Here is a 57671-nt window from a genome sequence, read left to right as displayed (position 1 = left end):
TAGTTATAACGGAAAAAGTGGGGAATTATTTGCTCAGTTAGCAATCAATTTTTCAACCGTACAGGTCGAATAATTTTCGGCTTTAGCTTCTGCGTCGCTTTCTATTGGTTTTAATCGCACCTTTATGGAATTGAAATGAGATGAACAGATATTTGTTGTTTAAGGACGAGATGCAGCCTCTCTCCCAACCTCTCTACAGCCTCTTCCCCCGTCCCCTCTCCGCTTGGAAAGGGGAGAGAAAACCAATGTCTACAAACGAAGGAGGTATCTCTTTGATACAAAGAAAGGCTCTCTTCGATACGAAGAAACGCCCCCTTCCCATCGAAGAGGGTGTTTCTTTCTGTGCATAGGGTGCGAAGCTGCACCGCTTTATTCGTTCATGTAGCGTTGAACACGCGCATACATCAATTCGTATTGTGCCTTGAGTGTACTGTTACTCGTAGTCTTGATACGCTCTGCAAGGAGTGTTTGCAACTTCTGTGCATAGTGAAACACATACTCGGCAGTGCGGTCTATTGTCTCTGTCCACATCGTTTCTGGATCGCCATAACCCGTTCCGAAACCGAGGAAGGATACGTCTTCTTTGTCGTTGCGAAGGCTGCGCACCCTACCCATCTGCTTCACTTCCATAACGTTCGACTTGAGTCGTTCCACGTATAAACGCTCCATGGCAATATCGTCATCATCGAGTGACTCGTCACCTGCGATCGTCTTTTTCCATACGTTGTTATAAACGTCCTCGTTATATTCCAATGGTGAATAGGATGTAGAATCGGCATAGTAACTGAGTGCTAAACGCGCTGTTGCAGACATAGCCATCTCTTGTATGCCACTTGCCAACATCTTATAAGGGTGCGAATTAACCTGTGGCAATCTATCTTCAAGACTTGTTATACCCCGTTTGCCGAACTTTCGAGCCTCATCCAAGAGCCACATTGCTGCTGCACGTTGGCGTTCCTTTGATATGACTTCATAGCGTGGGAGCCCTGAAGACTCGGTCGTTTGATAGAGCTTGATACCGCCTATCAAGGCATAAACATTGCGTGAGTAACCATAAGCCTGAGACACTATTTGACGATAGAGTTTCGCCTTTCTAGCCCCGTCCTCACCATCTGGTATCCACTCATCAAAGTGCTGGAGGATGTATTCAAGGTTCTTCAAACTATAGGTACTCGACTTGATGGCATCGCTACCAAGGTCCTCCTCGATCGCAGTTGGGTCATAACGATAACGCGACTGTTGCAATCCATAACGATGCATAGGGTCGGTTTCGTGTTGAGCCACAAGTTCCTGCAAAGGCTTAATATCATCGCGGAACCCTTTAGAGTTAGGGAATACACGATAACCCCACTCTATGGCATATTTGTCATAGACGCCGAGAATAGGCGGTGTAAGCGATACGCCCTTATCAGAAGGCTGTGCAACGTAATTGAAACGGGCATAATCCATGATAGAGGCAGTGGTGCCATACTTATGAGTGAAGTCCACTGAGCGTAACGAGTCAGTAGGTATAGCAGCTGATGCAGCCATATTGTGCATTAATCCGAGTGTATGACCAACCTCGTGACCAACGATGTATTCGAGCGAAGCCTCTAGTATGCTATCAGGCATATTGAGCGTTCGAGCAGCGGGATCGAGCTGTGCCGTCTGGATAAAACGCCAACTATTTATGACGTTGACCACGTCGTTATAAACCAAGACAGTGGCTGTGATGATTTCACCCGTGCGTGGATCAATCCATGACGGCCCCATTGCATTCTCTGTGGCAGTAGGCAAGTAACGTATGCAAGAGTACTTGAAATTATCTGGATCAAAGCTTGGGTCATCCGTTGGGAAGTCCCTTACCTGCATGACATTCTTAAATCCTATACGTTCAAAAGCAGCGTTCCAACGCAGAACGGAGTTCCTAATCGCCTTCTTCCAAAGCGGTGGGAAGTTGTTGTCGATATAGTAAACAATCGGCTTCTTAGGCTCTGAGAGCTTTCCTGCAAAGTATGCAGCAGAGTCCTTTGGCTCTACTCGCCACCTATTAATAAAGCTCGCATGCTCTATGAGTTCGTCGTTAACTATTGCTTTAGGAGTAAGGAAGTAACCTAGTCGGACATCGCTAAGTCGAGGCGTCATCTTATCCTCTGGCAATAGAGCTAATGTAAATTCGACACCGATGGATACCGGTTGATTGCTGATTGCCACACTGCCACTATTACCCGTCATGTTGGCTACGTAGTTACGTTCCATCTTAATACATGCGTTGGACTCAAAGGACTTTAATGCAGTAACCTTTATCCATTCGGGTTTCAATTCGGCATCCACTCTGTAAGGACCAGCTATCTTGGCGATAACAGGGAAATACTTACTTTCGCGCAAGAAGAACGATGAGGCATCGAAGACTATACCACCTGTTTTCTTGTTACGAGCCTTGATTGGAAAGGAATAGAGGTCGAGGTTACGATAGTTAGTAGCCTCGGCTTCCTTTGCCATTGGCGTTGGTAAGGCGTCAAGCAACTCTGAATTGACAGCCTGCATGACGATGGAACTATCCTTCTGAACGAATCGGATATGAGAAACAGAGCCTGCACGTGTACCTAATTCGGCATATTGCGGACTGGATACTGACGAGATGGTTGCCCCAAGCAACATATCACGATTGAGGGAAGAAGGGGGGAGTTCGACGTAAAGTTTCTCTCCCGTTCGATAGAGAGAGACGAAAGGACCTCGGGCAGAGTCAGTCTTCTGTTCTGTAAGGAGTCGCTCGTAAGCATCTTTCTTCACCACAGTTGTGGTTGTCTTAGTCTCTTTCTTCTTCTTTTTAAAGAATGGGAAAGCCTGCACCGAGAGTGAGATACTTAGCAAACCAACAGATAGTAAGCTGATGGCAGCCGTTCTCTTAGATTGAATGAATACTTTTCTCATTTCTTAACCTCTATTGTCTTGTTCACTTTGAAGAGCAACATCTCATAGTGAGTGCGTGCTTCTAATGGCAAGTTAGCCTTTAGGCACTTTTCTAAAGCTGGTTTTAACTTAGCCAGACAATTATAGAAATAAAGCTCAGAGTTGTCTGCTACAGTGATATCCACTGTTGGGGCAAGATTCTGTGAAGGGTCTCCAAAACCTGGTGTAGCACCCATGTCGTCATCCTTCAACGCCGAACGACTGCCCGGACCACCCTCAGAACCACCATTGCCAGTGGCTTTTGAGACTACATTCTGCGCATAATTCATGAATGTGCGTTGCAGAACTCGTTCGCTCTGAGACGGTGCGCGCATTTGAGCAACGCTCTTGAAGAGACCGTCATAGAGGTCATCAAAGTACTCCTTCTGCGTATAGCTGTTTGGATTCAAGTAGGAGGTGACAGCCACACGAAGTCTAGCTGCAAGCAAGTCATAGCCTATGAACTCCAAAGACTGGTCATAGTAACTAACAGATAAGAACCCTTTGCGCTCGTAGTTGCGGTTAGCATACTTAGTAAAGTTGGTTGCCTGTTGTAGGCACCACAGCATAGAGCGACGCTGAAGATCCTTAGGTACGACCTGATACTGCGCTATTCCACTTGAAACCTTCATGTTGTTAAGGTACATACCACCCACGTTACTAAGCACATGTTTGAATGTTTCGTATCGATTCTGTGATATCTGGAGATAGAGCTGATCCTTGATTCGTGTGTCCTCATCGTTCTTTATCCACTTAGAGAGGTTCGATTCAACGATAGAGTAGTTCTTGTTGGCAAGGTTGGCAGTCTCAATCATGTCATTACCGAGCGCACCTTGCTGCACACGTGGATCCCACTTGCCATTGCGTTCAGCATAGTAACGATAGCGAGGATTCTGTACCTTCTTGTCGACGAAAGCCTCAAGTGTCTTTGTCTCATCGTTGATAGAGACAGAAGAAGGGTCGAAGTAACGATAGTTCCAATCGATGGTGAAATAGTCATACATGCCCAAATCGGTTTGAGCAAGGCGTACACCATGGTCTGTGGGTTGTGCCACAAAATTATAATCTACGTCATCCATAACCGATGGCGTTAGTCCCATGGTTGTGGTGAAACGTGCATTACGCAAAGAGTCAGTAGGATAAGTAGATGATGCACCAGGGTTAGCTTGCAATCCCAACATACTTCCCATCTCTCTCATCACAAGTAGCTTCAAACCTTCAGCAAACTGAGCTGCATTCAAGCGGTTGCCTCTCACTGATGGATCAACGGCTCCTGTCTCAACCAAACGACGCTTATGTAGAGAGCGTTCAACGTCAGAATAGATAAACATTGACGCACTCATGATCTCTCCAGTATTAGGGTTTACATACTTGTCACTCGATGGTTCGGATGAAGAACCATTAGGGATATATCTGATACAAGAGTACTGCACGTTGTCTGGGTCGAAGTCTTCTTGATCTTTAGGGAAGTCTACCACCTCTATTGCATTTCGATATCCAACCTTCTCAAAAGCCTTGTTCCACGCAAGAACACCCTCTCTGATAGGTTTCTTCCAAGCCTCTGGAAAGGTGTTATCAAGATAGAAGAGGATAAGCTGAACAGGCTCACTTAGTTTGCCTTTAGTGTATGCCTTCTTATCACGTGGCACAAGATTCCAACGGTGAGAATAGTAGATTTTCTTTGTTTCAGCCCCTTCCACTGGTATTCCTAATCGAGCAGAATAATTAACCCCAATGCGTGAGTCCATAATACGAGGACGCATAGCTAACTCGGGAACAAGGGCTATGCTATAGCTTACACCTACTGTTGTTGGACGCTCACCACCTATCGGCATAGACATTAAAGAGGTGGAAACGCCATAGGAGAAGTCGTTATTGATGGACAAGTTAGTATCAAAACTCTTTATACCACGTATAAAAGAAAGCTCTGGCTTAGGTGTTGCCTTGATAGAATACTTACCATTACGTGTTGGCATAACAGGCAGTAGGTTAGTTGGTTTCCCTAGTAAAGAGGTAACGTCGAAGACTACTGCTGTACTGTCATTGTTATATGCCATGATGTTAAAACCCTGCCAGATACCATCGCGATAGTTGAGTGCTAGGGCGCTATTAAGCTCTGGTGAGGAGGCATTCGACTGAAAGAGAACATTGTTCGGGGTCTTCATTACCACCGAGCTATCCTGTATGTCGAAATAAAAGAGTACTGGGTTAGCACTCGTCGAACCGACTGTCACCGTTGTAGGGTCGGTCGTTGACGTGATCGTGCCACCTAATATCATCTGCTTCTTAAGCAGTGTTCGCGGTAATTCAAAGTAGATTTTGTTGTCTTGCTTGTAGACTGTGATGAACTTACTACGTGCTGTCTCGGTCTTCTTGTCCTTAAAGAGTCGATCGTACTTCGTCTCCTCTTTGGCTTTAGAAGAGCCCTTCGACTTATTGTCATCAGCCTTAACTACAGTACCATGCAATACTAGGAGGAACGCAAAAGTCCCTCGCAGTAATAGTTTCCAATGTGAGATATCCATTATCATTAATGTTTATTTATTTCTGTATAGTGCCTTCACAATCCTCTTAGTGATATGCTGTTTCGACCAACGTAGGCTATTAGTCTGTGCGTCATAACAGTAAAGACTACCCTGCATAGCGCTTGATGGGTCGTTAGTTGCTATATATATAAGGTTGTCATCATCGGAAAATACCATGTCAACTATAGTCTCCGTGCTATTGCCAACACTAATGAGCGGAGCCGTAGGGAAGGTTCCGTTCGCGAGGACGTTATGTGCATATACGGCGTTACCCTTCGTGTAGTAAACGATGTTCTTACTACGTGCTGAACGCACAACAGAGCCATTGGCAATTCCTGTTGACGCTGGCATAGCTATGCGATACAGGACATTTGCAGCAATGCGCTTGGTTGCGTCAGATGAATAATAGCCTGGGAAGATATAGTTGAAATAGAATGTTCCCGTACTCTTCTGACATGTGATGAGGGCGAGATGACGCTGCTTATTAATGTTAGCCATACCTACCAAGGTGTCACCAGAGAATGTTCCCTTAAGGATCTCGGCTGGTATTGAGGTGTTCTCAATGCCCATTGTGAGAAGAGAACCATGTGAATTGTCGAAGTAAGCATCGGCATGTGCATAGAACAAGTCCTCTCTCCACCATGGAATCATGTACTTGGCAAGTGTGACGTTACCACTGACAGCACCATTGAAACGTGATGTCTGTGTTTGAAGATTGGTTGAATTCACATCAAGAGAATAGAGGTTATGATCCGTAAGAGCCATCACCTTGGGTCGACTATCATCCGAACTTGCCGCTAACTGATTGACCTTCTCACCAACAGAAGTATTAAAGATCGACACCATCTCATAGCCATCTAGCTGATAAATCTTCGATGGGTTGCCTGCAGCAAGGAACAAGATGTTTGACTTCTGACTATCGAATGTCCTACTGAAAGCCATTGAGCGTGGTGCACCAAAGCTGACATTAGGGTTGTTCTCAGCCAATACATCCAGCTTGAAAGACTTGTTTACATCCTCAGTTGGGACGTATGACAAGATGGTTTGATTGTTGTTATCAGCCAAGAGATAGATTCCCTTGGTGTAAGCATACTCTACATTGACATTGAACTCATAGATTTGAATGTTCTGACCATTGCTTACACGCAAGCGAGCTTTGTACTCTCCCGACTTGTTACAAGGGTAGACTAGCTTCGCATCGTTCGATACTAGCTTATGATTAACCTCCCATTCGTAAGTAAGGGGTTTGTCTCCATTTGTCTGCAAGATGGTTGGATTGATCTTAAGAGTATCGTTCTGATGCAATGTGTAAGTACTTTCAAGAGGATTCTGAAGACTTATTACTGATACAAGGTTGTCCCCTGCAGTAGAGTCATCCTTAATACATGAGGTGAAGGTAAAGGCAGATAGCGCCAATACATATAAATATTTCTTTATCATACTTGTAGCTTTCTCATTCCATGAAGGGACCGTGTCCCGTAACTGTTATCTATTAGTTGTATTGTTACTCAGGGTTTGCTAGGAAATAAGCCTTAACTTTCTGAATGTTTCTATACAGCTGCGTCTGTAGACGAGGATTGCGAAATGCATTCACAATTAGGCTTGGGTCGGAGTTATAATACGACAACAACATACGATACTTGGCCGGAGTATAATCTGGAAGACCCATTGCCTTCATTATTGGATAGTCCCACCAATAAGGCTTCTCGAGTACATTATCGAAGGTGATAATGCGTTTGGTCATATTTGGGAAACGAACTCCCAAATCGTTGGTAGCCTCTAAACGCAATACAAGACGTATGTTATCATTCTGCGTACTACTCAAGTTTTGACGCAACAACACCACTGGGAATGTTGCTGAAAGACTATCGGCTGGAATGATCTGATCGCTATCCAATGCCTCATAGTGTACACCTGCTTGAGCCGAGCTACTAGGGTCAACGACTACCTTAAAGTGCTGGGCTGTAGACTTTCTAATGCCTGCGAGCTTTACAGTAACAGCCACTGTATCACGTGTCACACTAGTTGGTGCAGTTCCAAAAGAGTAATTATATAAGGTGTCAGAAGTATTCTTCAAATCAAAATACACCTGGTTATTGCCTTCAAAATCACCTTCTTTAGAATATTCCCCATCGTAATCTATACCAGAGCATGCCTGCCATGACAAGGCAATAACACCAATGGCAAAGAAGTTTATGATTGACTTATACATAATCTATTAAATTATAGTTGATTGTATCAATATCCTTTGTATGAGGGTAGGTCAGCGTGGTTAGCGAAAGAGTTTTCGCCCCACCAAGACCTTATTAGCCCTTATCTTTTATAATTTATGTACTTCCTTGTTACCATACTCATTCTCCACATCAGGCCAAGGGAGGTTGAAGATGGCATCAGAAGGCTGATAGGTATCAACGTTGCGGAAGTCTGTAAAGCTGTGATTATAGTGCTTTAACGCATAGAATGACTGTCCCATACCAGGGAACTCGCGCATACGTTCACGCATCATCTCCTGTTCGAAGAGGTCACGGGTGCTCACTTTCGAAGCATCAACATCGCCAAGTCCCCTACTTTTCCTCACTGCGTTAAGCAGAGAAATAGCCTCTGTCTTGTTCGTATCATACACGCTTTCACTCAAGATATAGTACATCTCTGACAGACTAATCAGTACAAAGCCCTTGAGAGTATTGCTGTTTGCCTCTGCATCGTTCTGTATGAAGCGTATAAAAGAGAATGTTGATGCACCCGAAGAGGCGTTTTCTCTGAAGAACGAGCTGTATCTTGCATCGGAGCTAGTGGCGGTGAAGCGGTCTGTCTCATAGAGACTTCGTGCATCACGACGCCCTTCAGTAAACGTACCAGCACCTGTTGCACGCAGAAAAGCAGAACGAATAGCACCAGAACGATCGGCTGCATAAACTCCAAATATCATCTCTTTATTAGCTGGGAAACGCATAATAGAATCGATAGAAGTCGATGTGTTCAGCTTAAAGTTCTGTGTTGCATTGATGACCTCACGTGCATACTTGGCTGCTTCTGACTTATTACCCATAGTATAGTAAACGCGTGCTTTCGTTGCTTTCACCGCATATTTATTGAAGAAGATGACGCGGTCTTGATGATAATCACGCTGTAAAACGTTATTGTAAGTAACGTTATTATCATCTGACAATAGCGAGTCGGCAGCATTCAAATCACCAATGATTAACTTGAAAGTATCATGCAAACTATAACGTGGGCGGTTCTTTAGATTGAACTCAGTTGCGTATGGTAAACCTAACGTATTGGCGTCACTTCGGGTATAGTCAGTACAATATAAGCGAGCCAGATCGAAGTGCATAAAGGCACGTAACCCCAATGCTTCACCATGTATGAGGCGTCTCTCTTGGGGCGCACTACTGATATCATTCATGTGTCGCAACACGTTGTTGACATTTGCGATATTGCTATACATGTTCTTCCAGATGGCATCTGTCTGCGAACGAGCCTGTTGGTTGGTATATTGGTAACGGTTCAGATAATAGCTCACATCCTGCGAGTTATCATAACCGAACTCTTGTCCGAGCTTGTCAACAAGCCCCCATGAGAGGTTCTCACCATACAGGTTGGAGGAAGCTAACTTGCCATAAACACCAAACATAGCATCTTCATAACCCGTGATAGTCGTAAACATCTGGTCTTCGGTGTTCTGTCCTTTGGGCTGAACATCCAAGAAGTCATTACAAGAGGTTAGTAGTGCAAGTACCACCGAAACCCCTATATATTTTTTCAACATATTCATTTCTTATCTAATCGTATTAAAGTGAGAATCTTAATGAGAACTCGAAACTTCTATCGTAAGGGTAGTTTAGACCGCGCTCACGCTTTGCTGTGGATAGATAGAAGAGGTCATTGGTGAGGAACTCAAGGTACATACGTCTCAAACCGTACTTCTGTATCCATGTTGTTGGAACCTCGTAAGACAATGCCAAACTGCTCATTCGCAGGTAATTGTTCTTCTGCACGAAGCGAGATGTTTGATAAGGTGTTGCCGTATCATCAATTCGCTTGTACTTAGCAATCGTTCCTGGCGTCTTCCATCTGTCCTGAAGTACACGCTCATCGGCGTTATACTTAGGGTTAGCACCCTCTACCTTTGTAGCGAGAGTCTCGTTATACAAGGCTCCACCAAATGAGTATTGAAAGGTGCAGCTAAGGGCAAATCGCTTATAAGTAAGGTAGGAGTTGATAGATCCGATACCGATTGGATTCGTATCACCAAAGATGACTTTATCATTCGGATCATAGGTAAATGTGTAGTTACCATTACGCTTGATGAAGATCTCCTGACCTGTTACTGGGTCGATACCAGCGGATGGAACAACCTTCAAAGCTGTCAACGACTGACCTTCCTCATATACAGGAAGTGGTGCGACACCACCCTTTGCGAGGTTCTGCTCATTGAGTGCACGGAGCGCATTACTTATCTTCTTGATCTTATTCTTATTATATGCATAGGTGAAACCAAGCGACCATTGCCAGTCCTCCGTCTGTATTGGGAAGGTGCGAACACGAAGCTCGAAACCTGTGTTCTGAACCTCTCCAATATTCTCACGAGAGGTGGATACACCTACTGATGGTGCCTTGGTAATATCCAAAAGCAGGTTATCTGTATTCTTGATATAGTAGTCGGCAGAGAGGTCGATACGTCCGTGGAAAGCAGTGAAGTCGACACCGATATTCGTACTCAACGTGCGTTCCCACTTCAAGTCGGGGTTACCTATAGTAATAGGTGTGGCACCTGTACCCTTACCATAGAAGTAAGAGCTGCTGTAACTATACGTTGTTAATGACTGATAAGGGTTGAAGTTGATGTTACCAAGGTATCCTATGCTAGCACGCAACTTGAGTAATTGGATGGGAGTTCCCTTCATGAACTTCTCATTATGGATGTTCCAACCACCTCCGACACTCCAGAAAGGAGCAAAGCGTTGGTTCTTTCCGAATCGGGAGGAGCCTTCATAACGATAGATGAGATCGAGGAAGTACTTGTTATCCCATATAGTGTTTGCATTCACAAAGAAGCCTACTCCCCTTGTTTCTGTATCTGAACCACTGGGGTGACTATTGGTATCATAAGAGGTTGCAAAGGCTGGATGGCCCAACTGGTCAGAGTAGAATCCAACTGAGCGATAGCCTGCTACGTCTGTAGAAGTCGACTCTATACTACTACCACCCATAGCTGTTAAGAACAACTTCTTGAAGAAGTAGTTGTTATAAGACAGCATTACCTTACCTTGGAAGGCGGTTGTATTGGTCCAGTTATCTGACAGTGAGCCTCGCTGGTTGACTGCTTTTGTGATCTTCTCATTATACGAGAAAGGTGAAGTAAACACACGTCTGTCTTGCTTACTGCGGTCGATTGTGAAGTCACCATCCAATCGAATCTTATCACCAAACCATAACTGGACACTCGTGGTATTGAGGAAGTCGAGGTTATTCGACTTGTTGTAACTACCTAATGAGGCATCATACAATGGGTTGGCAAGGTCATGATAGAGCGAAGAACGCAACTGCCCGTCTGCATCGTAAGGGTTTTCATAAGGGTTCATCTTTACCCAATCGGAGAAGTCACCATACGGTGATTCATGATTAGTAACCGATGTTAACGTTGAATTATTCGATATGAAGAACTTGCCCGAGACGTTATATGAGAGGCGGAAGTTGGTTGATAAGCGGGTACGATCAGACCCCTTCATCACTCCGGAGTCCTTTCCATAACGTACTCCAAGGTTATATTTGGCACGCTCATCACCACCATCAATGCTCAAACTATGTGATTGTGAGAAGGCATTACGCAATGGCTTCGATAGCCAATCAGTCTCTACTCCACGCTGAACATCGTTATATATGCGTGCATAGTCGCGGTCGTACTGGTACTGACGGGCTGGATCTGTATCAGTGAACAAGCCTGCTAAACGCTCATACTCAAGTTTCTGACGAGCATTCAGGAGGTGATAATCATGCAAGTCTGGCGTTGACAAACGAACGGTTCCACTATAATTCAATTTCAGCTTACCACCTTTCAATGTCTTGGTAGTGATGACAATCACACCAGCTGACGCTTTCGCACCATAAAGGGCTGACGCTGAAGCATCCTTCAAGACGGTTACGGTCTCTATATCATTCATATCCATGTCGGCAACATACTCTGCTGTTACCTGTGCACCATCGACTACATAGACTGGGGTATTAGCCTGTCCCTCAAAGGTGGCACGTCCACGAATATTGATCTCAGCCACCTTGTTAGGGTCAGAACCCTTGAGGTTATCATCGGTGATGACCATACCTGGAACGAAGGAAGATATACTTTGCAACACATTCTTCGTACTCACATTCATCAACTGATCGCGTGTCACGGCTACTTGAGAACCCGTAAACGAGTTCTTGTTCTTAGTTTGATAACCCGTAATAACAACCTCCTGCATCTCTTTAGAGTCCTCTCTCAAGGTGAAGTTGGCTGCTGCTCCATTCTTAACAGTCCTTGTTACGGTCTTATAACCGATGTAGGACACCGTAAGGTGCGCCTCCTTCTGATCCGTTTGTATCCGATATTCACCATTGATATCGGTTACGAAGCCACCATTAACGCCTTCCATGCGGACAATGGCACCAATGATTGGCTCGCCATTGGCGTCAGTAACCTGACCTTTGATGGTTCCTTTGCGTTGAGCAACTACCTTCTTGGCAAAGGTGAGGGTGTTTCCATCAACCGAATAAGTAAACGGAAGTTGATTGGAGAGGCTCACCAATAAACTTGTGACTGACTGGCCGCGAACGGAAAGGGTTACTCCTTTGAGCGACTTAACATCCTCATCAGCAAATTTCACTACTATACCCGTTTGCTTAGCAACCTCATTTGCAAAGGATTCAATTGTTGCATCCTGCAAAGAAAGCGTTACCTTAGCACCATCGAAGTCTTGTGCTGAAGCAGGAAGACATAATGGTCCAAAGCATAAAAGATTCAGAATAAGGACGCAGGTAATACGTTGGAGAAAATTCATCTTGTGCATCTTTCTCTATAATTAATATTTACTTACTAATCAAAAGACAATCCTTTACTAATCGAAAAACAGTCTTTACTTAAACTGAACACCATCACTTGATTCGCTCATAATGGTTAATTGTTTTCGTTATAACTCTTATTACGATCTTAAAAGAACTCTTTCTTTGATAATACTTTTCTATCATTATCCGACTGCAAACTTACATAAAATTTTTCGGATTTTACGCCAGTTGGATAAAAAAGTTAAATGAATATCCGCAATCATCCAAAATAGCAAAGTTTATACTGTCTGGACAATCCTTGGTATAAAAATTATAAAAATTGCAGGCTTATATTTGACTATTGGAAAGGAATGATTATGCATGAGCTACGTGAGGTGATGGGTAAACGCGTTGCCTTTACGGTGTAGACGCATTGCCTTTACGGTGTAGACGCATTGCCTTTACAGTGTAGACGCGTTGCCATTACGGTGTAAACGCGTTGCCATTACGATGTAGATGCAATGAGAATATATTTTGATAGCGAAGCCTTGACAAACGGCTTATAGGTTTAGTCGCTCGCCATTGAGAGTTTGATATCCTATTTAATAGGCTCAGCCGGAGTAGGGATTGGACTTGCGTCATCTTTCTAAGAAACGGTTCTTCTCCTGAATTCCGCGCAGGTGATGGCGGTTGCAATGGCGACATTTAGGCTGTCGGCTGTAGCCCGTTCCTTAGGATAATTGGGGATAAGAAGCCGGCGGTTGAGAAGGGCCTTTATGGCAGGTGATATACCATTTCCCTCATTGCCCATAACAATCAGGCCGCTATCGGAGAGTTGCTGCTCATAGAGGTCGGCTCCATTGAGACAAGTCCCATAGACAGGAAAGTCTTTTGGCAGACTGGTGATGAGGCGCTCCAGATCTGTATAGTGTACACGTACCCGTGCGATGCTTCCCATGGTTGCCTGGATTACCTTTGGGCTGTAGGCATCAACCGTACTGAGTGAACAGATCACGTCCTCAATGCCAAACCAGTCGGCTACGCGGATGATGGTTCCAAGGTTACCTGGATCTTGCACACCGTCAAGGGCGATGACCAATGCCTCTCTTCCACCATTGCGTTGGCCTACCAACAGCGGGAGGAGTGCCTGGGGATCAGTTTTCTCCTGTGGCAGTGGAAACAAGGCAAGCACTTGTTGAGGGTGTTGGAGAAGTGAAGCTTTTCTCAGTTCTTCGGCATCTACTTTGATGACTTCGATATCAGTTATCAACTTGCAGTTTTCAGTTATCCAATCCTCTGTTGCTATGACTATCTTGGCCTGCTCTTTCTGGAGCAGGTCTCCGACCACTTTTGGTCCTTCTGCTACAAACACCCCGCTCTTTCGGCGGGCTTTCTTATTGTCGAGAGAGCGGATGAGCTTTATTTTTGCTTTGCTGATCATTCTTGTGGTTGTTTGAGGAGGTAGTCTTTGAATGCCTTGAAATCGTTGACCATCCCTATGCTTTGCTTCTTGCCTCGCATGAATGCCTGGAGGCGTTCTGGAATAGTGATGTCGGTACCAATGATAGCATCCACTTTCTCTTTGAATTTAGCAGGATGGGCTGTTTCTAAGAACACTCCCACGCTGTCTGCGGGGAGCTGTTCCCTTAATGCCTGATAGCCGCAGGCACCGTGTGGATCAAGTATGTATCCGTTTTCTTTAAAGCATTGCTTCATGGTTTCACGGATGCGATTATCCGCGTAGGTCGCCCCGCTGATATCTCTTGTAATGGCATTGTAGTCTCCGTAGAGATCTATGATGCGTGCAAAATTGCTGGGAGCTCCAACGTCCATGGCATTGGCCAGTGTCTGTTTGCTGGCCATGGGCGTATAGATACCGGTCTGTAAATAGTTGTAGAACACGTCATTAGCGTTGTTGGCGGCAATGAAATGGTCAATGGGAAGTCCCATCTTCTTGGCAAAGAGTCCTGCGGTAATGTTGCCAAAATTGCCTGATGGCACGCAGACCGTTAGTTTTGACTTCAATGCACCCATCTGTTTCAGCTGGGCATAGGCGTTGAAATAATAGAATGCCTGTGGGAGGAAGCGTGCTACATTGATGCTGTTGGCCGAGGTTAGAATCATGTGCGAAGTAAGATTGCGGTCCATAAACGCGCTCTTGACAAGTGCTTGGCAGTCGTCGAAGACACCGTCAACTTCAATGGCGGTGATGTTACGTCCGAGGGTAGTAAACTGGCTTTCCTGAATTTTGCTGACTTTGCCTTTGGGATAGAGCACGTAAACATGGATACCATCCACCCCGAGGAAACCGTTTGCCACTGCTGACCCTGTGTCTCCGGAGGTAGCTACAAGCACGTTGACAATCCGGTTGTCGCCTGTGTGCTCACGATCCTTGCGGATGAAGTATTGGAGCAGACGGGCCATGAACCTGGCACCTACGTCTTTGAAAGCGAACGTGGGACCATGGAAGAGCTCCAGTGTGTAGATGTTGTCATCGACTTTTACGACCGGTGTGTCAAATGTCAACGTATCGTAGACAATTTGCTTCAGGGAGGCCTCGTCGACATCATCGCCGAAGAAGGCCTTTGCCACCTCGAAGGCAATCTCTTGAAAAGAAAGCTTTCCGATATGCAGATAGAACTCTTCGGATAACTGCCTGATTTGTTCAGGCATGTAGAGTCCGCGGTCGGGAGCAAGTCCCTGCTCTACAGCGTCATGGAGTGTCGCGACGGGAGCCTGATGATTGGTGCTATAGTATTTCATAGAAAAAAATCTTGGATTGATCAAATAACACTGGTAAACTTCAAAGTGTCATGAATTTGTCCATGAATTCAGTGAGATGTAGCATGCCGTAAGCTCCCGCAACACACGACACCTCGTCATAGACTTGTACGTTATCAGGCTCTATGCCGGGATGCCAGATCAGAAAAGGCACAGGTTCCTTGACATGGGTACGTACCTCTACGGGAGTAGGATGGTCGGGTAGGACTGCGATGGCTACAGGCTCTTTCCATTGTTTCACTTCGTTGTAGATGGGCTCCACTACGCGGCGGTCAAGATTCTCAATGGTCTTGAGTTTCAGTTCAAGGTTTCCGTCGTGTCCGGCCTCATCGCTTGCCTCGCAATGAATGAAGACGAAGTCTTGGTTGTAGAGTGCGGTGAGTGCCGCAGCGACTTTGCCTTCGTAATTGGTATTGGCTAACCCCGTGGCTCGTGGCACCTTTACCACGTCAAGCCCTGCATATTGTCCGATGCCACGGATGAGGTCAACAGCGGAGATGCAGGTGCCGCTCTTGATCTGTGGATATTTCTCGCGCAGGGTCTTCATAGAGGGCCGGTAACCTCCTCCCCATGGCCAGATAAGATTGGCCATACGTTCACCTCTTGCGGTTTTCTCCTGGTTATAGGGATGTGCTTCTAACAACTCTTTGCTCTTGATGATCAGATTGTTGAGCAAGTCGGCTGTCTCTTGTGCAGTCATGCGCTCTTCTCCTGTAGGCTTACCGTCGAATCCAATGACAGGTTCTCTCCGGTTCGCCCATCCCTCCTCAGGCTTGACGAGCAATGACTGCCACTTTTCTCCGGGGTGATCGTGAGGGGGCGCGCACATGATGTGTTTGCTGGCGCGCTTGACGATAAGTAAATGACGGTACTGGATGCCGGGGATGAACTTGACAGTAGCGTCTCCGAGCTTTTCGTTAAGATACTGCATAAGCAGCGCGCCGTTTTCTGTCGTCAGATTGCCTCCGTTGTGACTGATGATGGTTCCGTCTCCTACACAAATGACATTGAGTCTCAGTGCCAGGTCTTCGGGCGCCATGGCGTAGCCGATGCTGGCAGCCTCCAATGGTCCACGTCCTTCGTACACTTTATTTTGGTCATAACCGAGAATCGTGCTGTTGGCAACTTCAGATCCAGGAAGAAATCCGTCGGGAATGGTTGTCAGCCTGCCGGTGCGTCCTTTGCGGGCAAGCATGTCCATGTAAGGGGTGTCGGCTGCCTGTAAGAGTGTCTGCCCTCCCAGACGGCTGACAGCATGGTCGGCCATGCCATCACCTAATATAATAATGTGCTTCATGGTTATCCTGAGTTATTAAACGTTGGCAATACTTATGATATTGGCGAAGACTCCTGCCGCAGTAACACTGGCGCCGGCACCATAGCCTTGAATGAGCATGGGGTATTTCTTATAGCGCTCTGTGGTTAGGAGGACAATGTTGTTGCTGCCTTCAAGATTGTAGAATGGGCTCTGCTGGTTCACGGCTTTCAGCTCTACACTCACCTTGCCATAATCCATAGTGGCGACGAAGCGCCACCGCTTGCCCTCTGCCTCGATGGTCTTGCGCTGTTTCTCGAAATCTGCGTCGAGTTCAGGCAGATGCATCCAGAAATCCTCAAGTGAGCCTTCGAAAAATCTGTCAGGTACGAAGAGATGCTTCTCGACATCTGCTTGTTCTACCTTATAGCCTGCCTCACGCGCCAGAATCACAATCTTACGCACGACATCGGTACCACTGAGGTCGATGCGTGGATCCGGCTCGGAATAACCTTCCTCTTTGGCACTTCTTACTGTTTGAGAGAACGGACACTGTGCGGAGATCTTATTGAAAATGTAATTGAGTGTGCCGCTGAGAACGGCTTCAATCTTTAAGATACAGTCACCTGAGTTGCGAAGATCGTTGATGGTTCCTATGATTGGAAGCCCTGCACCCACATTGGTCTCGAAAAGAAACTTGATGCCTCGCTTAAGGGCGGTTGCTTTAAGTCGTGCGTAGTCAGTGTATGCCGAGCTGGCAGCAATCTTGTTGGCCGCAACAATGCTCACGTTATGGTCGAGCAGTGACTGGTAAAGTCCTGCTATGTCTTTGGATGCTGTGCAATCGACGAAGACAGCATTGAAGATGTTCATTGAAAGAATAGTGTCGCGAAGCTTCTGTGGGTTGCTGGGTTCAGATGCTTGAAGAAGCTCGCGATAGTTGACGAGGTCGATGCCGTCGCGCGAATAGATGGCATTGTGAGAGCTTGCCACACCTACGACGTTGAGTTTCAGGCGCGAGTGCTCTTTAAGATTCTCATATTGTGAGCGTATCTGCTCAATGAGCTTTCCGCCTACCGTCCCGATGCCACAAATGAAGAGGTTGAGCACCTTATATTCAGAAAGGAAGAATGAATCGTGTAGCACGTTCATGGTCTTTCGCAGTTCAGCGCCTTGTACGACAAACGAGATATTTGTCTCAGAGGCTCCCTGTGCGCAGGCAATGACAGAGATGCCACTTCGCCCGAGTGTGCCAAAAAGCTTTCCGGCTATGCCGGCGGCATGCTTCATGTTTTCTCCCACGATGGCCACAGTGGCAAGATTGCTTTCAACATGCATGGGGTACATGGCTCCGTCTTCAATCTCGGAGGCAAACTCGTTATTGAGTACGCGGACGGCCTCTTTGGCATCTTCGTCACGGACGCCAATAGATGTGGAGTTCTCTGAAGAGGCCTGGGAAACCATAAACACGGAAATGCCCTTGTTGGCCAAAGCTGTGAAGATGCGGCGATTAACGCCAATGACGCCCACCATGGCAAGGCCGGAAACATTGATAAGTGAGGTATTCTTGATACTTGAGATACCTTTGATTGGCTTGTGATCATTCTCAATCGTATCTTTGATAATGGTACCGGGCGCATCGGGATTGAAGGTGTTCTTTACTCGGATAGGGATATTCTTGATACGTACAGGATAGATAGTCGGGGGGTAAACCACCTTTGCTCCAAAGTTACAGAGCTCCATGGCTTCCACATAGCTCAACTCGTCTATGGTATAGGCCGTTTTAATGACACGTGGATCAGCAGTCATAAAGCCGTCCACATCGGTCCATATCTCCAATAGCTCAGCATCAAGATTGGCAGCAATGATAGCGGCAGTATAGTCGGATCCTCCACGGCCAAGATTGGTGGTTTCTCCCGAATCTTTATCTGAAGAGATGAACCCCGGCACAAGGGAAATGCGTGCCATGTCCTTAAAGGCTTCTTTTACGAGGTGGTTGGTCAGGTCGCTGTCGAGGATAGTCTTGCCATTTTGGGATGTCGTGGTTTGGATGAAAAGGCGTGAGTCCATCCATCGAGAGCCTTTAACGAGCGTCGCAACAATATTGGAACTTAGGCGTTCTCCATAGCTGACGATGGCGTCAAGAGTCTTCTTACTGAGATCATGGATAAGGTAAACACCAAAATAAATGGAATGCAGTTGCTCAAATAGGGCATCTACCTTATTGAAAAGTGCTTCTCGGTCATTGTTTTCTGTGATAATGGTGTCGATCATCTTGTGGTGTCGGTCAACCATCTGCTCGAATTGTAGTTTCCACTCCTCCTTGCCTTCACGAGCGAGATGAGAAGTAGAGATGAGTTGGTCGGTAATCCCGCCGAGGGCGCTGACGACAACGACAATGGGTTGTCGTTTGGCCTCTTTTTCCACAATACGCTTTAAACTGAGGATGCTTTTTACGGAACCTACTGATGTCCCGCCGAATTTTAATACCTTCATTTATGCAAATGACTTTTTGGGTTAATGCACAGTCATTCCCGATACGTGGGGGATGATGACCGCACTTGGTTGCAAAGTTAACAATGTTTCATCTTATAGGCAAAGAAAAATGATAAAAATGTTGAGAAACGATGGGGAAACGATGAAATTTGTTTAATTTTGCAATTAAAATGCAACATTATTATATTTTATGATAGAAGAGTTTCAGCTGAGACTGTTGCCCCAGACAGCGGCCTCAGAGCAGAGCATCATACAGTATCTTATCCGCGAAAAGGCAATGGATGCGCACGCAATCACACATGTAAGAGTACTCAAGCGGAGTATCGATGCGCGTCAGCGGACCATTTTTGTCAATCTCAAAGTGCGGGTCTATATGAATGAACAGCCTCAGGATGAGGAATTCGTACGCACGGAGTATCCTTATGTAGGTGAGAGCCCACAGGTTGTTGTCGTTGGTGAGGGGCCTGGTGGTCTCTTTGCCTCGCTGAAGTTAATTGAGCTTGGTCTCAGACCGGTTGTTATTGAGCGGGGTAAAAATGTCAGGGAACGAAAAAAGGATATGGCGCTTATCACCAAGACGCAGAAAATAGATTCGGAGAGTAACTATTGTTTTGGTGAGGGAGGTGCCGGAGCTTACAGTGATGGTAAACTCTACACACGAAGCCATAAGCGAGGCAATACGGAAAAGATTCTCAATGTGTTTTGTCAGCATGGTGCGTCGACATCCATTCTTTCTGATGCCCATCCGCATATTGGGACCGATAAACTCCCACGCGTGATAGAGAATATGCGCCAGCAGATCATCAAGAGTGGGGGAGAGGTACATTTTCAAACAAAGATGGTAAGTATCATGTTTGAAAGTTCAATTACTGGAGAAAGAACCGTTGTGGGGATCAAGGCTATTGATATGGCATCAGGAAAAGAAATGGAATACCGTGGACCGGTTATCTTGGCGACAGGTCATAGTGCCCGTGATGTGTACAGGTATCTTGCCAATGCGCATGTAGATATGGAACCGAAGGGCATTGCCGTAGGTGTACGCTTGGAGCATCCGGCACATTTGATAGATCAGATACAATACCATAGCCCGAATGGGAGGGGAAAGTATTTACCCGCGGCAGAGTATTCATTCGTTACGCAGGTGGAGAACAGAGGCGTTTATTCTTTTTGCATGTGCCCGGGGGGCTTTGTGATTCCGGCAGCTACCGGTCCCGAGCAGATTGTCGTCAACGGAATGTCGCCAAGCAATCGTGGCACGCTGTGGTCGAACAGTGGCATGGTGGTTGAGGTGAGACCGGAGGATATTGAGATGGACCTTGCTTCCGGAAAAAATCAGTCTGAGGATGTCTTGCAGGTGATGAGATTTCAAGAAAGATTGGAGAAGACTTGTTGGCAGCAAGGCAATATGAGACAAACGGCGCCTGCACAGCGCATGGCTGACTTTGTGAACAACCGTTTAAGCTATGACTTGCCAAGGAGTAGCTATGCGCCTGGATTGGTCAGTAGCCCATTGCATTTTTGGCTCCCATCTTTTATTTCCAAGCGTCTTCAGGAAGGTTTCAGCATTTTCGGCAGGCGCAGTCACGGGTTTCTGACTAATGAGGCTGTGCTTATTGCTGTGGAGACGCGCACTTCTTCTCCACTCCGTATTTTGCGAAATCATGATAATCTCCAGCATGTCAAGATAAAGGGGCTCTTCCCTTGTGGCGAAGGAGCCGGATACGCCGGCGGCATTGTATCTGCTGGCGTTGATGGCGAGCGGTGTGCAGATATGTGCGCACAATATATGAGTGCGCAAGCCTGAATTGGCAGCGCACTCTTTTAGTATGCTCGGCATGAGTATTGTCTAACGGGTGCAAGTCCCGAGTAAGCCTTAATAGCGGGAATTACATAGCCAAAGGCAAGGGCGTCCATCGTGAGGTGGAATCTGAAAGAAGCCGGCGGCAAACATCTGACCTAACGAACAGAAACTTCATACAAGGCATATGACCGTGGGTAAGGTTGCTAAACAAATCAAAGCCCTATAGCTATTCGGAACGGTTGGTGTAAATGAAGTGGGTATAAGATGGAAAGACAATGCCCTTATCCGAGGAGGTCTCACGGACACTTCAAATAGTTTTTTTTACGAAAGAAGTGGAGTAAAGCTTGCCGTGAGAAGTCAGCAGACGCCATAGTAGTGCAATACTCGATAACGTTGCATGAAGGGCTGAACCTAACAATCAAGCGATAGTAATTGAAACATACCTCATGAAGGAAAGAATGCAGAAAACATTATCCCAAGTTAATGGCTGCCCCCAAAGAGATAGGTCGGAAACCGAATGGTATGGGGGAGTGCAGACCTACATGTGGATGTGTGAAGACAACATCGTGGAAGTACCATTCGACAAGGAACACCTTTTCGAGCAAATCCTTAGCCCTTCAAATCTCAACCGAGCCTACAAGGCAGTTATGAGAAACAAAGGCTGTGGTGGTATCGACAAGATGTCGTGTGAGCAGTTGCTCCCATGGCTATTGACCAATAAGGACTTGCTCATCCGTTCCTTGATGGACGGCTCTTACCGTCCAAACCCAGTGAAAAGGGTAGAAATACCCAAAGACAATGGCAAGATGCGCCTGTTGGGAATACCTACAGTAGTAGACCGTTTGGTGCAACAAGCCATAAACCAAGTATTGACCCCCATCTATGAGAACCAATTTTCCAAGACGAGCTACGGCTTCCGTCCGAGAAGAGGATGCCATGACGCAGTACGAGGAGCGCAAAGTATAATTAATGAAGGCTACATATATGTAGTAGACCTTGACCTTGAACGCTTCTTCGATACCGTGAGCCATAGCAAACTCATAGAAATTCTCAGCCGTACGATAAAAGACGGCAGAGTGGTCAGTCTTATACACAAATATCTCCGAAGTGGTGTAATGAACAAAGGCTTGTTTGAAGCGAGCGAAGAGGGAACTCCCCAAGGAGGACCGCTAAGTCCGTTGTTGAGTAACATCATACTCAACGAATTGGACAAAGAACTTGAACGCAGAGGGCTTCCCTTTGTACGCTATGCCGATGACTCGATGATATTCTGTAAGTCCAAAAGGGCTGCAATGCGAGTGAAGGAGTCTATAACCCGATTTATAGAAAATGTTCTATATCTCAGAGTCAACAAGGAAAAGACCGTAGTGTCGTATGTACGTGGAGTGAAATATCTGGGCTACTCCTTTTATGTGATGAAAGGCAAATGCCAACTCACTGTGCACCCAAAATCCAAAGCCAAGATGAAGTCAAGGTTGAAAGAACTGACAAGTCGCAGCAATGGATGGGGATATGCCAAGAGAAAGCAAAAGCTGAAAGAATACATAAGAGGGTGGGTTGGCTATTATCACCTTGCCAATATGAAGCGTCTCTTGCTTGAAACAGACGAATGGTTAAGACGTAGAATACGCATGTGTATATGGAAAGCTTGGAAGAAAGTCAAGACAAAAGTGGCAAACCTCATTAGATGTGGTATTAATAAATACCAAGCATACGAATGGGGTAATACTCGTAAGGGTTATTGGCATATAGCTAATAGTCCTATTTTAGCAACTGCAATAAGTAACAACAATCTACGTGCAGCAGGGTATGCTACTTTAATGGGGACGTATCTCGAATGGCACCCCAAAATAGGAACCGCCGTATGCGGGACCGCATGTACGGTGGTGTGAGAGGTCGGAAAACGAAAGTAGGAAGAAAACTACTTCGTTTTCCTCCTACTCGATTGAAGAGATTCGATTACATCCCTACGCCTTGTGCCATCATGGCTCTTGCGACTTTAAGGAAGCCGGCCACGTTGGCCCCTTTGACGTAATTGATATATCCATCTGTCTGTGTGCCATATTTCACGCAGTTGTCATGAATATCATTCATGATGCGGTGGAGATAGTTGTCCACTTCGTCACGTGTCCATTTCAGACGCTCGGAGTTCTGGCTCATTTCCAAACCTGAGACGGCTACACCACCGGCGTTACTTGCTTTACCTGGGCAATAAAGGATCTTTTTGTCTTGGAAAATCTTTACAGCCTCGGGTGTGGAGGGCATGTTGGCCCCTTCGGTCACTGCAATGATTCCGTTGTCGATGAGCTTCTGTGCGTCCTTTCCGTCAATCTCATTCTGAGTTGCACAAGGTGTAGCGATGTCGGCTTTGATGCCCCAGGGACGTTCTCCCGGGAAATATTGGGCATGGGGATATTCTTTTGCATATTCCTTGATACGTCCTCGCTCAATATTCTTCAGTTCCATGATATAAGCGAGTTTATTAGTATCAATGCCATCGGGATCATAAATAAAACCATCTGAATCAGAGCATGTCAGAGGTTTGGCTCCAAGCTGTAGAAGCTTCTCTATAGTATATTGCGCCACGTTCCCGGCACCCGACACAAGAACTGTCTTGCCGGAAAGACTTATCCCACGTGTCTTCAACATGTTTTCAAGGAAGTACACGTTTCCATAACCGGTGGCTTCTGGACGAATGAGCGAGCCTCCAAACTCCTGTCCCTTTCCAGTCAGTATACCTACAAATTGATGGGTGAGGGTTTTATATTGTCCAAACATATAACCTACTTCCCGTCCGCCGACTCCAATGTCGCCTGCAGGTACATCTATGTCCGGACCGATATAGTTCCATAGTTCACGCATGAAGGCTTGACAAAAACGCATTACTTCTGCATTGGATTTACCGCGTGGGGAGAAGTCAGACCCTCCTTTTGCACCGCCCATAGGGAGAGTGGTGAGGGCGTTTTTGAATACCTGCTCAAATGCAAGGAACTTCAGAATGCTTACATTGACGGAGGCATGAAAACGGAGACCGCCTTTATAAGGGCCGATTGAATTGTTCTGCTGGATGCGATAGCCCATATTGGTCTGCACATTTCCCTTGTCGTCAATCCAGTTTACACGGAATTGAATGATGCGGTCAGGGATGCACAGCCGCTCAATGAGATTGACCCTGTCGAATTCGGGATGTTTGTTGTACTCTTCCTCAATGGTACCAAGTACCTGGCTCACTGCCTGGATATACTCAGGCTGGTTAGGAAAGAGATGCTGCAGTTTGGATACTACTTCGGTTGCTTTCATGGTTGTGTCTGTTCTCTTACTGGTTATATAATATTTTATGATAAAGTATTCATGTTCTGCAAAGTTACACATTATTGCGTAAATATCTAACGAATTAATAGAAAAAGTGAGAAAAAAGTTTCGTCGTGCCATTTGCTGCTTAATTGTGAGCTTGTAACAAGACTATGAAATGATACTGTCCTAAAAAAGTGTGTAATGTAGTAGCCCTACATCCGCGGTATGACGACGGAGGGTATCGGTACGATTTGCGAGCGGCTCTACGGTCATCACTACAGCAAGCAACAGGTGACCACCTGTCCACGCGCTGCCGTGAGGATATAGAGGCATGTCTTGCGCGCGACCTTGCATAGCATTGTAGGCCTACCGCTCAATGTCAAAGCTGACATCGTTGTGGAGTTGCTTCTGCTTATTGCTGCATTCCATTACTGCTGCCTTATCTGCATCGACTCTTGCGGGGCACTGGTTGACAAGCTTCTTCTATCTTTGCCTCAGTGTCTCTGATGAGATCCTTATAGTAATGGTACAAGTTATCAAACCGTTCATCGCCTCCTACAGAGGAATCCCCGTCTTGCCGGGCAAGGCCAAGTATCTGCTATGACAGCGCAGCCACCTTGGCCGCATCTCAGGTATCTTAGCAAAGATCGACTTAGACACATCCACATCTGATGCGTGTATTGATAACTTAATAATTACAAAATAATATTCTGTATTTTGTGCCATTCGGCCTGTGATAATAGTATATTTTCCTGAATTAAAAGAAACATTTTGTGTGGTTAAGGGATATTGCCTAATTTTGTGCTCAGATAAACAAAATATTAGGTAAGAGACATGACGATAAGACTTAACACACAGGACCTGAAGACCAATGTGCTGGGTTATCCACGCATTGGAAAGGATAGAGAACTGAAACAGGCATTAGAGAGTTTCTGGGCAGGACGTTCCACCCATGAGGAGCTTGATGCTGTAGCTAAAGAACTGCGAAAAGAGAACTGGACACTCATGCGTGAGGCTGGCATCGACCTCATCCCAAGCAACGACTTCTCCTATTATGACACGGTGTTAGACCAGACCCTGGCTGTCGGTGCCATTCCTGCCCGCTATGACAAACTGAAGGATGACAAACTCAACCTTTATTTCGCCATGGCGCACGGCTATCAGAAAGATGGCCATGACGTCATAGCTATGGAGATGACTAAATGGTTCGACACCAACTATCACTATATCGTCCCGGAGCTCACGAAGGATCAGACCTTCACCTATTATGATACGAAAGCTGTGGATGAGTTTCTTGAGGCTAAGAAACTCGGCATCGTCACCAAGCCCGTCTTCATCGGTCCAGTGAGCTTCCTTCTATTAGGCAAAGAGAAGGGAGAAGGGTTCCATCGGCTGGATCTGCTTGAACGTCTTCTGCCCGTTTATGCCCAACAGCTTGCCGCCCTGCAACAAGCCGGGGCACAGTGGATTCAGCTTGACGAGCCAGTGCTCGTCACGGATCTCGACGAGCGTTCGCAAGAAGCATTCCGTCAGGCCTATGCCTACCTGGCTGCTCAGTCAAAGTTGAATATCATCCTCACCTCTTACTTCGGGAGCCTCAGCAACAATGAAGATCTGGCGCTGAGCCTTCCCGTCAAGGCGCTTCATGTCGACTTAGTACGTGGTCCGGAACAGATCGAGCTTACCAAGAGACTGCCGAAGGATAAGATCCTGTCACTGGGCCTTATCGATGGCCGTAATATATGGAAGAACGACCTGGAGGCATCTCATAAGATTGCCCACCGCGCTATCTGTCAGTTAGGTTTCGAGCGTGTCATTCTCTCGACGAGTTGCTCACTGTTGCACGTCCCTTATGACCTGGAACAGGAGCAAGATGAAAAAGTGCTGTCAAAGAGCATCAAACGTTTCCTTGCTTTTGCCAAGCAGAAAGTACAGGAGCTGTCCTTGCTGAAAGCCGTCAGTCAGGGCTTGCAGACGGACGCGTGCATCAAGGCCTTTGTTGCCAACCAGCGTGATATAACTGCTAAATGCGACTCAGAGGAGATCCACGATGTCAAGGTGAAAGAACGTCTGGCACAAATCCGCCCGAAGGATTATCAGCGCCATAGTGACTACGCACACCGCAGCCAACTGCAGCATGAGCGCCTCCAGCTGCCACTCTTCCCCACGACAACGATAGGCTCCTTCCCCCAGACGAAAGAGGTACGAAGCTGGCGCGCTGCCTACAAGAAAGGAAAACTGAGCAAGGAGGAGTACGAGAAGTTGCTGAAAGAAGAAATCAAGAAGTGCGTTGCCTGGCAGGAAGAAGTGGGACTTGACGTGCTGGTGCATGGCGAGTTTGAGCGCAACGATATGGTGGAGTATTTCGGCGAGCAGCTCAAAGGCTTCACCTTTACGCAGAAAGGCTGGGTACAGAGCTATGGCAGCCGATGCGTGAAGCCACCTATTATTTATGGCGATGTGTCACGGCCACAACAGATGACCGTAGCCTGGTCACGTTATGCACAGAGCCTGACGAAGCACCCGATGAAAGGCATGCTCACCGGACCGGTGACGATCCTCGAATGGTCGTTCGTGCGCAATGACCAGCCACTGTCGATGACCTGCAAGCAGATCGCCCTTGCCATCCGCACCGAGGTCGTTGACCTGGAGAAGGCTGGCATCAGTGTCATACAGATCGATGAGCCGGCTATCCGTGAAGGACTGCCGCTGCGTCATGCCCAATGGGACGACTATCTGCAGTGGGCTGTCGACTGCTTCCGCCTGACAGCATCTGGGGTGAAAGACGAGACGCAGATCCATACCCATATGTGCTATTCGGAGTTTAACGATATCATTGCTCAGATAGCGCGCATGGACGCCGATGTCATCACGATAGAATGCTCCCGCTCACAGATGGAACTCCTTGGTGTATTCCGCCAGTTCAAATACCCCAACGAGATAGGACCGGGTGTATACGACATCCACTCTGCACGCATCCCGAGCGTGGAGGAAATGGTCACCCTGCTCAGGAAAGCAGCAACCTTGATCCCTAAGGAACGGCTCTGGGTGAACCCCGACTGTGGACTGAAGACACGCGGCTGGGAAGAGACACAGCCCTCCATCTCCAACATGGTAGAGGCTGCACGCGTCATGAGAAAAAGTTAATTGCGGTGATAAAGGCGATGTTTCTCGCCAAGACTTTGTCAGCCTAATAGATTTCGTGGTTTACAACCGAATTGTCATATCATCATGAAATTTGGTAAGAGGAAGATACACATCAGTCTTCTTCCGCGCGTCATCATCGCCATTATCCTTAGCCTTATCGCCGGCAACTTCCTGCCGGCTTTCATAGTACGCGTGTCCATCACGTTCAACAGCCTCTTCAGCCAGTTTCCTGGCTTCATGGTCCCGCTGATTATCATCGGTCTCGTCACCCCCGCTGACATCGGCAGAGACATAGGAAATCTGTTTGCGGTGTCATCACATCGCCTTTACAGCGTAGACGCATCGCCTTTACAGCGTAGACGCGAGACATAGCTTTGCACGAATCATCCCAAGATTGCATAATATACGGATATTCTGTCGTTTTTTATACAAAATGAAATAAAATACGAGTGATTTTATGGTTGTTTGATTGTTTTTTAGTAAATTTGCAATCGAAATAATAATTGTAAGAACGACATCTATGACGCTTGATTTGAACCTACTGAAGCGGTTTTATGCTTCATATGCTTCCCGCATAAAAACGGTGAGAACACACTTGGGCCATCCTTTAACCTATGCTGAAAAGGTGCTTTTCTCACATCTTTATAATGGCTTCACAGATGTGCCATTGACGCGTGGTGAGTCGTATGTGGATTTCCGTCCAGACCGAGTGGCAATGCAGGATGCTACGGCACAGATGGCGCTGTTGCAATTCATGAATGCAGGCAAGAGCCGTGTAGCAGTTCCCACTACGGTGCATTGTGATCATCTCATCCGTGCGGATATGGGCGTGGAGAAGGACCTTCCGGCTGCAAAAACGGCAAATAAAGAGGTCTATGACTTCTTGCAGTCTGCGTCAGCCAAGTACGGTATTGGCTTCTGGGCGCCAGGTGCCGGCATCATTCACCAGGTAGTGTTGGAGAATTACGCCTTTCCTGGCGGCATGATGATAGGCACCGACTCTCATACTCCCAATGCCGGCGGGCTTGGCATGGTGGCGGTAGGCGTAGGTGGTGCCGATGCCGTGGACGTGATCACGGACCAAGCTTGGGAGCTGAAGCTGCCGCGGCTCATTGGCGTGCGCTTGACAGGCCGTCTCTCTGAATGGGCTTCGCCGAAGGACGTGATCCTTGACATTCTGGGGCGGTTGACCGTTAAGGGCGGTACCAATGCCATTCTTGAATACTTTGGCGAGGGTGTGAATAGTCTTTCGGCAACAGGGCGCGCCACTGTCTGCAATATGGGCGCCGAGTTAGGAGCCACTTGTTCCCTCTTTCCCTTTGACGAACAGACAGCGGTTTATCTGCGCCAAACCGGCCGCGACGATGTGGCAGAGATGGCAATGGCCAATGTCGCCGATCTGTCAGCTGACAATGAAGTCGTTGTCTCGCCTGAGAAATACTATGATCAACTCATCGACGTGGATCTGTCTTCATTGGAGCCTCACTTGAACGGTCCGTTCACACCCGATGCCGCCACAAGCATCTCGGACATGGGGCGCAAGGCCCGTCAAGAGGGTTATCCACTGAAAGTAGAGGCAGCTCTCATAGGCTCCTGCACCAACTCTTCCTATCAGGATTTGGCGCGTGCGGCGTCTGTGGCCCGCCAGGCTGCTGAGAAGCACATCCCTGTCAAGACTGAACTCATCATCAACCCCGGCTCGGAGATGATCCGATATACAGCCGAACGCGACGGACTCCTGAAGGATCTGCGGCACATTGGAGGCGTTATCATGACCAATGCGTGCGGACCCTGCATCGGACAATGGAAGCGGCACACCGATGATAACACACGCAAGAACACCATTGTCACGTCGTTCAACCGCAACTTCCGCCGGCGTGCAGATGGCAATCCCAACACCTATGCCTTCATCGGCTCGCCTGAGATGGTGGTTGCTCTCGCTATTGCGGGGCGGCTCGACTTCAATCCTGCCACTGACAAGCTGGTTGACGAGGCCGGCAATGAGGTGATGCTCGCAGAGCCTTCAGGCAATGCTTTCCCGCCCGCAGGGTTTGCGGTGAGCGACCGTCAGCAGGGAAGCAACATCGATCAGTTGCAGCGGGAGGGGCTCTTTATCCCGCCACATGAGGATGATGGGGCCGAAGTGGTGATAGCTGCTCACTCTGAGCGTCTTCAGCGGCTTGCGCCGTTCCCTGCATGGGATGGCAAAGACCTGACCGACATGCCGTTGCTCATCAAGACCAGGGGTAAGTGCACCACCGACCATATCTCCATGGCGGGACCCTGGCTGCGCTTTCGCGGACACTTGCAGAATATCTCCGACAATTTGCTTATGGGTGCCGTCAATGCGTTTAATGGCGAGAGCAATCTTGTGAAAGACCAGATAGACGGACAATATAAAGAGGTGTCGACGGCGGCAAAAGACTACAAGGCGAAGGGTGTGCCCAGCATCATCGTGGCTGAAGACAATTATGGCGAGGGTAGCTCGCGCGAACATGCCGCCATGGAGCCGCGCTTTCTCAATGTGCGTGTGGTGCTGGCCAAGAGCTTCGCGCGCATTCATGAGACCAATCTCAAGAAACAAGGCATGCTCGCCCTGACATTTGCTGACAAGGATGACTATGACAAGGTAAAGGAAAACGACCGCATCTCAGTGACCGGCCTGAACGAATTTGCACCGGGAAGCATGCTCACCGTAACCTTAAACCATCAGGACGGCACAGTGGAAGCCTTTGAGGCTAAACATACTTACAATGAGCTGCAAATCAATTGGTTCAAGGCTGGTAGTGCGCTCAACTACGCATCCGGAAAGCGAGGCTAAGCGCGGGGATGACTCCTGTGGCTGCCTGCTGGGTTCTTGGTTGCTCTGCCACAATAGGAATCAATACAGAGCAAGGATGAAATACAAAATGCGATAAAGATGAAGATTACAAAGATAAATGGGCGATTGACAGTTCCCGGTAATCCCACCATTCCTTATATCGAAGGCGACGGCGTGGGTGCGGAGATTACTCCTGTAATGCAGGCTGTGGTGGATGCCGCAGTGACGAAGGCCTATGGAGACAAGCGTAAGATAGAATGGAAAGAGGTGCTTGCCGGTGGCAAGGCACATGAGCAGACAGGGCAATGGCTTCCTGACGCAACGATGGACGCCTTTCGTGAATACCTTGTGGGCATTAAAGGACCGCTGATGACGCCTGTCGGAGGAGGCATCCGCAGTCTGAACGTAGCGCTTCGACAGGGACTTGATCTGTATGTTTGTCAGCGTCCGGTGCGCTATTTCAAAGGCATTGAAAGTCCTGTGAAGCATCCAGAGTATGTGGATATGTGCATTTTCCGCGAGAATACCGAGGATATCTATGCCGGAATAGAGTGGGAGGCCGGCTCATCCGAGGCGAGGAAGTTCTATGGTTTCCTCCACAACGAGATGGGTGTGAGTAAAGTGCGCTTTCCCGATACATCGGGCTTCGGGGTGAAGCCGGTGAGCCGCGAGGGCAGTGAGCGTCTTATCAGGGCTGCAATCGACTATGCCCTGGCGCATGACCGTAAGACGGTGACCCTCGTTCACAAGGGAAACATCATGAAGTTCACCGAGGGCGGCTTCAAGAAGTGGGGGTATGAGCTTGCCGAGCGCGAATACAAGCATGAGCTCGAGGAAGGAAGGCTTGTCGTCAACGACTGCATCTGTGACGCTTTCTTGCAAAATGCGCTGCTCAAGCCACGCGACTACAGTGTCATCGCCACCATGAATCTCAACGGTGACTATGTCTCCGATCTGCTTGCGGCGCAAGTAGGCGGCATCGGCATTGCACCGGGCGGAAACATCAACTATCAGACAGGACATGCCATCTTTGAGGCAACCCACGGCATTGCTCCCGATATTGCAGGGAAAAACATCGTCAATCCGTCGAGTATTATCCTCTCTGCTGTGATGATGCTTGACTATATAGGCTGGCACGAGGCCGGACAGCTGGTGGAGACCGCTTTAGAGGCTCTCTTTCAGCAAGGCATTGCCACTGCCGATCTTGCACGTTTTATGCCCGATGGCAAGAGTTTGGGCACTAAAGAATTTGGTAAACACATCATCGAGCAATTATGAAAAAGGAATATTTAGTTTATAAACTCAGTGACGAAGTCAAGGAAGCGTGTAAGATTCCACGTGAGACGTTCGTCAAATACGGTGTGAAGCGCGGTCTGCGCAATGAGGATGGCTCCGGCGTACTGGTGGGATTGACCAATATAGGAAACGTTATCGGCTACGACAGAGCTGAAGACGGAACCTTGAAGCCATGTCCTGGCAGACTCTATTACCGCGGCTACGAGCTTGATGACCTGGTGTCACCGGTGCTGAAAGAAAAGCGTTTCGGTTTCGAGGAAATCGCTTACTTGCTGCTTTCGGGTAAGCTCCCCGATAAAGAAGAGCTGGTGGCGTTTCAGGGATTGCTCAACGACAACATGGCTCTCGACCATCGCACCATTGTCCATATCATTGATATTGAAGGCTCCAACATCATGAATATCCTCTCGCGCTGTGTACTGGAGATGTACACACTTGACCCTAATCCCGATGACATCAGCCGTGACAATCTGATGAGACAGTCGATAGAGCTTATCGCTAAGTTCCCGACCATAGTAGCTTACGCCTATAACATCTATCGTCACTCGGTGCAGGGAAGCAGCCTGCACATCAGTCATCCGAAAGAAAATATGGGCATTGCGGAGAACTTTCTGTATATGCTCAAGCACGATTACACGGATCTTGACGCGCGTACGCTTGACTTGCTGCTCATCATTCAAGCGGAGCATGGTGGAGGTAACAACTCCACGTTCACGGTTCGTGTGACCAGTTCAACGCGCACTGATACGTATTCGAGTATCGCGGCGGGCATCGGTTCGCTGAAAGGACCCTTGCACGGCGGTGCCAATATTAAGTGTATTAATATGTTCCACCATCTCAAGGAGGCAGTTTCCAACTGGACAAGCGTGGACGAAATAGACACCTACCTCAATCGTATGCTGCACAAGGAGACTTACGACAAGTCGGGATTGATCTATGGAATCGGTCATGCCGTCTATACAATGAGCGATCCACGTGCCGTGGAATTGAAGCGACTTGCCGGTGAACTCGCCAAGGAGAAGGGACGATTGAAAGAGTATGAGTTTCTCAAGTTGATAGAGGAGGAGGGCGTGAAATGCGTTACGGCTTTCCGAAAGTCGGATAAACCTATCTGTGCCAACCTTGATTTCTACAGCGGTTTCATCTATGAGATGCTCGGGTTGCCGCAGGAGATCTACACGCCAATCTTTGCCATGGCGCGAATAGTAGGCTGGACGGCCCACCGTATTGAAGAACTCAACTTTGAAGGCAGGCGCATTATCCGACCGGCTTATAAGAATGTACAGATCCAAAAGACATACGTGCCTCTTGACAAGAGATAGCGCAGTCAGGGCTATTTTTCCAATATTTCCTTGAGAAATCTGGGAGTATAGCCCTTTGTACTTTGCGCGACTTGTTCGGGCGTTCCTGTCGATATGATCTGACCGCCACCACGTCCTCCTTCTGGACCGACGTCGATAATCCAATCGGCAAGCTTAATGACATCTAAGTTGTGCTCAATAATGACGACGGTATTGCCTCTGTCGACGAGTTTCTCCAACACATACATGAGAATGCGAATATCCTCAAAATGGAGACCGGTAGTAGGCTCATCAAGGATGTAAAGTGTTTTGCCGGTATCGCGTTTGGAGAGCTCTGTGGCCAGCTTCACACGCTGGCTCTCTCCACCTGAAAGTGTTGTGGAGCTCTGTCCAAGCTTGATATATCCCAGACCCACATCTTGTAAGGTCTTTATTTTCTGCAAGATATTGGGCACATTCTCGAAGAACTCCACGGCTTGATTGATGGTCATGTCAAGTACATCGGCAATAGACTTGCCTTTATAGCGCACTTCAAGTGTCTCCCTGTTATATCTCTTGCCGTGACAAACCTCACAGGGCACCATGACATTGGGCAGGAAATTCATTTCGATAACCTTGTATCCGTTGCCTCCGCACGCTTCACACCGCCCGCCTTTGACATTGAAAGAGAACCGGCCGGGCTTGTAGCCGCGGATCTTTGCCTCAGGCAATCCGGTGAAAAGTGAACGGATATCACTGAACACTCCGGTGTAAGTGGCAGGATTGGAGCGCGGCGTCCGTCCGATAGGGCTCTGGTCTACGTTGACCACCTTGTCGATATTGTCTATCCCCTCAATCTTATCATATGGCATTGGCTGCTTCAGCGACCGGTAAAAATGCTGTGAGAGGATAGGCTGCAGCGTCTCATTGACGAGTGTAGACTTGCCGGATCCTGACACGCCTGATACCACTATTAACTTGCCAAGAGGGAACTCTACATCCACGTGCTTGAGGTTATTGCCAGTGGCTCCATATATCTTGATGCTCTTGCCATTGCCTTTTCGCCGTACAGCAGGTACTTCGATAGCCCTCTCTCCATTGAGATACTGGGCGGTTATCGTATGAGTCTTCAGCATTTCCTGAGGTGTACCTTCAAAAACGACTTCGCCACCTTTACGTCCTGCCTTTGGACCGATGTCCACAATCCAGTCGGCAGCCCGCATCATGTCTTCGTCATGCTCCACCACGATGATCGTATTGCCCAGGTCTCGGAGCTCCTTCAGGGACCGGATGAGCTTCTCGTTGTCGCGCTGATGAAGGCCGATACTGGGCTCGTCAAGAATGTAGAGCACATTGACAAGTTGTGAGCCGATTTGAGTTGCAAGTCTGATGCGCTGGCTTTCCCCACCGGAAAGCGAGGACGATTGCCGGTTGAGCGATAGATAGTCGAGGCCTACTTCAAGCAGGAAGTTTACTCTTGACGACAGCTCTTTCAGTATCTCATGCGCTATTTTGCGGTTTTGCGGCTCAAGCTTTTCCTCAACGCCAGAGAGCCATTCCGCAAGTTCGGACATGTCGAGGCTGGCTACTTCTGAGATATTCTTGTCGCCAACCCTGAATGCCAGCGATTCTTTTTTCAGCCTTTGCCCGTGGCATTCAGGACATTCGCTGGTGGCCAGAAATTGCGCCGCCCATTTTTGGCTTGCCGCAGAGTCATCGTTTTCCATCACGTCTGTGAGGTATTTGATGACTCCGTCGAAGGCTACAAAATAGTCGCTCGATGTGTGGACGATGCTCTTGTCAATGCGTACGCTTTCCATAGAGCCGTTCATGATCTCGTCAACCGCTTCTTGCGGAATATCTTTATAGGGTGTTTTCAGGTCGCAGCCATATTTCTGGAGAATGGCATCAATCTGCCAGAAAATCATTTGATTCTTGTATTTACCCAATGGCACAATGGCACCATCGCGGATGCTGACCTTCTCATCTGGGATTACCTTTTTAAGGTCTATTTCGTTCACCACACCCAGCCCATGACAACGCGGGCATGCGCCTTCTGGCGAGTTGAATGAGAAGATGTTGGGGGCTGAGTCGCCGTATGAGAGGCCTGTGGCTGGATCCATAAGCCGCTTTGAAAAGTTACGCGTCTCTCCTGTTTCATTGTCGAGGACCATGATAGCGCCATCCCCTTGCTTCATAGCGATGGCTACAGAGTGCCGCAACCGCTCATCGTCCTTAGCTTCCACCTTGAGTTTGTCAATGACAACCTCGATGTTGTGGTTCTTGTATCGGTCCACCTTCATGCCTCGAGTGATCTCCTTCACGTCGCCATCCACCCTTACATAGAGGTATCCCTTGCGCCTCATCGACTCAAAGAGCTCACGGTAATGGCCTTTTCGCTGCCTGATAAGGGGCGAAAGGATGTATACACGCTTGCCATCGTAATCACTTAGAATAAGACTGATGACCTTCTCTTCAGTGTATTTCACCATTTTTTCACCGGAGATGTAACTATATGCCGTGCCTGCCCGTGCAAAGAGCAGACGGAGATAGTCGTAGATCTCCGTCGTAGTGCCTACCGTAGAGCGTGGGTTCTTGTTGGTAGTCTTCTGTTCTATGCTGATGACAGGGCTTAGTCCACTGATCTTGTCTACGTCGGGGCGCTCCATGTTACCAAGGAAATTGCGGGCGTAGGCAGAGAAAGTGTCGATATATCTTCGTTGTCCTTCTGCGTAAATCGTGTCGAAGGCAAGTGATGATTTCCCCGATCCGGACAATCCCGTGATGACGGTCAGAGAGTTGCGTGGTATCTTAACGTCTATATCTTTAAGGTTGTGGACGCGTGCGCCCTCAACGGTTATCCATTCCTGATTCATGATTTTAATTGCTTGTCGTGTCTGTTTCCGTATATCCCCTCAAAAGGTTTACATCTCTCTTGATGTTGAATTTTCTTCCGTCAGCGCCGCGTGCCTTGACGAGTACGAAGTAAACACCTTGCTTAACATCTTTTCCATTGAACTTTCCATCCCATCCACCGGCGGGATCGTCCCATGAATAGAGCTTCTGTCCCCATCGATTGAAGATAGTTGCATGAAACTCTACGATGCTTTTATATCCATTCTTTGCTTTATATATATCGTTAATGCCGTCGCCGTTAGGCGAAAAGGCGTTGGGAAACTCCAGTTTGCTCTCATAGATAGAGACGGAGAGTGGCGTCGCTCCCGTATTCCAGTATTCGTCAGTATAGCTCACTGTATCATTGCCTTGAGTGAAAGTGGCCCATAACTCGATGAGATGGCTTCCGGATTCGGTAAATGTGAAATAAGTATTCTCATCATAGCGTATCATGTAAGGATTGTCACGCTTTCCCTGACGGTAGACGTGCCATTCGTAGTGAGCTGTCCAGCCGTCTGTTTCAGTGGCGCCGCTGGTGAAGCTGACCGTGAGTGGTGCCGACTCGCTTACACTTGTACTTCCTGCGTGTTCGGAGCCTTCGCTGTCGGTATAAGTCATCGACGGTGAGATGGCTGGTATTGCGGATTGCCCGAGTACTCGCATTGCCGACAAGACCATGACGGACATGATAAATGCTAATTGTGCCTTCATTATCTGATATCCCCTTGTGGAAAATGCAAAGTTACATAACTTTTTTAAAGGAACGCGCTTGTATATCCCGATTTTTGTGTAAGTTTGCACAATAAATATTTACTTACTATTCGGAAATGAAGAGATTCATGCGTTTCACGTTGCTCGTGTTAGCAGCCATTTTTTGTTCTCAAGGTTTCGCGCAGACACAAAAGTGGCGAGACAAATATAAGGTGAAGAAACAGGATACCCTCTATGGTATCGCTAAACAATATGGCATCACGGTGGACGCGCTCATTGAAGCCAACCCGGAAATGAAGGTTGCCGGCTATGAGTTAAAGAAGGGCAGCTATGTGCTCATTCCCTTTGCTGCAGGCCAACAGAGCCAGAACGGCGTTGTCTCTACGCATGCGATGGCCGTCTCTCCTTCTAAACCTTTTGCGGGGAAGACGGTTCATGTGGGGGTGATGCTTCCGCTTCACAACGACGACGGTGACGGCCGGCGAATGGTGGAATACTATCGTGGCTTGCTCATGGCTTGCGATTCCCTTCGCGTACGGGGTATGAATATTGATATTCATGCATGGAATGTCAACATCAATGCGGACATCACCAATTACATGCCCATGGCTGAGGCAGCGAAATGTGACATTATTTTTGGTCCGTTATATAGCAAGCAGGTACATGCGCTTGCTGAATTTTGCAGGGCGCGCGACATTAAGATGGTCATCCCTTTCTCTGTTACGGGAGATGATGTGTCGCTTTATAAGCAGATATTCCAAGTCTACCAGACTAATAACCGTCAGACGAACAGCGCCATAGAAAGTTTTTTGAAGCTTTTCCCCGCTGTACATCCTGTGTTTATTGATTGCAATGACAAGACCTCTACCAAGGGGAGCTTTACCTTTGGCCTGCGCGCGCGACTGGAGAGCCGTAACATGGAGTATAGTGTCACCAATCTGGGAAGTCCCGATGACCTTTTCGCCAAACAGTTCAGCACCTCCAAGGTAAATGTCGTCATCTTGAATACCGGCCGTTCCCCTGAGCTGACACAAGTGCTCCACAGACTTTCCGTGTTGAAAAACCGTATGCCAGGGCTGCGCATCAAGCTTTTCGGCTACACGGAATGGATGATGTATTTGGGTATTGATGAAGCTAAATTCCATGAGCTTGACACATATATTCCTTCCACATTCTTTTTTAATCCCTCCGACCCGCGTACACAATCGCTGATCCAAAGCTATCGCCGGTGGTTTGGTACCGACATGCAGGCGGCTCTTCCGCGCTTTGCGCTTACAGGCTATGACCATGCGCAGTACTTCCTTCGCGGTTTTGCCCAATACGGCAAAGCGTTTAAGGGCGTCAAGGGGCAGAGCGGATGGCGTGCCGTACAAGCCCCGTTACAGTTCCGGCAAGTGGGTACGGCAGGCATGCAGAATGAGTTTTTCCAGCTTGTTCATTTTCTGCCGAATGGCAATGTGGAAGCAATATCCTTCTGATTATGAAACGCTTATACGCAATTTTAGCAGTCGTACTCAGCTTTCCATTACTTTCCCATGCACAGATAGGAGAGCATCGTAATACGTTGTCTATAGGGGGCGGTGCCGGTTATAACCTTACATCGGTCCGCTTTACGCCTAAGGTGGTGCAGAGCATGAAGGGAGGCTTGAACTTCGGCTTCACAGCACGCTATACAGTAGAGAAGTATTTCTCAACCATTGCTTCGGTGCAGGCGGAGGTCAACTTCAGTCAGATGGGATGGAAAGAGGACATTCGCGACATCAGTGATCAGCCGGTCATCAATGCCGTCACCAAGCAGCCGGAAGAATATGAGCGCACGATTAACTACGTACAAGTGCCTTTCTTCGCGCATCTTGCGTGGGGAAAAGAAAATAAGGGCGTCAACTTTTTCGTCAATGCGGGACCACAGTTAGGTGTTTACCTAAGTGAGAGCACCAAGAGCAACTTCGACTGGACGAACCGAAATATGAGTGACCGTGCCAATACGGTGGTGGCTCAGGACACGATGAGTGTACAGCACAAGATCGACTACGGCATTGCTGCCGGTCTCGGTATGGAATTGGCAACGAGACGCTTGGGCCGCTTCACGTTCGAGGCACGCTATTACTATGGTCTTGGCAACCTCTACGGCGATTCCAAGCGCGACTATTTCGGATCCAGCAACTTCGGTACGATAACCATTAAGTTGGGATGGCTTGTCGATATCATGAGATAGGTGGCCTGATAAGGAAGACGGTCAACCATGAACTCTATGGCTATACACAAGAGCTATTACTAAACACGCAAAACTTTTAACGCTAAACTATTAGAATTATGTTTGAAAACCAACCCAAAGGTCTCTACGCCCTTGCCCTTGCAAATACCGGCGAGCGTTTCGGCTATTACACTATGTTAGCGATTTTTGCACTGTTCATGCAGGCAAAGTTTGGATGGACGGAGTCGCAAGCCGGACAGGTGTATGCCATTTTCCTGGCTGTTGTCTATTTCGCGCCGCTCTTCGGCGGCATGCTTGCCGACAAAATCGGTTACGGCAAATGTGTGGTCATAGGCTTTGTCACCATGTTTCTCGGCTATTTTGGTCTTGCCATCCCAACAGCTCCCAATGCTGTGGGGCAGGCAGCCATGTTTGCCGGTCTGGCCTGTGTGTCGTTGGGTACCGGCCTTTTCAAGGGCAACTTGCAGGTGCTGGTAGGCAATCTGTATGATGACCCGAAATACGAATCGAGCCGTGATAATGCTTTCAGCCTGTTCTACATGGCCATCAACATTGGTGCCATGTTTGCTCCGTCTATGGCTAAATGGATTACCAATCTTTATCTCTCCAAATACGGTTTCGTTTATGACGCCGGCAACTTTGATCCCGCTTATCTGCAGGCACTTTATGGAGCTTATGGACTTTGCTTCGGGGTGGCCTGTGTGTCATTGGTGCTCTCAGCCATCATCTATTTCTCTTGCCGCAGCTGGTTTGCCTATGCTGACGTGACGGCCAAGGAGGCCGAAAAGACCCACAGCATCGAAGTGGAGGAGCTGACTCCCAAGCAGACGAAGGACCGTATCGTGGCCCTGTTATTGGTGTTCGCCGTAGTCATTTTCTTCTGGATGGCTTTCCATCAGAACGGTTCTGCACTGACATTCTTCGCTAAGAAGTACACCAACCTCACTGTCAGTGGCGGTCTGCGCATATGGTTCAATATCTTCTCGTTGGCTCTCATCGCCCTCTCAGTGTACACTGGCTTCCAGACTTTCCAGGCAAAGCAGAAAAAAAGTCGCTTCATCTGTGGCGGAGTAACACTGTTGGCATGGGTCGCAGCCATAGTCCTTTTCCTGGGAATGGACGATCCTATAGCCGCCCAGCCGTCCGATTTCCAGCAGTTCAATCCATTCTTTGTTGTTTCCCTCACTCCGTTCAGCATGGCTTTCTTTGGCTTGCTTGCCCGTAAGGGACATGGTGTCTCCGCGCCTACACGTATCGCCTGGGGTATGCTCGTTGCCGGTCTTGGCTTTACGGTCATCACTTTGGCTTCCACAGGCCTGACCTCGCCGATGGATTTGGGAGCCGATCAGACCGAGAGCGTGCTGTCGCCCTCATGGCTCATCTCCACTTATTTCACACTGACCATTGCCGAACTCTTGCTCTCACCCATGGGCATCTCTTTTGTTTCGAAGGTGGCGCCTCCTAAATACAAGGGCCTGATGATGGGTGGATGGTTTGTTGCCACGGCCATCGGTAACTATCTGAGTTCCATTCCTTCCATGCTTTGGAATAAGATTCCGCTCATGTACAACTGGGGCATCCTCATCACATTGTGTGTGGTCAGTGCTATCGTCATGTTCTCATTGTTGAAGAAACTGAAAAGGATGACGGAATAACCGTATAAAGGTGTCATTGCCTTTACGGCGTAATGGCCTTCCCTTTACGCCGTAGAGGCAATGCGTTTACGCCGTAGAGGCAATGCGTCTACACTGTAGAGGCAATGCGTTTACGCCGTAGAGGCAATGCGTTGATTTTGAAGGCCCCTGTCTCTTTAATTACTTGATGTAATTCATACGACACAAAACTTTTATTTACAGTATTTATGAAAGATATTCTCTTATGTCTGGTGGCATTCTTTACGTTGACAGCCTATGCCCAGCGTGGAGCATGGAGTGGGGAAATCAGTGTGCAGGGCATGAAGATAGTAATGGTGTTACATCTTGATGACGGTCACGTCACGCTTGATGTCCCTACACAGGGAGCCAAAGACATTCCTGCAGAGCTGACCCGCAATGCCGATGGATCAATACTTGTCAGTATTCCTGTCATTGATGCTTCTTATGAGGGAAAGTTAGAAGGCAATGTCGTCAAAGGTACATTCAAGCAGCATGGGATAGTTTTTCCAATGAATTTGACCAGTGGGGTGAAGAAAGCCAACCGCCCCCAGACGCCCAAAGCGCCTTTCCCTTATACCACGGAGGAGGTGACTTTCAGCAATGGCAGTGCTACGCTCAGTGGCACCCTCACCTTGCCCCATGGCTGTAACCGGCTGACACCAGCGGTTGTGATGGTAACGGGCAGCGGTCTGCAGGATCGCAATGAGACCATATTCGAGCACCAACCCTTTTATGTCATTGCCGATGCCTTTGCCCGACAGGGCATTGCTACGTTGAGGTACGACGACCGTGGGTTCGCAAAGTCCACTGGCGACATTGTCAACTGTACCACTGCTGACCTAAAAAATGACGCTTTGGCAGGTGTAAGACTGTTGCGGCAGCGTTTCAATCACGTCGGTGTGCTCGGTCACAGCGAGGGCGGTACCATCGCCATGATGCTGGCCGCAGAGGGCAATGCCGACTTCATCATTTCACTGGCCGGAGCCGTAGTGTCAGGGAAGGAAATGCTCTTGCAGCAGAACCGCTATGCGCTCACTACTGCAGGTTTGCCACAAGAGACAGTGAACGGGTATTGCAAAGCATTGGCGATGGCTTTCGACATGCTGGAGCAGGGGAAGCCGGCGGCGGGAATCAAGCCGGAAGGAATCACAGACCAGGCTCTGAAGGCCAATTTTCAAGCTGCTGTCGCACAGTCTTCCACTCCCTATATGCGCTATTTCCTCAAATTAGCGGGTGCGGACTATCTGAGTAAGATTCATTGTCCGGTGATGGCACTCAATGGAACCCTTGACAGGCAAGTGGACTATAAGGCCAATCTCGAAGCACTGCGTAAGGGATTGAAAGTAAAAAACAGCCGGATAGAGGCCAAAGAAGGCCTCAATCATCTTTTCCAGCACTGCCAGACCGGTGATATGACCGAATATCAGCAGATTGAGGAGACTTTTTCCAGCGATGTCATCAATGAGATGATAGCGTGGGTGAAAGCTCTTTAAGGGATGTTCATGGACGACTACTATACAGACGAGGAACTGGACTTTAGCCAATCGGGCAGCTTGAATGATGACTTCGGCATGCCAGAAGGCACGGATAGCATCCATAATTGGGACTATTTTGAGCCTGAAGATGACGAGCCGGCGCGTCCGTCTGTCTTTGAGAGCCAGCGTACAGCCTATCATAGCGACAGCATTCCCGAACAATTGCGCACGCTTCTTGAGATGATTCGCCGTCAACCTTGGCAAATCACGGCGGGAAAGTCGTTTTATGAGCAGGCCATCTTCATGCAAGACTATGTGGACGACGCGGAGATCGTGGGATATATGAACTATTTCCCCACTTACCGCGATATGACTATTCAGCAGCTTCGCAGCTATTTCACGATCCGACATCAATTCCGTCTGGGTAAATTTCCAGACGTGTCGCTGAGCTATATCTTTGTCTACGTCTATGAGACGCTGATGAAGATTGGCGTCAATACCGCTGAAGAGGGCTATGAAATACTGAGTGAACTGAACAAGGCTTACCGTGATAGCGCCCCCAAACTGAGCCGCCATCTTACACCCTGGCTGCGCGATTATGTGGTCTACAACCAACTCTCCGGCCATTATGCCGAGGTCTTCGCTTCAGAGCATAGGCAGGATGAGGTAGTCCGCCTGCTGGCTGAATATGCGGAGGCAGATTGTCAGCAGCTCTTTGTTACAGTGTGCTCCTTGAGTAAATATGATCTTCGTAAAGGTGCGCTATTTACCAAGGAGAAGGCACGGTCAGTGGACTGCGTCGTGGCAGTGTTGCGAAGACTGATACCTGTCTTGGAGAAAGAACGTCATCATCACATTGAGACACTTTTTGTCGGGAAGCGTGTCAAGCGATCGGTTCCCATGTTCACCAACGCGGTCTTCTACGATCCCGCGCCGGTGAGAAATGCTGAGGTGGAAGTCTCTCTGCAGCATTCGTATCTTTGCCGTAGTGGTTTGTGGACAAGAGATGAGTATGTAGGAGCTGACAAGACCTTTGGCAAGCTACTTGGCATCATTCTTCGGGAGACTGATTGCCAGCTTCGTGAGGCGTTCAATGTGAAGCCACGACTGAAACCTGAAGCCGCAGCCGCACCTTACAGATCGCTCATTCATGGTGCCATGGTGGAGTGGCAGGCCGAAGAGCAACGGAGACATGCCACTGAGGATGCTGAGAAGCGGAGAGTGTCAATAGACTACACCAAGCTCGGACGCATTCGCGATGATGCCGAAGTGGTGAAAGACAAACTGCTTGACGGCATCACGGTAGAAAAAACAGTTCCTCAACAGGTGGAGGCTACGCGCCCACAACCTGCCGAGCGGCCCGTTGAGGACACTCCGGTTGCTGCACAACCGACGGCAACGGTCAGTGAGATAGACCGTGAGCTGCATTTTCTCCGGCTCATCTTTTCGGGTGGCGACTGGAAACAATATCTTCGCGTTATTCATGTGCCAGAGGGCGTGATGGTGGAGAATATCAACAATGAGCTGATAGATGTGGTGGGAGACATTGTATTGGAAGACGACGGTAATGGATTGCATCTCATTGAAGATTACCGTGTAGACATTGAAAAATTATTATCTGAACATGGATAACAGCAACATAAGAATACCGCGGCGCATCGCTCAGAGCGTCATCAACTCGCTCAAAGGTGGCGTGGTTCCGCGTGTCGGCTTACCGTTTATTGCGGTTGGCAGACGTAAGGAGATAGAAGCATTGCTCCATGATGTCGATATCGTGGGGGAGGGTGGCGCGTCTTTTCGCTTTATAGTGGGGAAGTACGGCAGTGGCAAGTCGTTTCTTCTTCAGACCATCCGCAACTATGTCATGGACCGGCGGTTCGTTGTTGTTGACGCTGATCTCTCACCTGAGCGCCGCCTTCATGGCAATCAGGGACAGGGTCTCGCCACCTACCGTGAACTGATTCGCAACCTCAGTGTGAAGTCGAAGCCTGAGGGCGGCGCGCTGGCCATGGTGCTCGACCGATGGATCAGTTCCGTGCAGACCGCCACAGCGGAGAGTACCAACGTCGGCATGGACGACTCCCAGTTTGCCGAGCTTGTGGAACAGCGCATCATGGCTATCATCCGACAGATGCAGGAGCTTGTTCATGGCTTCGACTTCGCCCGTCTGCTCACACTCTATTACCGTGCTTTTGTCAATGGAGACGATGAGCTGAAAGGTAAGGTGCTTAAATGGTTCCGCGGCGAATATGCCACCAAGACAGAAGCCCGGCAGGAACTCGGTGTGACGGTAATTATCTCCGACGATGACTGGTACGACTATCTTAAGCTCATGGCTTATTTCTTCCGTCAGGCCGGCTATCGCGGACTGATGGTCTTTATGGATGAGTTAGTCAACATCTTCAAGATTCCCAACAGTATCTCACGGCAATATAACTATGAGAAGATCCTCACGATGTACAACGATGCGCTGCAAGGCAAGGCACAGTATATCGGCACCATTATGAGCGGCACGCCTGAATGTATCGAAGACCGTCACCGCGGTGTGTACAGTTATGAGGCATTGCGATCCCGTTTGGTGGAGGGGAAGTTTGCCATCGACGGTCATCAGGACCTGCTCGGTCCCGTGCTCCGTCTCCAGCCACTAACCAATGAGGAGATGTTCGTGTTGGCAGAGAAACTCGCTGATATCCATGCCTCGCTCTACGGTTATCAGCGTACGGTGACAGACGAGGACCTTGCCACATTCATCCAGATTGAATACAGCCGTATCGGTGCCAACGGGCACATCACGCCTCGGGAGGTTATCCGTGACTTTATTGAGCTTCTCGACATCGCCGTGCAGAACCCGGGAAGCAGTGTGCGCATTCTCTTGCAGAGCGATGCCTTCAGTTATGCCAAGCCGGAGGAAGAAGAGCGGAAAGACGCTGTAGACAGTCAGTTTGCTGAGTTCACTATATAATGTCACACAAAATCCGTCTCCTTCCTAACATTTCCCGTCCCGTATATTCTTCACATTGCCTGGAGAACAATATTGTAACTATTCAGCCGGTCGGGAAATAGCCTAAATGTCTTCTTGTCAATATCAATATCAGTCTGCGTTGATTAGGATATTCCGACCCGCCTCAGACTTCATCCTTCCATATCCTATCAATGCTATAAGTCCTACGATAGCAATCAGCACGAACGGCAGCTGATAATGATCCAATGAATTGGGATCGGCAGATGCGGATGCTGCGCTTCTCAACGCTAATGCGCCCAGACCGATGCCCAATCCGGAGGCAAGCTGAAGGGTAGTGCTGTAAAGCGTGTTGGCTGAAGACATCATCTGTTGGGGAACATCCACGTAGGCCACCGTATGGAGAGTGCTCAGTTGCACAGAACGGAAGCATCCCATCAGAAACAGACAGACAATGATGGCGAAGACAGAGGATGATGCATTAAAAAGTGCGCAGGCGGCTGTTGACAGCGAAAGCAACAGTGCGTTAAGAAACAGAATATGCTTGATGCGCCAATGACGCATCATCCATACTGTGAAAGGCTTGGTAATGAGATTACCCAGCATAAGCGAGAGCAGCAGTAAGCCGGAATGAAAGGCGTTGAAATGCAGACCGTCCTGAAACAGCAACGGCAGCAGGAATGGGGCTGCGCCGATAACCATCATTGACAGTGTGCCATAGACAATTGTTACTGAATAGGTGGGCACGCGCATTACAGAATAGTCTATCAGTGGCGATGGGGCGTGCAGTGAACGGCGCACACCGAATGCAAACAGCAATATACAGAAAAACAACAGCACGAGGGGGCACGTGATGTCGGAAGCGTTGTTGCCCAGCAATTCAAGGCCGTACATCATGCCTGAGAGCGACAAGGCGCTCAACAAGAAGTCGGGTATATCTAATTTACCCCGCTGTCTGTCTGCCGGCTGTTTAGGAACATATTTTATTGCCAGAACAAAGACGAGTAGTCCTACCGGAACATTCAGGAAGAATATCCAATGCCACGAGAGGTAGGTGGCAAGGAATCCGCCTATAGGGGGACCGACGACGGGTGCAATAAGACCTGGAGTGGTTATCCATGCGATGGCATTCACCAAGTCGCACTTGTCGCAATTCTTCAATACTGCCAACCGTCCCACGGGCACCATCATCGCCCCCGCCGTTCCTTGCAGGAAACGCACGATGGCAAACTGCGCCAGGCTATGGCAGAGCGAGCACAGGACGGACGTGCCGATAAATCCCAACACGGCATGGGCAAACACCGAACGCGTGCCATACCTGTCGGCTACCCAGCCACTTACAGGAATGAATACTGCCAGCGAAATCATATAGGCTGTAATCCCGATGCTCATCCTGCCGCTTTCCACACCGAAGTCAGCTGCCATCTGCGGCAGAGCCGTCACTAAGGCTGTGGAGTCAATATACTCCATAAAGAAAGCCACAGCCACGAGAGCTATGACAATCCGTGAAATGTGCTTTTTCATTTTCTCGTCTTTTTATAAATTGCGATTGAGGTTTTATCGTTCAGACCTCAATTCGCAGACAGATTATCTATCAATTGCAAACTTACATAAAATTCCTCGAATTACGCCAGTTAGATAAAAAAAGTTAAGGTAAAGAGTCAACCAGCAAGTGCAATATTAGGCATAATATTTGTAAAACTCCTGCTTTGGTGTTGAAAAGTTCAATTTTTCCCTTGGTCTTCTGTTGATTTTGGCCTGTATCATCTTAATTCTTTTGTCTGTGACGGTACTTATATCCGTCCCTTTTGGAATATATTGTCTGATGAGCTTGTTGGTGTTCTCCACAGCCCCTTTCTGCCAAGAAGAGTATGCGTCCGTGAAATAGATATCCACCCCCAACCTGCGTGCCATCCACTCATGTTCGGCAAACTCACTTCCGTTGTCCGTAGTGATGGTCTTGAGATGCTCTCCCTTGTATGGCATGAGCAGCCTCCATACGGTCTTTGCCGGCGGCATGGCCTTCTTGCCATGCTTGAGTTTCTCCATGATGAGAAAGTTCGTGCTGCGTTCTATCATCGTGAGGATGGCGTTGCCGTCCTTGTCGACAATCAGGTCCTTCTCCCAGTCCCCGAACCTCCTGCCGTCTGCCTCCTTCGGACGTTCGTGTATGCTTACCCTGTTTCTGATACTCGGTGCCTTGGTTACATGCCTGTGAGAGGGACTGCGATGATACTTCATCTTATGGCGGCAGTTGGCGGCAAGTGTCCCACCCGTATCGTTGCGGATCATCTTGTAAATGGTTTCGTGGGAGATCTTCACGCCCTCCTTGCCCAGGTAGCCGGATATCTGCTTGGGGGACCATTGCTCTCCGGTGATGAGCTCACGCACGCGCCAGAGAAGCAACCGGCTCACGGAACGGTTGCCCGGAGAACGGTGCATGCGTTCTTGGGAAAGGGCATCGGCCTTGTCCCAGACATACTTGCCGTTCTTTGTCGCATTGCGTTTCAGCTCACGACTTACGGTTGATTCACTGACCCCTATCAGCCGGGCAATTGCTTTATTGGTCTGTTTCTTTTGTTTTCCCAGGTAGATTGCGTACCTTTGCTCACGGGTTAAGTGCTTGTACATAGGCAATACAAAAGTAATTAATCCTTGGGAGACAGCGGTCTCCCTTTTGTCTTTTTTGCATTGCCGGTTGTTTTTTATTCCTCCGTGTCGGATGTGGCCAACCTTGTCGCTTCGCGCCAAGAACGTCCGCATCCGACATGGAGGTCAACCCTTACAATCACCCATTAAGATATTGCACTTCTATCTTGAATGTTTAAAAAAAGTTAAGGTCACACCGCGGCTTCCCGCCTGGCTACCGATATTTTTTGGCGTTCTCTTACAAATAGTATAATTTTGCATTCTATATGTAAAACAATGAAGCAGAATATTATAGACCGTCTCAATCATTTGGCTGACGAAAAGGAACCTTTCCTTTTTGTCATCAACTACGCAGGTACGGAGGCATATATACAGAAGCTGTCGGAGATAGCCACGGATGAGTGTCTCTATGACTTTGAAGGCATTACAAATGTAAAACGGCAGCCGCACTCAGCGCCTGCCAAACAGCCAATGTGGAAAGTGTATGAACCTGACCTTGATAATTACACGAAAAGTTTTGAGACTGTCAAGAACAACATTCTACGTGGAAACAGCTATCTTGCCAACCTTACCTGCAAGGTGGCTGTAGATTGCGACCTTCCGTTTGAAGATATCTTCTTACGGGCTAAAGGCAAGTGCAAGATTCTGCTGAAAGACAGAAATTACAGCAACAGGCAGTTTGTATGTTTCTCGCCAGAAACATTCGTGAGAATAAAGAACGGTATGATTTATTCTTATCCGATGAAGGGTACGATCGATGCCTCCATACCCGATGCGAGGCAAGTGTTGATGGACGATGAGAAAGAAATCGCCGAACATGCGACCATTGTGGACTTGATTCGCAATGATCTTAGCCGTGTGGCAGAACATGTAGGGGTGGACAGGTATCGCTATATAGATGTAATCCATACCAATAAGGGGGACATTCTCCAGACCAGTTCTGAAATCAATGGTAAGTTGTCATCCGGCTACCAAAGGCACATTGGTGACATATCGGCTGCGATGTTGCCGGCTGGTTCCATCACAGGTGCGCCAAAGGACAAGACTATGGAGATAATCCATGAGACGGAAGGCTTCGACCGTGAATTTTATACGGGAGTCATGGGCATATATGGTAATGGGGAACTCAACTCGGCAGTAATGATACGCTTTCTTGAACAGGACGGGCAGGGAACGTATTTCAAGGCAGGAGGAGGTATTACCTCGAAAAGTGATTGCAGAAAAGAATACGAGGAAGTATTACAGAAAGTATATCTTCCATTTGAATAGACACAAAATTCAATATGGCACAGCAATTCGTGGGGACAATAAAGATTAAGGATGGAGAGGCACAAGCTATTGCATACCATCAGGACAGAATGGAAAGAACTATCAGGAATTTCTTTCCGTCGCTATGCAATGCGTCCATGCCTTCGTTGGAAAAACTAATAAATTCAACGGAGAACATGGACTTTTACAAGGCGAGAGTGGTATATGGAGAACAAGAAGTTGAAGCCGTAGAGGCTGCTCCATATATTGCCCGGTACTAAAAGAGCTGCACTCTTGGACAAGGGAATCATGCAAGAAGCCGATATTACATTGGAAGATTTGCGAAATGCCAACAAAGTAAGTCTTTTCAATGCAATGATTGAGTTTGGCGAAAGGGAAGTGCCAATAAAGAATGTCTACTTTTGAACACTTTCTACAGTTCCTGATATAACGTGAATCCGATGAATTTAAAATAATGCAGGCTATGGTGAGACAGATTATCTATCTGCATTTCTCTGTGTAAGATAATGAGACTAATGGACAGTTCAGACTATAAACTTTTATATCCGTTTGAGAACATCAAGTTCCAATCAATGCATTCATGAACATCTTCTCCCGGTACTCCCCCGCTATCCAGCGGTACATCTATGAGGAAGGGTGGCAGAAGCTCCGCGCTATACAGGCTGCAGCAGGGGATGCCATTTTCAACTCCGGTGCCAACGTGTTGCTGTCTGCCTCCACGGCATCGGGAAAGACGGAGGCAGCCTTCTTCCCCATCATCACACTGATGCAAGAACAACCGCCGGCCTCCATCGGCTGCATTTATATTGCTCCGTTGAAAGCCCTTATCAACGACCAGTTTGTACGACTCAACGATATCTGTCGTGAGTGCGGAGTGGAGGTATGGCACTGGCATGGCGATGTCTCACAGGAACAGAAGAAGAAACTTATGCGCCACCCCTCGGGCATCCTTCAGATCACACCTGAGAGCCTTGAGGCAATGCTCCTCCACCGTCATTCTCAGATACCTTTTCTCTTTGGCGACCTCCGTTTCATCGTCATTGATGAGATTCACTCTTTTCTTCGTGGAGACCGTGGCGGTCAGACACTGTGCCTCTTGGAACGGCTCTCTCGCATGGCAGGTGTCAACCCACGGCGTATCGGCCTCTCCGCGACTATCGGTGAGCCGCGCCTGGTGGGCGCATTCCTTTCAGCAGGTACCGGACGAGGAACCGTCATTCCGAAGATTCAGTCGCAAGGTACCAAATGGAGAATATCGGTAGCGCATTTCAGTCTTTCCGTTAGCGGAAGCGAGGGCGATCGTCGTAGTGCGCCTTTGGCTGTGACATCTCCTGCTACAGTCGTGGGTAGTGTTAGCAGGGAGTATGATGGTGATGAGTGCATCCATCCAAATCCTTTTCAAAGCGATACGGAACCATCACGACCTTCCGACACAAGACGAGAGATGAAAGGCGGGAGTCCGTTTGTCAGGCCTTGGAAAGACAGTGGGGCGAACGGAGAAAATCAGACTGAACCTGTGAGCAATGCTTTCGATCCGTCAATCCGGTATATCCTTGAAAATACCCGTGGACATCGCTGTCTCATCTTCTCAAACTCGCGGGAAGAGTGTGAAGTAATTTGCTCCACGCTGCGAATGTATTGTGAGGCCCTACACGAGCCTGATCGTTTCCTCATCCATCACGGTAATCTTTCAGTGAGTTACCGCGAGAGCGCCGAGGAAGAAATCAAGCGTGAAGACTCGCTAAAGACGGTATGCACCACGTCGACGCTTGAGCTTGGTATCGATATTGGCCGGCTTGAGCATGCCTTTCAGATTGATGCTCCATTCACTGTCAGTTCGTTTCTTCAACGCATGGGTCGCACAGGACGGCGGGGCGCTCCATCGGAGATGTGGTTCGTCATCCGTGAAGAAAAGGCTGAGCCACGTGCCATGATGCCGCAGACCATTCCCTGGAAGCTGCTGCAAGCCATCGCCCTCATTGAACTCTATCTGAAGGAGCATTGGGTAGAGCCGCCACGGACAGGGAGGTTACCTTATTCGTTGCTTTATCACCAAACGATGGCAACGCTTGCCGGTGGAGGAGAGATGTCACCGGCTGAGTTGGCGGAGCGTGTGCTTACACTAAGCTATTTTCGTGGAGTTAGCCAAGATGATTATCGTGTGCTTTTACGGCATCTGCTCAAGATCGATCATATTGAGACGACTGAGCGTGGGGGCCTTATTGTTGGGTTGAAAGGTGAGCGCGTAGTAAATAACTTCAGGTTCTATGCTGTTTTCCAGGAGAATGAAGAATATAAGGTTCGCTGTGAATCGAAGGAGATAGGCACCATCGTTAAGCCACCACCCGTGCAGGATAAGATAGCCATAGCAGGTCATGTATGGGTGGTAGAAGAGGTGGATCGCAACCGTCACATCGTCTACTGCCACCCCGTGAAAGGGGTCGTTCCTGCTTACTTTGGCGATGAGCCGGGCGATATTCATACCAAAATATTGGAGAAAATGCACGACATTCTTGCTGCTTCCCCCGAAAACAGTTATCCTTATTTGCTCCCGCATGCACGCTTTCGTCTATCTCAGGCAGTGGATTCAGCTCGCAAGTCGGGACTTGGACTCAACTGGTTGTTATCTCTTGGCGGCAATATGTATGCGCTGTTTCCGTGGCTTGGCAGCTATGCTTTTCTTGCATTGGAGCGTTTCATCAGGATCAGATGCGCGAATCGGGTGGGGCTGAAAGGCTTTAACTCTGCCCGCCCTTATTACATGCAGTTCACCTTGGGAGTCTCTCCGACAAAGTTCTTCAAGGTGTTGTCGGAAGAAATAGCCCGCCCACTCGACCCCATGGAACTGCTATATCCCAAGGAGACACCTGTTTTTGACAAGTACGACGACCTTTTGCCCACGGAACTCACACGCAAGGGCTTTGCTTATGGCGTACTTGACGTAGACAAAATGAAGGAACGGGTGCGGCAGATGTGTGGGATAGAACCTACAGTTTGGTTGACGGCCAATGCTGATCCTACTCGTAACGCATGCTCTTTGCTGGGTGAATGTGAGAAATGAGATAGCTCGGGCCAATCAAAACAAACACGCTGACTAAGAGGGTAGCCACGTTGAGAAGCACTAACAACGGAATGTTGAACTCAATGGGAACCGTGCTGACGTAGTAAGTAGCAGGGTCAAGCTTCACGATTCCAAAGTATTTTTGTAAGGCGCAAGCACTAATGCCAATGACATTGCCAATGACCATTCCTCTGCCAATGATGAAAGTGGCAAACCAAAGAAAGAGATGCCGGATAGTCTTGTTGCGTGCGCCAAGTGCCTTGAGAATGCCAATCATTGTCGTGCGCTCAAGTATGATGATGAGTAAACCCGATATCATGGTCACGCCTGCCACGGCAGTCATCAGCGCAAGGATAATCCAGACGTTCATGTCCAGCAGGTCAAGCCAGCGGAAAATCTGTGGATTGATGTCCTTGATAGTCTGCGAGGTATAGGTTTCGCCGTAATGATCCTGTCGTTTGTTCACGTTTTTGATGAACTGCCGCTCCACATCATCCACATGGTTGAAGTCGTTGACAGTCACCTCTATTCCTGAAACCTGATCGGGATGCCACCCGTTAAGTCTCACGGTTGTGTAGAGATCCGTGAAGCACATGTAGGAATCGTATTGGCTTAAGTTTGTTTGGTAAATGCCTTGGATGGTGAATCGGCGGATACGTACACCACTATTGTTGATGAAATAAGTGAAAATACGCTGTCCTTGTTTCAGATTCAGCTTGTCAGCAATACTTTTCGAAATCAGAATTTTGTTGGACGAGGCACTGTCGGAGAAGTGTGGAATGCTTCCTGATACCATGTTCTGGTGGATAAAAGTAGAGTCCCATTCGCTTCCTACGCCTTTGAGAACGACACCCAAGAAGTTGCTGTCGGTTTTGAGAATGCCTTGCTGATAAGCAAATCTCTCAGCGTGCCTCACACCATTGATGGCTCGAATGGCACTCATCATGCTGTCGCTGGCGGCAATAGGATACTGCTCCGCTTCGGTCTGCGACACGAAGTTAGTCACTTGAATATGTGATCCGAAACCGATGACTTTGCCTTGAATGGTATGTTTGAAGCCAAGCACGACACAAACTGATACAATCATGACAGCCAATCCTATTGCCACACCTGCTGTGGCAATGGTGATGGCAGGGCGCGACACCTTGTGCTTGTCGCCGTGGTCACCGTAGATCCTTCTTGCTAAGAAAAGTGGGAGATTCATTATAATGTCTTTATTACAATGTCTTTCCTGGGTATGCTTCAAGTGCTTTGCTCAAAACGATGAGGGCCCTTCTGAGATCCTCTTTCTTCAGGACATAAGCAAGACGCACTTGATTGCAGCCAGCTCCCGGAGTAGTGTAAAAGCCTGATGCTGGAGCCATCATGATGGTCTCGCCCTCATAATTGAATGACTCGAGACACCAACGGCAGAACTTTTCGGAGTCGTCAACGGGCAGTTGGGCCACAGTATAGAAGGCTCCCATGGGGATGGGAGAATAGACTCCGGGAATGCGGTTAAGCCCGTCGATGAGACATTTCCGGCGCTCTACGTATTCATCATAAACGTTACGGTAATACTCTTCCGGCGCATCAAGAGAGGCTTCCGCTATGATTTGCCCAATAAGTGGCGGGGAGAGTCTTGCCTGACAAAACTTCATGACGGCCTTGCGCACCTCACTGTTATGTGTAATCAATGCGCCGACGCGGATACCGCATTCTGAATAGCGTTTTGATACAGAGTCAATGAGGATGACGTTGTTCTCTATTCCTGTAAGGTGCATGGCACTGATGTAAGGACTTCCCGTGTAGATGTATTCACGGTAGACCTCGTCGGAGAAAAGATAAAGGTCGTATTTCTTTACGAGATCGCGTATCTGGTTCATCTCGCGCCTTGTATAGAGGTATCCTGTAGGGTTGTTTGGGTTGCAGATCATGATAGCACGCGTCTTGCTGTTGATGAGTTTCTCAAACTTCTCCACTTTTGGCAGAGAGAATCCCTCTTCAATGGTGGTGGCGATGGTGCGTATTTTGGCTCCGGCAGAAATGGCAAAAGCCATGTAGTTGGCATATGCCGGCTCAGGAACAATAATCTCATCACCGGGATTCAGGCAGCTCATGAAAGCGAAAAGCACGGCCTCTGAGCCTCCTGAGGTAATGATGATTTCGTCAGGAGTGACGTTGATGTCGTATTTGGCATAATACTTGACAAGCTTCTCACGGTAAGAGAGATAGCCCTGAGAGGGAGAATACTCCAGCACTTTCCTGTCAATATGCTTCAAGGCATCAAGCCCACATTGCGGAGAAGGAAGGTCTGGTTGGCCTATATTGAGATGATAAACCTTGATGCCTCGCTCCTTAGCTTTTGCTGCCAAGGGAGCGAGTTTGCGTATAGGTGACTGTGGCATCTCAAGGCCACGAACTGAAATTTCAGGCATTATCTGTTGATATTTTCAAGGCGCAAAGATACCTTTTTTTATTGACATGGCAAACGTTTTGCCTTTTAACTTCTTACTTTTCAATTCCTTTTTCTTCCAAAGAAGTATTGTCCCTTATGTTTGGTTAACGATCCGTAGTCGATGGCGTGGTGTGGACAATGATGGTAGCAGGCAAAGCACGCAATGCACGAACCGTCGTGTTTCCACTTGGGTTCATAACCCAGTCCGCCAATTACATTCTTTGTTGGACAGACGTCAGCGCAGATACCGCATTTTACGCAGCGGCGGCTGTCAACTGCAAACTTCTTGTCGGTAATAAGGTGTCGGACAAAGAAACCGCCAAGTAAACGGGAGTTCAAGCGCGGCCAGTGGCCACAGACAAGGTGGCGCACTTCCCTTTTGTCGACGATCTCACGGAGATAACCATTCAATTCCTTCTCAGCTGTTTCCTGTTTGGCCCTTTCCTTGTTTGGGCTGTCTACATTGAAGAATGGAAGACCTAAATACGACTCAGGCATGATAAGTGAAAACGACGCATTGAGTCTTATTCCTTTTTCGCTCAAGTCCTTACTGAGGATATCCATTGTTTCACCAATGTTGTCACCGGCTGTACACAGTGCATAGACATAGTGCCCGTCCGTGTTGATGCGTAGCCGCTTGATGAATTCGCGTACAATCATCGGCGGTCGCCAACCATGCACGGGGAAGCACAGACCGAGGTTCTCGCCTCTCCTTAACTCAAAGGTGGTACTGCTGCTACGCAGTAGCTCTGGGATAAAGAGCAGCCTGTCGCTTGTTCTTTCTGCAATGGTCTTGGCTGCCCAGCCTGTGTTTCCAGTGTCGGAAAGATAAAAAATCATGGTGCTATTTTGTATAGAAGTCTATTACTCCTTGTAGCGCTTGCTTACAGGCAGGACAAAACTCAGGATTCTCGTTGGTGCGCATCCGGCAGTCGGGATAGGCACGGTAAACGCCTTTAGGACTGTAGCCAGCTCCTTCGTAGAATCCTGCTTTAGGGTCCTTTCCGATGAGGTTTTCCCATTTGCCTTTGAAGTTGACTTTTGTAGTGATGTTTTTCTCCCATGGCTCTACATCGTGGGGATACATGGGTACTTCCTCTGTGTCGTAGGCATATTCATCGGCAAGTCCTGCGAAGCTGTGGCCGAACTCATGCACGACAACAGGCCGGAACGTGGGGTGGTGAGCCGCACACAGGTCATAGCTATTGAGAATGCCGCCGCCGCCATAGCGGTTGGTATTGACGAGAACGATGATGTGCTCATAGGGAACGCCCGCCAGCCAGTCGTGGAGCTTCTTGAGATGCAGTGTGGTAAGGTAGCGGTCGCTATAGAAGGTGTCGTAGCTGGAGAGCAGGGCTGTCTTTTTCCAGATGCCTTTGTCAGGGATGCTGACACCGCTCTCCTCGGAAGGCGCCTCTACGGCTACGCAACTGAACTTGGTGCGTGAGCTCTGGAATGGTTCATAAGAGAAGATATAGCCCATGGCACGGCGGGCATCGGCCAGAAAAGTGGGCATCTCGGCCCTGGTATATCCTTCTGCAACAAAGGCGATGTGAATGCACCGTGTGGTGTCAGTTGCTTTCTGCAGGAAAATATAAGGCGTCAGTCCCCGCTCGCCGATATGCCGAATAAGAATATCATTGGGGTCTACCTCATGAGTGAGTGCCGCAGATACTTGCCGGCGGTTGTTGCGGAGTTCAAGCGTGACGTCGGCAGCGTGCTTAGGCATAGGCATCAAGAAGACATTCTCAAAACTTTTGTCGGTTTGTTTTGCCTCAGGATAAGACTGCCATTCCTGAAAGAGCGTGGAGAACGAGTTGCGGTAGATGACCTTTCCCGTAGCATGGTCGCGCACCGTTAACTGTCCGTTGCCCTCCATAGGTACCTCGTTGAGGTGCTGTCGTTTGCCATACCATCGCGGCGACTGGCAGAGCTCATCCACGGCAATGTGTTGCTGATGGTCGTTACCGGAGAAGATATAGTCGATACGAAGAGTCTTGTCTTGAAACCAGTCGTCAAAGTTCTGAGCATACATGCCCACTGCTGCCAAAACGGCAATAAGGAAGGAAAACAGTCTTTTCATGATTATCTGACTTTAAGTTGCTGCCCTACTACGATGGAGTCGTCGGGGCTCATGTGGTTCATTTTATAAAGGTCTTTCAGCCTGATACCATACAATTGAGCGATGGAATACATGCTTTCTCCGACCTTGACGATATGTGGCTTGCCCTTGAATACTTTTGAGGCCCTTTTCTGTTTTTTCTCTAAATAGATAATGTCTCCCGCATGCAACACGTCGTTTTTGTCCCGCTCGTTATATTTTGCAAGTTTACGTCTGGAGATATCTGTCTCTTTGGCGAGGCTGCGGAAGGTGTCACCATCCCGTGCCACAATGTAATAGTTTTTGTTGCATTTGGTAATAGGGTGGAAGCCGTTTGGCGAATAGTTGTGGCTGCGTGCGTTGTAGCGGTCGGCCATGAAATGGTCGTAGCCTTTGGCGTGGTCGTATTGGTAGAGGCGGTAAAGCTCGATGATGTTGATGAGATTGTCGGCATAGCGTGGGTTTGTGGCATAGCCGCAAGCCTTTAATCCCCTTGCCCATCCCTTATAGTCATTGGGACTGAGCTGGAAGAGCATGGCATAGCGCGGAGTGTTGCGGAGAAAGCGGCTGTGGTCCTCGTAGCTTTGCTTGGCGTTGTCGTATGCGCGGAAGCATTCGTCGGGCTCGTCATCGTCAGCGTTGATGGACCGTCCGTCCCATCCATGGCATTTGATGCCGAAATGGTTGTTGCCTACAGTGGCAAGACGGCTCTGCCCTGCGCAACTCTCAAAAAGTCCCTGGGCCAGCGTGATGCTTGCCGGTATGCGGTATCGCTCCATTTGCTCTATCGCCAGATCTTTGAACTGATCGATATATTGCAGGTAAGCCATGTTCTGCATTGACTGTGCCTGCGCGCAGGTGAGACCGAGGCTTATGGTGAAGAGTAATATGAAATATCTTATAGAATGCATGTATTCTGAAAACAAATGAATGCCATGTGCAAAGTTAGTAAAAATATATATTAGCGGGGAAGAAAGTTGGAATAAAAAAACTTCTACGTTGTAAAGGCATCGCCATCACGCTGTAGACGCATCGCCATTACACTGTAAAGGCATCGCCATTACACTGTAGACGCATTGCCATTACACTGTAAACGCATTGCCATTACACCGTAAACGCATTACCTTTGCATTGCCAAGAGAGGAGCGAGGCGGAGTTTACTTATATACAAAAAACCGCCTCAGGCAAAGCCTGAGGCGGAGTCTCTCAATCTTTTTTATTTCGTGCTAACGGAGATACCAACTTATTTAGCAGGAGTAGCAGCTGTATCAGCAGCAGCAGTGTCAACAGCAGCGGTGTCAGTTGTGTCAGCAACAGCTGTTGTGTCAGAATCAGAAGCAGGAGCTGCACTCTGGTTTTTGTTACCACATGATGCGAAAGAGATAGCTGCAATAGCCACGAACATTAAAACTAATTTCTTCATTTTCTTTGCTTTTTAAATCTGTAAAACAATCTTGTTCATTAACAACGCTGCAAAGGTAGGCATTTTTTTAATACGTTGTTCATTTTTTATCGACTTTTTTTAGGCTTCTATGTAACTTTTTTGCAATGCATTGGTAATCAGATAAATACATTAGGTAAACAAATGTTAAAC

General features: G+C 48.2%; 39 protein-coding genes. 18 read left to right on the top strand and 21 right to left on the bottom strand.

Annotated features, from left to right (window positions below):
• The first annotated feature begins 140 nt into the window (after positions 1-140).
• A complete protein-coding gene (locus PREMU_RS06870) occupies positions 141-350 on the top strand; it encodes a hypothetical protein (protein ID WP_007574147.1) in 210 nt (69 codons plus the stop codon).
• Positions 351-369: 19 nt separating this feature from the next.
• On the opposite strand, the gene PREMU_RS06865 is transcribed toward PREMU_RS06870, so the two are convergent.
• The 10 genes from PREMU_RS06865 to thrA form a co-directional block, all read right to left on the bottom strand.
• Complete coding sequence (locus PREMU_RS06865) at positions 370-2913, bottom strand: zinc-dependent metalloprotease (protein ID WP_007574146.1); 2544 nt, start codon at positions 2911-2913, stop codon at positions 370-372.
• A complete protein-coding gene (locus PREMU_RS06860; RefSeq protein ID WP_007574145.1) occupies positions 2910-5456 on the bottom strand; it encodes a zinc-dependent metalloprotease in 2547 nt (848 codons plus the stop codon). The genes PREMU_RS06865 and PREMU_RS06860 overlap by 4 nt, the downstream gene beginning before the upstream one ends.
• A 12-nt stretch (positions 5457-5468) precedes the next feature.
• Positions 5469-6896: a PKD-like domain-containing protein gene (locus PREMU_RS06855; protein ID WP_007574144.1), complete on the bottom strand. Its 1428-nt coding sequence runs from the start codon at positions 6894-6896 to the stop codon at positions 5469-5471.
• A 64-nt stretch (positions 6897-6960) separates the two neighbouring features.
• Entirely contained in the window at positions 6961-7668 is a 708-nt protein-coding gene (locus PREMU_RS06850) for a DUF4843 domain-containing protein (RefSeq protein WP_007574143.1), read from the bottom strand.
• A gap of 108 nt (positions 7669-7776) precedes the next feature.
• Positions 7777-9234 (bottom strand): RagB/SusD family nutrient uptake outer membrane protein, encoded by a 1458-nt coding sequence (locus PREMU_RS06845; RefSeq protein WP_007574142.1) that lies wholly within the window; start codon positions 9232-9234, stop codon positions 7777-7779.
• Between the two features lie 16 nt (positions 9235-9250).
• Positions 9251-12505: a SusC/RagA family TonB-linked outer membrane protein gene (locus PREMU_RS06840; RefSeq protein WP_007574141.1), complete on the bottom strand. Its 3255-nt coding sequence runs from the start codon at positions 12503-12505 to the stop codon at positions 9251-9253.
• 620 nt (positions 12506-13125) lie between these two features.
• Positions 13126-13920, bottom strand: coding sequence for a TrmH family RNA methyltransferase (locus PREMU_RS06835; RefSeq protein ID WP_007574140.1), 795 nt, complete (start codon positions 13918-13920; stop codon positions 13126-13128).
• A complete protein-coding gene (thrC, locus tag PREMU_RS06830; RefSeq protein ID WP_007574139.1) occupies positions 13917-15242 on the bottom strand; it encodes a threonine synthase in 1326 nt (441 codons plus the stop codon). The genes PREMU_RS06835 and thrC overlap by 4 nt, the downstream gene beginning before the upstream one ends.
• Before the next feature lie 40 nt (positions 15243-15282).
• The gene (locus tag PREMU_RS06825; RefSeq protein ID WP_007574138.1) at positions 15283-16557 is read right to left on the bottom strand and encodes a cofactor-independent phosphoglycerate mutase; all 1275 of its coding nucleotides are present in this window, start codon (positions 16555-16557) and stop codon (positions 15283-15285) included.
• 15 nt (positions 16558-16572) lie between these two features.
• Positions 16573-19011, bottom strand: a complete 2439-nt coding sequence (gene thrA / locus PREMU_RS06820; protein ID WP_007574135.1) for a bifunctional aspartate kinase/homoserine dehydrogenase I — start codon at positions 19009-19011, stop codon at positions 16573-16575.
• A gap of 190 nt (positions 19012-19201) precedes the next feature.
• On the opposite strand from thrA, the gene PREMU_RS06815 reads away from it, so the two are divergent.
• Complete coding sequence (locus tag PREMU_RS06815; protein ID WP_007574133.1) at positions 19202-20815, top strand: NAD(P)/FAD-dependent oxidoreductase; 1614 nt, start codon at positions 19202-19204, stop codon at positions 20813-20815.
• 443 nt (positions 20816-21258) lie between these two features.
• A complete protein-coding gene (ltrA, locus tag PREMU_RS06810; RefSeq protein ID WP_007574131.1) occupies positions 21259-22704 on the top strand; it encodes a group II intron reverse transcriptase/maturase in 1446 nt (481 codons plus the stop codon).
• 67 nt (positions 22705-22771) lie between these two features.
• Here ltrA and PREMU_RS06805 read toward each other — a convergent pair whose 3' ends face one another.
• Complete coding sequence (locus PREMU_RS06805; protein WP_007574129.1) at positions 22772-24112, bottom strand: NADP-specific glutamate dehydrogenase; 1341 nt, start codon at positions 24110-24112, stop codon at positions 22772-22774.
• A gap of 370 nt (positions 24113-24482) precedes the next feature.
• On the opposite strand from PREMU_RS06805, the gene PREMU_RS14965 reads away from it, so the two are divergent.
• From PREMU_RS14965 to PREMU_RS06780, 6 genes are all read left to right on the top strand, one after another.
• Positions 24483-24710, top strand: coding sequence for a hypothetical protein (locus PREMU_RS14965; protein WP_156803974.1), 228 nt, complete (start codon positions 24483-24485; stop codon positions 24708-24710).
• A gap of 230 nt (positions 24711-24940) precedes the next feature.
• Positions 24941-27253: a 5-methyltetrahydropteroyltriglutamate--homocysteine S-methyltransferase gene (metE, locus tag PREMU_RS06800; protein WP_007574128.1), complete on the top strand. Its 2313-nt coding sequence runs from the start codon at positions 24941-24943 to the stop codon at positions 27251-27253.
• Positions 27254-27337: 84 nt separating this feature from the next.
• Positions 27338-27625 (top strand): hypothetical protein, encoded by a 288-nt coding sequence (locus PREMU_RS06795; RefSeq protein WP_007574127.1) that lies wholly within the window; start codon positions 27338-27340, stop codon positions 27623-27625.
• Between the two features lie 148 nt (positions 27626-27773).
• Positions 27774-30074, top strand: a complete 2301-nt coding sequence (locus PREMU_RS06790; RefSeq protein ID WP_007574126.1) for an aconitate hydratase — start codon at positions 27774-27776, stop codon at positions 30072-30074.
• A gap of 99 nt (positions 30075-30173) precedes the next feature.
• The gene (gene icd, locus PREMU_RS06785; RefSeq protein ID WP_007574125.1) at positions 30174-31352 is read left to right on the top strand and encodes an NADP-dependent isocitrate dehydrogenase; all 1179 of its coding nucleotides are present in this window, start codon (positions 30174-30176) and stop codon (positions 31350-31352) included.
• Positions 31349-32692: a citrate/2-methylcitrate synthase gene (locus tag PREMU_RS06780; protein ID WP_007574124.1), complete on the top strand. Its 1344-nt coding sequence runs from the start codon at positions 31349-31351 to the stop codon at positions 32690-32692. Before icd ends, PREMU_RS06780 begins: the two co-directional genes overlap by 4 nt.
• A gap of 11 nt (positions 32693-32703) precedes the next feature.
• On the opposite strand, the gene uvrA is transcribed toward PREMU_RS06780, so the two are convergent.
• On the bottom strand, positions 32704-35526 hold the full coding sequence (gene uvrA / locus PREMU_RS06775) for an excinuclease ABC subunit UvrA (protein ID WP_007574123.1): 2823 nt from the start codon (positions 35524-35526) through the stop codon (positions 32704-32706).
• A 4-nt stretch (positions 35527-35530) separates the two neighbouring features.
• Complete coding sequence (locus tag PREMU_RS06770; protein WP_007574122.1) at positions 35531-36256, bottom strand: T9SS type B sorting domain-containing protein; 726 nt, start codon at positions 36254-36256, stop codon at positions 35531-35533.
• A gap of 116 nt (positions 36257-36372) precedes the next feature.
• Here PREMU_RS06770 and PREMU_RS06765 point away from each other — a divergent pair, with 116 nt between their 5' ends.
• From PREMU_RS06765 to PREMU_RS06740, 6 genes are all read left to right on the top strand, one after another.
• Complete coding sequence (locus PREMU_RS06765; protein ID WP_040558096.1) at positions 36373-37734, top strand: PBP1 and LysM peptidoglycan-binding domain-containing protein; 1362 nt, start codon at positions 36373-36375, stop codon at positions 37732-37734.
• A 2-nt stretch (positions 37735-37736) separates the two neighbouring features.
• Complete coding sequence (locus PREMU_RS06760; RefSeq protein WP_007574118.1) at positions 37737-38471, top strand: porin family protein; 735 nt, start codon at positions 37737-37739, stop codon at positions 38469-38471.
• A 98-nt stretch (positions 38472-38569) separates the two neighbouring features.
• Positions 38570-40126 carry a peptide MFS transporter gene (locus tag PREMU_RS06755; protein WP_007574117.1) on the top strand — a complete coding sequence of 519 codons (1557 nt, stop codon included), beginning with the start codon at positions 38570-38572 and terminating at the stop codon, positions 40124-40126.
• A gap of 206 nt (positions 40127-40332) precedes the next feature.
• Positions 40333-41619, top strand: coding sequence for an alpha/beta hydrolase family protein (locus PREMU_RS06750; protein WP_007574116.1), 1287 nt, complete (start codon positions 40333-40335; stop codon positions 41617-41619).
• A gap of 9 nt (positions 41620-41628) precedes the next feature.
• Positions 41629-43233: a TerB N-terminal domain-containing protein gene (locus PREMU_RS06745; protein WP_169311314.1), complete on the top strand. Its 1605-nt coding sequence runs from the start codon at positions 41629-41631 to the stop codon at positions 43231-43233.
• Positions 43226-44563: an ATP-binding protein gene (locus tag PREMU_RS06740; protein WP_007574114.1), complete on the top strand. Its 1338-nt coding sequence runs from the start codon at positions 43226-43228 to the stop codon at positions 44561-44563. Before PREMU_RS06745 ends, PREMU_RS06740 begins: the two co-directional genes overlap by 8 nt.
• Positions 44564-44692: 129 nt before the next feature.
• Here the strand turns inward: PREMU_RS06740 and PREMU_RS06735 are convergent, their stop codons facing one another.
• The gene (locus PREMU_RS06735; protein WP_007574113.1) at positions 44693-46084 is read right to left on the bottom strand and encodes an MFS transporter; all 1392 of its coding nucleotides are present in this window, start codon (positions 46082-46084) and stop codon (positions 44693-44695) included.
• Between the two features lie 156 nt (positions 46085-46240).
• The gene (locus PREMU_RS06730) at positions 46241-47191 is read right to left on the bottom strand and encodes an IS30 family transposase (RefSeq protein WP_007574112.1); all 951 of its coding nucleotides are present in this window, start codon (positions 47189-47191) and stop codon (positions 46241-46243) included.
• Between the two features lie 294 nt (positions 47192-47485).
• Here PREMU_RS06730 and PREMU_RS06725 point away from each other — a divergent pair, with 294 nt between their 5' ends.
• From PREMU_RS06725 to PREMU_RS06715, 3 genes are all read left to right on the top strand, one after another.
• A complete protein-coding gene (locus tag PREMU_RS06725) occupies positions 47486-48478 on the top strand; it encodes an aminodeoxychorismate synthase component I (protein WP_007574111.1) in 993 nt (330 codons plus the stop codon).
• A 14-nt stretch (positions 48479-48492) separates the two neighbouring features.
• Positions 48493-48738, top strand: coding sequence for an aminotransferase class IV (locus PREMU_RS15600; protein ID WP_040558092.1), 246 nt, complete (start codon positions 48493-48495; stop codon positions 48736-48738).
• A 320-nt stretch (positions 48739-49058) separates the two neighbouring features.
• A complete protein-coding gene (locus PREMU_RS06715; RefSeq protein ID WP_007574110.1) occupies positions 49059-51539 on the top strand; it encodes a DEAD/DEAH box helicase in 2481 nt (826 codons plus the stop codon).
• Here the strand turns inward: PREMU_RS06715 and PREMU_RS06710 are convergent.
• The 6 genes from PREMU_RS06710 to PREMU_RS06685 all read right to left on the bottom strand — a co-directional run bounded on the left by PREMU_RS06710 (position 51496) and on the right by PREMU_RS06685 (position 57500).
• Positions 51496-52743 carry an ABC transporter permease gene (locus PREMU_RS06710; RefSeq protein ID WP_007574109.1) on the bottom strand — a complete coding sequence of 416 codons (1248 nt, stop codon included), beginning with the start codon at positions 52741-52743 and terminating at the stop codon, positions 51496-51498. The two genes, PREMU_RS06715 and PREMU_RS06710, sit on opposite strands and share 44 nt — an antisense overlap.
• Positions 52744-52756: 13 nt before the next feature.
• Positions 52757-53956 carry a pyridoxal phosphate-dependent aminotransferase gene (locus PREMU_RS06705; RefSeq protein WP_007574108.1) on the bottom strand — a complete coding sequence of 400 codons (1200 nt, stop codon included), beginning with the start codon at positions 53954-53956 and terminating at the stop codon, positions 52757-52759.
• 80 nt (positions 53957-54036) lie between these two features.
• Positions 54037-54816 (bottom strand): EFR1 family ferrodoxin, encoded by a 780-nt coding sequence (locus tag PREMU_RS06700; protein ID WP_007574107.1) that lies wholly within the window; start codon positions 54814-54816, stop codon positions 54037-54039.
• Positions 54817-54820: 4 nt separating this feature from the next.
• The gene (locus tag PREMU_RS06695) at positions 54821-56059 is read right to left on the bottom strand and encodes a M64 family metallopeptidase (protein WP_007574105.1); all 1239 of its coding nucleotides are present in this window, start codon (positions 56057-56059) and stop codon (positions 54821-54823) included.
• Between the two features lie 2 nt (positions 56060-56061).
• Entirely contained in the window at positions 56062-56988 is a 927-nt protein-coding gene (locus tag PREMU_RS06690; RefSeq protein ID WP_007574103.1) for a glucosaminidase domain-containing protein, read from the bottom strand.
• A gap of 332 nt (positions 56989-57320) precedes the next feature.
• A complete protein-coding gene (locus PREMU_RS06685) occupies positions 57321-57500 on the bottom strand; it encodes a PG1828 family lipoprotein (protein ID WP_007574101.1) in 180 nt (59 codons plus the stop codon).
• Positions 57501-57671: the final 171 nt, after the last annotated feature.

Source organism: Hallella multisaccharivorax DSM 17128 (assembly GCF_000218235.1).
Taxonomy (GTDB): Bacteria; Bacteroidota; Bacteroidia; order Bacteroidales; family Bacteroidaceae; genus Prevotella; species Prevotella multisaccharivorax.
This window is presented reverse-complemented; position numbering and strand designations above follow the sequence as displayed.

Coding starts and splice junctions, on each gene's coding strand:
- PREMU_RS06870 (WP_007574147.1), top strand. CDS start 141: ATGAACAGATATTTGTTGTTTAAGGACGAGATGCAGCCTCTCTCCCAA.
- PREMU_RS06865 (WP_007574146.1), bottom strand. CDS start 2,913: ATGAGAAAAGTATTCATTCAATCTAAGAGAACGGCTGCCATCAGCTTA.
- PREMU_RS06860 (WP_007574145.1), bottom strand. CDS start 5,456: ATGGATATCTCACATTGGAAACTATTACTGCGAGGGACTTTTGCGTTC.
- PREMU_RS06855 (WP_007574144.1), bottom strand. CDS start 6,896: ATGATAAAGAAATATTTATATGTATTGGCGCTATCTGCCTTTACCTTC.
- PREMU_RS06850 (WP_007574143.1), bottom strand. CDS start 7,668: ATGTATAAGTCAATCATAAACTTCTTTGCCATTGGTGTTATTGCCTTG.
- PREMU_RS06845 (WP_007574142.1), bottom strand. CDS start 9,234: ATGAATATGTTGAAAAAATATATAGGGGTTTCGGTGGTACTTGCACTA.
- PREMU_RS06840 (WP_007574141.1), bottom strand. CDS start 12,505: ATGCACAAGATGAATTTTCTCCAACGTATTACCTGCGTCCTTATTCTG.
- PREMU_RS06835 (WP_007574140.1), bottom strand. CDS start 13,920: ATGATCAGCAAAGCAAAAATAAAGCTCATCCGCTCTCTCGACAATAAG.
- thrC (WP_007574139.1), bottom strand. CDS start 15,242: ATGAAATACTATAGCACCAATCATCAGGCTCCCGTCGCGACACTCCAT.
- PREMU_RS06825 (WP_007574138.1), bottom strand. CDS start 16,557: ATGAAGCACATTATTATATTAGGTGATGGCATGGCCGACCATGCTGTC.
- thrA (WP_007574135.1), bottom strand. CDS start 19,011: ATGAAGGTATTAAAATTCGGCGGGACATCAGTAGGTTCCGTAAAAAGC.
- PREMU_RS06815 (WP_007574133.1), top strand. CDS start 19,202: ATGATAGAAGAGTTTCAGCTGAGACTGTTGCCCCAGACAGCGGCCTCA.
- ltrA (WP_007574131.1), top strand. CDS start 21,259: ATGAAGGAAAGAATGCAGAAAACATTATCCCAAGTTAATGGCTGCCCC.
- PREMU_RS06805 (WP_007574129.1), bottom strand. CDS start 24,112: ATGAAAGCAACCGAAGTAGTATCCAAACTGCAGCATCTCTTTCCTAAC.
- PREMU_RS14965 (WP_156803974.1), top strand. CDS start 24,483: ATGTCAAAGCTGACATCGTTGTGGAGTTGCTTCTGCTTATTGCTGCAT.
- metE (WP_007574128.1), top strand. CDS start 24,941: ATGACGATAAGACTTAACACACAGGACCTGAAGACCAATGTGCTGGGT.
- PREMU_RS06795 (WP_007574127.1), top strand. CDS start 27,338: ATGAAATTTGGTAAGAGGAAGATACACATCAGTCTTCTTCCGCGCGTC.
- PREMU_RS06790 (WP_007574126.1), top strand. CDS start 27,774: ATGACGCTTGATTTGAACCTACTGAAGCGGTTTTATGCTTCATATGCT.
- icd (WP_007574125.1), top strand. CDS start 30,174: ATGAAGATTACAAAGATAAATGGGCGATTGACAGTTCCCGGTAATCCC.
- PREMU_RS06780 (WP_007574124.1), top strand. CDS start 31,349: ATGAAAAAGGAATATTTAGTTTATAAACTCAGTGACGAAGTCAAGGAA.
- uvrA (WP_007574123.1), bottom strand. CDS start 35,526: ATGAATCAGGAATGGATAACCGTTGAGGGCGCACGCGTCCACAACCTT.
- PREMU_RS06770 (WP_007574122.1), bottom strand. CDS start 36,256: ATGAAGGCACAATTAGCATTTATCATGTCCGTCATGGTCTTGTCGGCA.
- PREMU_RS06765 (WP_040558096.1), top strand. CDS start 36,373: ATGAAGAGATTCATGCGTTTCACGTTGCTCGTGTTAGCAGCCATTTTT.
- PREMU_RS06760 (WP_007574118.1), top strand. CDS start 37,737: ATGAAACGCTTATACGCAATTTTAGCAGTCGTACTCAGCTTTCCATTA.
- PREMU_RS06755 (WP_007574117.1), top strand. CDS start 38,570: ATGTTTGAAAACCAACCCAAAGGTCTCTACGCCCTTGCCCTTGCAAAT.
- PREMU_RS06750 (WP_007574116.1), top strand. CDS start 40,333: ATGAAAGATATTCTCTTATGTCTGGTGGCATTCTTTACGTTGACAGCC.
- PREMU_RS06745 (WP_169311314.1), top strand. CDS start 41,629: ATGGACGACTACTATACAGACGAGGAACTGGACTTTAGCCAATCGGGC.
- PREMU_RS06740 (WP_007574114.1), top strand. CDS start 43,226: ATGGATAACAGCAACATAAGAATACCGCGGCGCATCGCTCAGAGCGTC.
- PREMU_RS06735 (WP_007574113.1), bottom strand. CDS start 46,084: ATGAAAAAGCACATTTCACGGATTGTCATAGCTCTCGTGGCTGTGGCT.
- PREMU_RS06730 (WP_007574112.1), bottom strand. CDS start 47,191: ATGTACAAGCACTTAACCCGTGAGCAAAGGTACGCAATCTACCTGGGA.
- PREMU_RS06725 (WP_007574111.1), top strand. CDS start 47,486: ATGAAGCAGAATATTATAGACCGTCTCAATCATTTGGCTGACGAAAAG.
- PREMU_RS15600 (WP_040558092.1), top strand. CDS start 48,493: ATGGCACAGCAATTCGTGGGGACAATAAAGATTAAGGATGGAGAGGCA.
- PREMU_RS06715 (WP_007574110.1), top strand. CDS start 49,059: ATGAACATCTTCTCCCGGTACTCCCCCGCTATCCAGCGGTACATCTAT.
- PREMU_RS06710 (WP_007574109.1), bottom strand. CDS start 52,743: ATGAATCTCCCACTTTTCTTAGCAAGAAGGATCTACGGTGACCACGGC.
- PREMU_RS06705 (WP_007574108.1), bottom strand. CDS start 53,956: ATGCCTGAAATTTCAGTTCGTGGCCTTGAGATGCCACAGTCACCTATA.
- PREMU_RS06700 (WP_007574107.1), bottom strand. CDS start 54,816: ATGATTTTTTATCTTTCCGACACTGGAAACACAGGCTGGGCAGCCAAG.
- PREMU_RS06695 (WP_007574105.1), bottom strand. CDS start 56,059: ATGAAAAGACTGTTTTCCTTCCTTATTGCCGTTTTGGCAGCAGTGGGC.
- PREMU_RS06690 (WP_007574103.1), bottom strand. CDS start 56,988: ATGCATTCTATAAGATATTTCATATTACTCTTCACCATAAGCCTCGGT.
- PREMU_RS06685 (WP_007574101.1), bottom strand. CDS start 57,500: ATGAAGAAATTAGTTTTAATGTTCGTGGCTATTGCAGCTATCTCTTTC.